This is a genomic window from Paenibacillus sp. sgz302191 (genome assembly GCF_057749925.1).
In genome coordinates, this window is sequence record NZ_JBYLHY010000040.1 from 1 (window position 1) to 57,671 (window position 57,671).

Here is a 57,671-nt window from a genome sequence, read left to right on the forward strand (position 1 = left end):
AGCTCAAACGCGGTACAGTCGCCGGGGAAGCCGTCTATTTTGCCATGGGGATCAGCGAGGAGGGCTACCGGGACATTCTCGGCTTCTACATCGGTGGTCAAGAGAGCTCTAATGGCTGGCGTGACGTACTTAAAGACCTGCAGCGACGCGGCGCAACCGATGTCTTGTTAGGTGTCTTCGACGGCCTACAGGGGCTGGAAGAGGCGTTTCGTGAGGCTTATCCGAAAGCAGACGTACAGCACTGCGTCGTCCACAAGATGCGTAACACCTTCCCTAAGATTCGCGTACAAGACAAGAACGAATTCATAAGCGATCTCAAAACCATCTACAACGCATTAGACCGTGACCTTGCCATGGCTGCCTTTGACACGATAAAGGCCAAGTGGAACAAAAAGTACCCCAAAGAAATTCAATCCTGGGAAGACAATCTGCCCACACTGCTTGCCTTCTACACCTATCCACAGATGATCTGGAAGCAAATCTACACCACCAATGCCATCGAGCGGATGAATAAGGAGTTTCGCAAGCGTTTAAAGCCGATGAACAGCTTAACGAACATGGAAACAGCCGAAAAGATCATGTACCTGGAAACACTGGACTACGTCGAAAGGTGGAGGAAAAGGGTCGTTACCGGATTCGGAAATCCCCAAGTGAAAGAAGAGCTACAAAAGATGTTTGAGCAGCGATATCCCTCTTAAGCTCTGGTTGCATGGTAAAAAGTTACGGCTCCCGCGCCTTCGCTTGGGCCACACCCGCCGCCAGCCACCTGTTCTGAATATTCGCAAAATAACAGTTCATCCATTATTTCGACGAGCTACCCTACTGACTTACACAAACTTCTTGACGCTACCGGCTCAGATTCAAATTCATCGAAAATTCCTGCACTTTCGCAGGTTTTTCGCCAAAATGAGCTACTTTTGCGAAAAAAACCTGCATTTTCGCAGGTTTTCTCCCTTCAAAGCCACCTTGTCTCCCCCACTTTAACTCCATAACCCGTCACTCGCCCTCTCGAAACACTCATCCCACCGTTTACTTTTGAAGCCACCAATAAACGGGAATGAACAAAAGCGAAGTCAAAATTCCGCACAGCGCCATCGACAGGCCGCTGAAACTCCCTTGGATCTCCGAATCTTTCAGCACTTTCGCCGTTCCGATGCCGTGAGACGCAGTGCCGATCGCGATTCCGACGGAAATATCGTCGCGGATGCGCAGCCAGTGCAGCAGACGCGTTCCAAACATGCTGCCAAACAGGCCTGTCAGCGTCGTCAGCACCGCGGTCAGCTCCGGAATCGCGCCCAAATGCCTGGCGATTTCGATTGCGATCGGCGAGCTGACGGATTTGGGCATCATGCTCAGCACGATGGCGCGGCTGCCGCCCAGCATGCCGACGATGGCCGCGCTGCAAGCAATGCCCGCGACCGCCCCGGCGAGTACGCTCACCGTAATTCGCGCGAGATTTTGCCTGATCAGCTTCGCATGTTTATACAGCGGAACTCCCAGTGCCACGGTAGCCGGTCCGAGCAGCAGCGTCAAAAAGTCCGCGCCCCGTTTGTAATCCTCATATGGGATGCGGCATGCGGCCAGCAGCGCAATAATACAAGCGGAACACACGAAAAGCGGATGCATAAACCGCCATTTCCGATGCAGCAGAACGCCAACCGTATAGGCGACGACGCTTACCGTCAGACCGAAAAGCGGGTTTTGGAGCAGGCTTGTTTCCATTACAAGTCCTCCTCTTTCTGCCTGAACCTGGAGGAGACCCAGCCTGTTGCATACAGAACGGCCAGCGTTCCCAGCACGATTCCTCCCGCAATCGGGAGCACATTCGTACCGATCAACGGCAAAAACACGACAACCCCGACAACGAACGGCGTAAAAAAGAGCATCATATGCCTGGTGAGCAGCGCCGCGGCTTCCTCCACCCACTCCAGCTTGATCAGCCCGGCAAAAAGAGCCGCAGTAAAAAGAACGAGCCCGATCACATTGCCGGGAAGCGGAATGTGCAGACTCATTTGCAAAGCATAACCGATAAAATTAAACGCAAGCAGTATTCCAAATCCGATCATGCGGTCTCCAATCCGCTTCGACTTTTTCCCTATCGAGAGTCCTTGCGAGCATTGTTTATTTCAATCACCATAACATAAATCAGTGTGGACATAAAGATAGAAATGAGCAATTCTGCCGGGGAAAGATCCATAATGCCACCTCTTACAGCTTTTTTCCATAGTTTATGTAAAGTATAAGGCAAAATTGCACAACTGCCCGTATATTCTGAACAAAGCCGTGGAATCGTAAAAGAGGATTGGCAAACTTAAGCATAAGGAGTGGAAGATGATGGCTAAACCTGATAACCGCGAGGACAACGAAATTCATTTGCAAAATGCTATCGATCATACGGTTGCCAACCTGCATGAAGCCGAGGACTATCTGGAAGCGCATGCGGATGAAATTTCCGCGGAAGAGAAGCAGGACATCGAGTCCAAAAACGAGCGCCGAAAAGAGAGCATCCAAGGCTTTATCGCGGAAAAACGCGACGAATCGGGCCAATAGCGCGGCACGGCAAAAAGAGCCTCTTCCATGTGTCTCATGGAAGGGGCTCTTTCAAATTCTACGCTTTTTTCGGAATATCAAAGCTCCAAAAGTCTTTTGCAATATGGCTGTTCGGATGAATTTGCCGCGCTTCCTGAAGAAGCAGCCCCGTCTCCTCGCCCTGGTAGCGCGAGCTGATATGCGTCATGATCAGCGCCTTGGCACCCGCTTCTTCCGCCGTACGGGCTGCGTCTACCGACGTCGCGTGATCAAACGCATAGGCGAGCTCCTGCTTGTCCATCGCAAAGGTTGCTTCATGGACGAGCACGTCGGCTCCCTGCGCCAAATGCATCGCTCCGCTGCAATAACGCGTATCGCCCAGAATAACGACGATCCGGCCCGGAATAGGCGCTCCCACGAAATCACCGCCATGCAGGACGCGCCCGTCCTCGAGCTGCACGGTTTGGCCTTTCTTGAGCTGGCCGTACAGGGGACCGGCGGGCACACCAAGCTCCGATAGTTTGTCAAGCATCAGCTTGCCGGGCTGATCCTTTTCAATGACGCGGAAACCGAAGCTTTCCACTCTATGCTCAAGCCGCGCGGTCTCGACAATGAACGAGTCGTCCTCGAAAAGCACGCCCTCTTCCCCGATTTCCACGATCTGCAAAGCATAGCCGAGATGGGCCTGGCTCACGGAAAGCGCGGTTTCGATAAAGCTTTTGATGCCTTGCGGCCCGTAAACCGTCAAGGGCGTGTCTCCGCCCAAATATGAACGGCTGGTCAGCATACCGGGAATGCCGTAAATATGGTCGCCGTGAAGGTGCGTAATAAACAGCTTTTCGGTACGCCCCAACTTGACCGGCGAATGCAAAATTTGATGCTGGCTCCCTTCGCCGCAGTCGAACAGCCAGTAAAATCCCCGCTCGTCAAGCAGGTTGAGCGCGATCGAAGTGACATTGCGCTGCTTGGACGGCATCCCTGCCCCAGTGCCTAAAAAATATAACTCCACGAATTAAGCTCCATTCTGCGAAAAAATTAATTTGGATTGGCAAACTTCTTTCCAGAAAATCCTAATGCAATGACGGCCGGAAGTCAAACGCCTGCCAGGAAGCCGCCGCTTTGGAGCCGCAAAAAAAGCGAGACAGCCGCCGAACCGGATTCCGGTTCGAACAAACCGCCTCGCTTAAAATGAGCGAACGTGAGATCAGCTCTTGTCTACGTTAAAGTAGCGCGCCTCCGGATGCGCGAACACGACAGCCGAGACGGAAGCCTCGGGCTCCATCATGAACGATTCGGTCAGCTCGACGCCGATATCTTCCGGACGCAGCAGAGCGAACAGCTTCGCCTGGTCTTCGAGATTCGGACACGCCGGATAGCCGAAGGAGAACCGCTGTCCGGTGTACTTCGCGCCAAAACGCTCCTGCATCGTCATTTGCGGCGCGTCGGGAATACCCCACACATCGCGCATGATATGATGAATCCGCTCGGCAAAACCTTCCGCGACCTCCAAAGCGGTCGCCTGCAGCGCGTGCGATTTCAGGTAGTCCCCTTTGTCCCGCCACTCTTTGGCCAGGTCGTTAATGCCGTGGCCTGCGGTGACGAGGAGGAAGCCGATGTAATCCATCTGTCCGCTCTCCACCGGCTTGAGGTAGTCGGCCAGACAGAGGAACGGCTCGGTATCCTGCCGCGGGAACGTAAACGTTTCAAGCACTTTGCTGTGATCCTGCGGGTCGTATACAATCACATCGTCGCCGCTCGACTGCGCCGGAAAGAACCGGTACATGCCGTGCGTCTTGATGATTCCTTCTTTTTGCGCCGCATATAAGATAGAATCGACCGTATCTTTCAACTGCATCGCTTTGGCGTCTTTATTGCCGAGCAGCTGCTCCACCTTGCCTTTAAGCCCGAGGTGATGACCGAGCAGCATCTGCATGTTCACATAAGGCATGACATGGCCGATCGGGTAATCCCGCAGCACATGGCGATCCAGATCAGGCGGCACATGCACCGGAACGTCCCTGGAGACGCCGGACGATTTGACGCGGGTAAGCTTCGGCAGCTGCTCTTCCTTTTTGCCGGACTCTTTGACGTCGGACTCCTTGCTTTCTCTCAGCTCCTGGACGAGACGCTTGCGCTGCTCCGGGTCGCTCAAACGGTTGGCGATATCGAGCCCATCCATTGCATCCTTCGCATACAGCACCAAACCCTCGTATTCCGGGGCGATTCTCGTTTTCGTGAACTTCCGGGTCAGCGCCGCGCCCCCGACAAGAATCGGCACATCGACGCCGGCGTTGCGCAAATCCTGCGCGGTAACGACCATCTGCTGCGCCGATTTGACGAGCAGACCCGACAAACCGATCGCATCCGGCTTCTCTTTGCGGTACGCCTCAATCAGCTGCTCTGGCGGCACTTTAATACCCAGATTGACGATCTGGTAGCCGTTGTTCGAGAGAATGATCTCGACCAGATTTTTCCCGATATCATGCACGTCGCCTTTTACCGTAGCCAGAATGATTTTCCCTTTGACGGCGGATTCCGACTTCTCCATGAAAGGCTCCAAAAACGAAACCGACGCTTTCATCACTTCAGCGCTTTGCAGCACCTCGGCAACGATCAGCTCATTGTTGTTGAACAGCCGGCCGACCTGCTCCATGCCTTTCATCAGAGGCCCGTTGATGACTTCAAGCGGTGTGTACGTTTTAAGCGCTTCTTCCAGATCGGGAACGAGCCCTTCCTTCGTGCCTTCGACGACATAAGAGCCAAGACGCTCTTCCAAAGAGAGGTTCGAAATTTTTTCTTTTTTCTCGACTTTCTTCTCGCGGAAATGCGCGACGAACTGTGCAAGCGTCTCATCGTTCGTATTGTAGATCAGTTCTTCGGCGAGCTGGCGCTCGGCTTCCGGAATGGAGGCGTAGCGTTCCAGCTTCTCCGTATTGACAATCGCGTAATCCAAACCGGCCTTGGTGCAGTGGTACAAATAAACCGAGTTCAGCACCTCGCGCCCCGCATCCGGCAAACCGAACGAAATGTTGCTGAGCCCGAGAATCGTTTTGCAGGCCGGGTATTTTTCCTTGATCATCCGGATACCTTCGATCGTCTCGACGGCTGAACCGATGTATTGCGGATCGCCGGAGCCGATCGGGAACATGTTCGGGTCAAAAATAATGTCTTCCGGATTCATTTCATACTTCCCGGTCAAAAGCTCATAAGACCGCGTAGCCACTTCCATCTTCGCTTCGCGCGAAACCGCCTGTCCGCGCTCGTCGATCAAAATGCAGACAACCGCGGCTCCGTATCTATGGATCAGTGGCAAAATATTTTGGAACTTCGTCTCGCCGTCCTCCAGGTTAATGGAGTTGATAATCGCTTTGCCTTGCGAGTATTTTAAGCCGAGCTCGATAATATGATCGTACGTAGAGTCCAGCATGAGCGGGACTTTTACTTTTTTTACCACTTGCTGCATAAATTGCTCGACGGCGTAAGCTTCGTCGATATCCGTATCCTGTAAGTTGATATCGATGACGTGCGCGCCGTTTTTCACCTGGTTGCGGGCGATTTCCGATCCTTCTTCAAACTTGCCTTCCTTAATAAGTCGTTTGAATTTGCGGGAACCGGAAATGTTCGTGCGTTCGCCGACCATAATCGGACGGTTTTCCGGCTCGATATAGACCGTTTCAATGCCGGATACCGCAGGCGGATGTGTGCCGTAGCTCGTTCTGGGCGCATACTTGCCCAAAGTTTCCGCCAGCGCGCGAATATGATCTGGCGTCGTTCCGCAGCAGCCGCCGGCGATATTGAGCCAGCCTTGTTCGGCAAAGCCGGCCATCTTTTTCGCGAGTGACTCGGGGGATTCGTGATAATGTCCGTTCTCGTCCGGCAGCCCCGCATTCGGATAACAGCTGATCGCCGTTTCCGCAATTTCGGACAGCGTTCGAATATGGTCGCGCATAAACTCCGGACCGGTCGCACAGTTCAGCCCGATCGAAACCGGCTTCAGATGTTCCAAAGATATATAGAAGGACTCGATGTTTTGTCCGGCCAACGTAGTTCCCATCGGTTCGATCGTTCCTGAAATCATGATCGGCAGCTTGACGCCCAGCGTTTCAAAAGCTCTGCGGATGCCGATGCTTCCGGCTTTCACGTTCAGCGTATCTTGCGATGTTTCGAGGAGCAGCGCATCGACGCCGGCTTCCACCAGCGCAAGCGCCTGCTGGTAGTAACTCTCCTCCAGTGCTTCGAACGTTACGCCGCCGGTGACGGACAATGTTTTGGTCGTCGGCCCCATCGCCCCGATTACGTATCTCGGCCACTCCGGAGTCGAGTATTTATTCGCAGCCTCAATCGCCAGCTTAGCCGCGGCCAAATTGATTTCCCGGTGACGGTCCTGCAAATCGTACTCGGCCAAAACGACGCTGGTCGAACCGAACGTATTCGTTTCTATCATATCGGCGCCCGCCGCAAAGTAAGCTTCATGAATTTTCCGCAAAACGTCGGGGCGCGTGATGGCAAGAATTTCATTACAGCCGTCCAGTTCTTCGCCTCCGAAGTCATCGGGTGTCAAATTCTCCTGTTGAAGCATGGTGCCCATTGCGCCGTCAAGGATCATTATTTTTTTCTTAAGCTGCTCTTGAATCGGTGGTTTGATCATGGCATGACTCCCTCTCAACTTGACCTAAAGCTGAAACAACCCAACTTTATCGATAAATTCGTTAACATTTAGTGTAACAGAATAGCGCTGCTATGAAAAGATTTCTATTTATCAATAATTCCTATGGGGTATGTAGGATTTTTTTATGCAAATTCATCGACATGAGTCAACATTTCATCTATAATACAAGTATATTTTATTGGAAAGAGGGATGTACGTTGGCACAAATTCGAATTCGCAACACTAATGAACGCATCGAAGGTGAAGAACAGGTAAAAGCCTTCTTGGATAGCCACAACGTCGTGTACGAACACTGGGATACTTCCAAGCTTCCTGAAGCGCTTCGCGAAAAATTCGCCCTGAGCGACGAAGAAAAAGCGCAAATTTTGAGCATTTATGACGAAGAAATTCGCGATCTTGCCGCAAGACGCGGTTACGAAATTTGGGATGTCATTTCCTTGTCCGACGCTACGCCAAACATCGAGGAACTGCTCAAAAAATTCGAACAGGTTCACACGCACACTGAAGATGAAATCCGTGCAATCGTAGCAGGACGAGGCATCTTCATTATTAAATCGGAAGACGAAGTCGGCTACTTTGACGTCGAGCTTGAAGCCGGAGACGTTATTTCCGTACCGGAAAATACGAACCACTTCTTTACGCTGATGGATAACCGTCAAATCGTAGCGGTACGCCTCTTCATCGAAAAAGACGGCTGGATCGCCTACAACGTTGACGACCCGGAGTTTGCAAAGGCCTGATCCTTTCATAAAGAACCCAAAAGCCCAACGATCCGAGGATTCGATTCCCCAGCCGTTGGGCTTTTGTTTGCAATTTTACCGGCTGTTCGCAATAATCGGCAAAATTTCTTGCAGTCGGGATACTTCAAAAGCAGGAACGATTTCGTCGCCGCGCTGCAGCCCGTGATGATTAATCCAAATATTGCGCATGCCTACGCTTCCCGAGCCGAGAATATCCGTAGTCAGCTTGTCCCCGATCATGATGCCTTCGGAAGCTTCAATACCCAGAAGCTCCATCGCATGCCGGAAAATCGAAACCGCCGGCTTCCCTTCCCCAAACGCTCCGGAAATAACGATATGATCAAAATAAGGTGCAATATCGGGCACTCCGGCCAACTTTTCCATCTGCAAATCGGGAGAACCGTTCGTCAGCAGCAGCAGCTTGTAATTGCCTTTCAGCGCATCCAGTACTTGAAACGTCTCTTCGTAAACGAGAGGACGGCGGCGGCGTTCGGCCGGGAACATTTCGCCTAATTTGTAGCCAAGTTCCTTGTCCTCAATACCGAGCGCCTGAAGTCCTCTTGTCCAAGACTCCGTCCGATAGCCCGGAGCCAACTGTTCCAGCTTGCGAAAATGCTCATGTTCTCCCTGGGTAAAATGAGCCCACAGCCCTTCAAACGGATTAATGCCGATCATTTTCGTGAATGGGAACGTTTCGTAAGATTCGTAAAGCGCTCTGGCCTCCTTGCGCACGGCCTCTTCCAATTCATTCGGCTTGATCGAAGCGTAATGTTTGGCCGCTTCCTCGCATGTTGCTTCAAAAGCTTCCTTCACGCTGCGATCGTCCCATAACAGCGTATCATCCAAATCAAACAGCACAGCCTTGAGCGGCATCGTTACATTTCCCCTTTGAATGCATCTATAAATGTTGTTGCTTTACTTCTCTTCTTCATCGGCAAACTTGATAGAATCCAACTGTACCTTAAGAGAGGAGCGGAACGCTTGGATATATTTTTTTCTCAACTCGTTGCGCTCATCAATTTCTTCATCCGTTAAGCCAACTGTTTTCGCTTTGCGGGCAAGTTCGTTGATTCTCTCTATGTTCTGGTCCATATTATCGCTCATGATAGTCCTCCCTGCCATTACTCAGTCTGACTACTACTTTGCCATTCCGCTACCCGAATGTCAAGGCAATTGCACGCAAAAAAAGACTAAGGCAAGTAACTTAGTCGGCAAATGAGCTTGATTCAGAAAATCCGAATCGAACATGAACGAATATGTCTCATTTCACTTAGGAATGAAATTGGAGGTATCGTTGACCGCCGAAACTAAATAATACGGCCAGGGGTCCGATATAAATGCCAGGCATTAAGGCAGCAGCAAGATTTGCCCTTCATAAAGGTACGTGGAAGTAAGTTTGTTCAATTTCTTAACTTTATTCATATACGAACGAATATCCTGACCTTCGCTTATTCGGGATGAAGCTATAGACCAGAGCGTATCGCCGCGTTCAACGATAAGATGGTTTGGGATTTGTACGGATTCATGAATGGGCTCAGGCGACCGGGTGGAAGCGGCGTTCGCGCCATCTCCTGCGTAAGCTTGTACGATTGCGCCAAAAGAAAACACGGCAAGAAGCGCGGCAGCAAGCAAAATGAATTTCAAAGATCGCTTCGTCAAACCGAAGAACCGATGGAAACGATCCGAACGTGTCGTAGTTCTCGCTGTCGCTGGTCTTGCATGAAGTTGCCGTGAGTTGCTTCCTTCTGAATATGCAATGTACATAACATTCATCCCCCAAACATTTGTTCTGAAATCAGAATATCACGAACAAACGTTTGTGTCAATAAATCTTCGAACTTATGTTTGTACGAACTCCGGTTCTGTGTTATAATTTGGTTAATGATTTTTTCATAGATGGAGTGATAACTATTGAGTAAAATATCCCAACGCCAACAAGCAATTTTGGAGTTTATTAAGAACGAAGTGAAAGATAAGGGCTACCCGCCTTCCGTTCGGGAAATCGGCGAAGCCGTCGGACTGGCCTCCAGTTCGACCGTGCACGGGCATCTGGAACGTCTGGAGAAGAAAGGCTTGATCCGCCGCGATCCGACCAAACCGAGAGCTATTGAAATTTTAGGTCTCGACGGAGCGGAGAGCAACTTCGCTTTATCCGTGGCGCGCGTCCCGTTAGTCGGCAAAGTAACGGCCGGCGTACCGATTACGGCAACGGAGAACATCGAAGACTACTTCCCCCTCCCGTCCCACCTCGTCGGCGACAACAACGTGTTCATGCTCAGCGTATCCGGCGACAGTATGATCGAAGCCGGCATACATAATGGCGACTATGTTATTGTCAAGCAGCAGCAAACCGCCGACAACGGCGATATCGTCGTCGCCATGACCGAAGATGACGAAGCAACGGTAAAACGTTTTTACAAAGAACGGGATCACATCCGTCTGCAGCCGGAGAATTCGGCCCTCCAGCCGATTCTTCTGAAAAACGTAACCATCCTTGGCCGCGTTATCGGCCTGTTCCGCGACATGTAAGTACAAAAAACCACCTTTAAGGTGGTTTTTCGCTTTTAAAATACCGATCGAACTCCGGAACTGCAATTCGATTTCTTATAGCTACTATCCCTTTTACTTGGACCGAAACTGATTCGAGAGGTACAAAGATCTTGAAGAACAAGACAAGAAAAATAATTGTAGGCGAAAATGAATACCTATATGTGATTGACCAGAAGTATAATCAACAGTTGAGTAATATTTCTCTTAAAATATCTTTAAAAGTCCTAAAAAATATAACATGCACATTCTTTTTTTGTACTTGGGATGATCCAATTACAGGAAATCCACTATTAGTCGGTACATCCTTAAAAAATAAAGATACCAACATAATTGAAAAATATAATTTACATAATCCAAGAACGATTAGAGCTTTTATTTTGCATGGTTTGGAAAATGGGCGGACTGGAAAAAACGCTATAGAATTCCAGGACGGGCTCGATATTATTGGTAAGATAGGATATGACATTTCACGGTTGAAACCAGTAACCAGGGAAAATTTAAAGAATTAAATCTCGTTTCGTTGGCGTTCCCCAATCCATTTCTTGCCCTTTAGGCGCCATCAATCAAGGCTTTCACAACCCGGGAGATGATCAATTTGTTATAATATCCCTTTATCTTTTGCTTCTCTTATCCACAAAGGGAATTCATTCAATAAATTTTCATACAGCTCTTCATCGTTCGTTTTTTCAATATCCGTAATTTGAAAAAAGTTCGCATTGTCGACGACTCTGCCTTCGATAGTATCCAGCTTTTTCAACACTCCGAAATCGGAATTGCCAACACCGACAAACTGCCAAAATAATGGAAGGTTCGAAGATTCAATGATCGCCTTGTCGATCGTATCTCCCGTCCCCCTCTTCACCCCGCCGTCATTAATAAAAATAATGAAAGAGGGAACATTGCTCTTTTCTTCCACGGTATATTTTTTTATCACATCTCTCATGACCGGCGACTCATCGTTGCGGCCGAACTTGGATATGTTCTGGTTTTCAAGCACATGCTTGTTGACGTAACCTTCGAAATCTTCCTCGCTGACAGAGGGCAGCCTGCTGAATTTGTGGTCGTATACCCAGATGTCCAACACACCGTCATCGTCCAGCCTGCTGGCGACAGCCAATATTTTTTCGACTACTTTCTGAACCGTACCGTTTTTGTAGAGCAGCCTCATCGAACCGGATATGTCCAGCACCAACGCTACTTTGGCCACCACGCTCGACAATTGTTTCTTTTCCAAAACGATTCCCAGTTTTTGCTTGCTTAAAGAAATCGTGCTCATCGTATCCACCTCTATAAGTTTGATAGTTTAAGAGTATCATGTTTTTTAAATTATTGGATTTTTTTTCAACAAAGGGACTTAAATATAGGTTCAACCAGATTGAAGAGGCTTGGAAAAAATCCAAACAGGACTATTTCCTCCAAAATTAGTAAATTTTAATTCACAAGTTGTGCAATATATATTACAATTATTATTGTAATTATTTTGTATTTATAGGAGGAACTTAGGAATGAGTAAAAAAGTTTTTAATGGTCTGTTAGCTGTTGCACTTACTACTGGTATCTTGGCTTCTAGCACTACGCTTCCTGCGGTTACGGCTTCGGCAGCAGAATCAACATCAAAGGAAGTACAATCAGCTCAACTGCAAGCAGTCGTGTATGATTCGATGTGGTTTAATCACAATTACCTGACAGAAAATGACGGATGGGTGAGTACGTTTCGTAATGGGTATTTTACGGTCAACTCCACCCGTACTTACTTGTTTGATGTTCAGCAACGCACATACGACAGCAGTTACGATGTCGAAGAGGTTGAGTACAGGTTAGTCAATGAGAATGATTCATCGGGTACTCGATACTTTTCATGGAGCGGAAGCCAAAGACGCTCGGTATACGTTACTCTAAAACCTGGCACTTATCATGTTGAGTACTACAGTCATGGAGAAGTGCCAGTCAGGATTTTTGGCACAGTTGATCCGGTTTAATACATTTCGTTTTGCTCCCCCACAGCCACTTGGTTAGTGGGGGATCGTTTTTTAACGCCGAAACACCTGCAAATCCTAAAAGAGGATCTCCCAGTCACATTTGACGGCAAACCGATAGACAATGAAACGCGCGAGCGTATATAAGATATGCTCACTAGTTACTTTAGGATGAAATGGAAAGCGGTGGAAGCAATGGAAACTACAACATTAAAATGATCGGGAATCGATGAGACACTTGATTTCTAGGGAACAATGATGGGGGACTTTTGGGGAAACAAAGACATTGCGATAGGAAAGAATCATCAAAATCAACACAAGACTTGTCAATGAGATGCAGTCATGCCGACTGTAAGACCAAAATAAATGAGGTCTTAGAGAAGCAGGCCAGGGAATTTTTTTTTGGGGGGGCGTTCCGGGGGCATTTCCGAAAAAAACTAATTAATTTCGGTATGCCCGCCGCAACGCCATCCCCCTCAAAACCCTTTAAAAATCATGGTTTCAACTTTTAATATAACGACAAGTACTGATCTCTTTCCCAAGGATGTACTTGCGTACGATACATATCCCATTCAATTTCTTTCAGTTCATAGAAATGAGCAAGGGCGTGCTCGCCGAGTACGTCGCAAATGACTTCGTCGCGGATCAGTTCGTCCAGCGCGGTCTTCAGGTTCACTGGCAAGCTTGGAATTCCTTGCTCTTCTCTTTCCTCTTCCGTCATCACGTAAATGTTGCGGTCGGTTGGCGGCGGAAGCTGCATTTTGTTCTTGATGCCGTCAAGACCGGCTGCAAGCATAACGGCAAGGGCAAGATACGGGTTGGCCGCAGGGTCCGGGTTGCGGACTTCAACGCGCGTGCTTAAACCGCGGGAAGCCGGAATACGAATCATCGGACTGCGGTTGCTTGCGGACCATGCTACGTAACATGGCGCTTCATAGCCTGGCACAAGGCGTTTATACGAGTTAACGGTAGGATTCGTGATAGCCGCAAAAGAGCGGGCATGACGAAGTACACCTGCCATATAGTGTCTGGCTACTTGACTTAAACCTAACTTATCATTCTCGTCATAGAACACGTTAACGTCGTCTTTAAAAAGCGACTGATGGCAGTGCATGCCTGAGCCGTTCATTCCGAAAAGCGGTTTCGGCATGAACGTGGCGTGCAGCCCGTGCTGTCTTGCAACCGTTTTTACAACGAGTTTAAAAGTTTGAATTTGGTCGGCTGCTTTAATCGCATCCGCATATTTGAAATCGATTTCGTGCTGTCCCGGCGCTACTTCATGATGGGAAGCTTCGATTTCAAAGCCCATTTCTTCCAAAGTAAGCACGATATCGCGGCGGCAGTTTTCGCCCAAATCCATCGGGGCGAGATCGAAGTAACCGCCTTGGTCGTTCAGCTCCATCGTCGGGTTGCCTTTGTCGTCGGTTTTGAACAGGAAGAACTCCGGTTCCGGTCCAACGTTCATAGCCGTGTAGCCCATTTCTTTGGCCTGCTTCAGAGCGTTTTTCAAAATGCCGCGCGGGTCACCCGGGAACGGCCTGCCGTCAGGAAGGTAAATATCGCAAATCAGGCGCGCTACTTTGCCTTCCGTAACCCATGGGAAAATGACCCAAGTGCTCAAGTCAGGGTACAAGTACATGTCAGATTCTTCGATACGGACATAGCCTTCGATGGAAGAACCGTCGAACATCATTTTGTTGTCAAGCGCTTTTTCCAGCTGGCTGCGCGGAATTTCCACGTTTTTCACGCTGCCCATCAAATCGGTGAATTGCAGACGGATGAAACGAACGTTCTCCTCTTCGGCGATGCGTAAAATGTCTTCTTTCGTGTAATTGGTGTTGTAACCCACGGCCATGCTCCTCTCGTTATTATGACGCTATTTAATGAAAAAATCGGGACAATTCGCCTTGAATCAGTGACACTTGACCCGGACGTTTTCCGCCTCCGATCAACTGCTGCTTCAGCATTTTGTGCAGTTGGGAATCGGTAAGCTCCTTGCGCTTCACTTCCGTGTGCTCGTTGATGATGGTTGCATCCTCGGAATCTTTGGAAACCGGCAAAAGCACCTGTTTAATTCCGGCGATGTTAACGCCTTTCTCGATCAAATCTTTGATCTCCAACAATCTCTCCACATCGTTAAAAGAGTAAAGCCTTTGATTGCCTGAAGTTCTGGCAGGTATAACAAGCTCATGCTGTTCGTAGTAACGGATTTGCCTCGCTGTCAAATCGGTAAGTTTCATGACGATGCCAATCGGGAAAAGCGCCATATTTCTGCGAATTTCATCAGTCATCCTAATCACTCCTGAGTAAGTAAGTCCTAATCTCATTGTACCTTCGTTGCAAAAACATGTCAAGGAGTGTTAGGTTTGTTTACAGTCCTATTTTTCAAATTAAACCCTTGTCCGCCATATGCTGGATGGCCGTCAACACGCCCAATTTGCAGTGCGAGTAAGTCAGACCGCCCTGCATATAGGCGATGTAGGGCTCGCGGATCGGAGCGTCCGCGGACAGCTCCAGGCTGCCGCCTTGAATAAACGTGCCGGCGGCCATAATGACCGGATGCTCGTAGCCGGGCATGTCCCAGGGCTCCGGGACGACATGCGCATCGACGGCGGCCGCTTTCTGGATGCCCTGCACGAAAGTGATCAGATGCTCCGCGGACGTGAAGCGGATCGCTTGAATCAGATCCGTGCGCGGCTCGTGCCAGAGCGGACGGCTTTCAAAGCCGAGATCTTCGAACAGCGCTGCTGCGAAGACCGAGCCCTTGACCGCTTGCCCCACCAGGTGCGGGGCAAGGAACAGCCCTTGAAACATGGCTCGCGTCGCGCCGAGCATGGCCCCCACCTCGCCCCCGATGCCTGGGGCGGTCAAGCGGTAGGCGGCGAGCTCGACAAGGTCGCGCCGCCCGGCGATGTAGCCCCCGGACGGGGCGATGCCGCCGCCGGGGTTTTTGATCAGCGAGCCGGCCATCAGATCGGCGCCGGCTTGCGTCGGTTCCTGCGGCTCGGTGAACTCGCCGTAGCAGTTGTCGACGAACACGATCGTCTCGGGGCTCGCCTCTTTCACAAATCGGACCATCTCCCCGATTTGTTCCACCGTGAACGACGGCCGCGGATCGTAGCCGCGCGAACGTTGAATGCCGACCACCTTGGTGTTCGGCCTGATCGCTTTCGCGATGCCCGGCCAGTCCGGCGAGCCGTCCGACAGGAGGGCAACCTCGCTGTACGCGATGCCCCAGTCCTGCAGCGAGCCGGTGCCGTCGCCCGGCTTGCCGATCACTTTATGCAGCGTATCGTAAGGCTTGCCTGTTATGTAAAGCAGGTGATCGCCGGGGCGCAGCACGCCGAACAGCGCAGTGCCGATCGTATGCGTGCCCGATACGAAATGCGGCCGCACGAGCGCCGCCTCGGCCCCCAGTGCGTCCGCATAGACGAGATCGAGCACTTCCCGCCCGCGGTCGTTATAGCCGTAGCCCGTCGAAGATGCGAAGTGATAGTCGCTTACCTGATGCTTTTGAAAAGCGCGGATCACTTTCCATTGATTCAGATCGATCGTTTTTTCAATGCTGCGGAACGCCGGCTCGATTGTGCGCTCGGCACGTTCCATCAGCGCCAAGATGTTTTCCCCGAATTGCATGCCTAGAAGCTCTCTCCCTGTTCTTCCTGCTGAACGCGCTGCTCGTCGAAAGCGGCCAGCAAGTAACCCATTTTCTCGTAATCGTCTTTGTTCACGCGAACTTGAAACACCATATCTTCGCCGTCGACTTCGTTGCGGATAACGTCGCCGATCCGGTAGACGAGCGAAATCATATCCCCTTTGTCGGCCGGAATGCGGAACAGCTTGTTCTCGCCCATCAGCTTCTCCTGCACGGCAAGGCGCAGCCGTTCCAAATCCGCTTCGTCATAAGCGGAAATTTTCAAAAAATCGCCTTCGGTCGTCAGCATATCCCGCTCCTGTGGCGAGCAAAGATCGATTTTGTTAAAAACCGTAAGCTGCTCTTTTTGGTGCGCTCCAAGCTCTTCTAGTACCTCCGAGACGACGCGCATTTGCTCGCTGCGCATTTCGGCCTGGCTGTCGACAACGTGCAAAATCAGATCCGCTTCGTTCGCCTCTTCCAGCGTGGCGCGGAACGATGCGACCAGATCGTGCGGCAGGTTTTGAATGAACCCTACCGTGTCGGTCAGCACGATTTCCTTGCCGCTCGGCAGCTCCATCGTCCGCGACGTAGGGTCCAGCGTGGCGAACAGTTGGTTCTCTACATAGACGTCCGCGTGCGTCAGCTGCTTGAGCAGCGTGGATTTGCCCGCGTTCGTGTAGCCCACGAGCGCAACCTGAAAAACGCCCGTCTTCTTGCGGCGTTCGCGGTGCAAATTGCGGTGGCGCACGACTTCCTCAAGCTGCGCCTTCAGCTCGCCGATCCGCTCGCGTATATGCCTGCGATCCGTCTCCAGCTTCGTTTCGCCGGGCCCCCGCGTCCCGATTCCGCCGCCCAGCCTGGACAAGTTTTTGCCTTGTCCCGACAGCCTCGGCAGCAAGTAGCTGAGCTGCGCCAGCTCTACCTGGATGATGCCCTCGCGCGTCTTGGCGCGCTGTGCGAATATATCCAGGATCAGCTGGGTACGGTCGATGATTTTCACATCGAGCGCCGCTTCCAGGTTGCGCACCTGCGCCCCCGACAGCTCCTGGTCGAAAATCGCCGTGTTCCCGCCGAGCTCGTCGATCAGAGCTTTCAGTTCCTCGACCTTTCCTTTGCCGATGAACCATTTGGTGTCCACAGACTCCTTGTTCTGGGTCATCGTATCGAGTACGAGCACGCCGGCCGTCTCGGCAAGCTTGATCAGCTCCTGCAGCGAGTACTCGGCAAGTGCCTCGTTCTTCTTTTGCTGCTGGGTAATCAAACTGACAAGCACGGCGCGGTCCTGCCGCTCGCTTTCCACTATATGTGAGGTTGGTTTCATACCATTCTCCTTTATCGAAACGTAATGCTTGAGCCATGCAGAGCCCAACATCATTGTGGATGAAAATGGCGGGAAAGTCAATTTGCATGCCGCGGGCAAAAGCAAAAGACCGCAAAGGGTCGTCTCTGCGGTCTGCGCTGCCGTCCTCGACTCGCGAAGCGGCGTTATGCTTCTTATTCAAAGAGGCTCTGTCCCAAATAAGACCCTTGCGCCGGAACGCCCGGCAGCACGGCAAAATACCCCCCGCCCGTCGTTTCCGTATAAGCGAGCATTTGATCGGGCATTTTCGGATTGGTCAGCCTTTTTTGTATGGATTCGAACTGAGTTTGCAGGTTGCGGTTAAAACAGACGAACAAGAGGCCGGCGTTCATCCGCCCGACTTGATCCAGATTTTCCATAAAATTGTATCCGCGGCGTAAAATGCGCTCGCGCTCCGAATTTTCGCCCGTGCGCGGATTGGATAGCCGGATATGGGAATCGAGAGGCGTCTTATCGCCTTTCGCATCGCCCGCAAAATTCGGCTGCTCGAATTCGGTCTGGGCGTCAAGCGGGGCTCCCGACACTTTTTTGCGTCCGATAATATTTTCCTGATTCGTAAACGGCTGCTGATCCCACGTCTCGATGCGCATGTTGATGCGGCGCACGACCATGTAGCTTCCTCCGGCCAGCCAAGGCGCGCCGTCGGCTGCGTCGATCCACACGTTATTGTTCATAAACTTGTCGTCGTTCAAAGCCGGGTTGTTCGTCCCGTCCTTAAAGCCGAACAGGTTCCGCTTCGTGCCCTCCGCCTTGACGCTGAGCTGGCCGGTTTGCTGCCAGCGCAGGTGAGCGACGCCACGGGCCGCCTTGGTCAAGTTCCGGATCGCATGGAAGCAGATCGTCGGATCGTCGGCGCAAGCCTGGATGACGATATCACCGTGCGTCAGCTGCTCCTGCAAGGAATCCTTGTGGAACTTCGGCATCTCTGTCAGCCCTGCCGGTTTGCGGGAACGCAGCCCGAAGCGGTCGGTCCCGTTCTGCTCGAACAAGGAGGGGCCGACTGCGAACGTAATCGTCAGCTTGCTGTCCGCCACGCCGAACTGCTCGCCCGTATCGGTAGGCGGAAATTTGCCATCCTGCGGCTCCGGGGCCAGCGGTTTGCCGTCCATCAGCAGAGCGGCCATTTCCGTCCATTTGCGGAACAGCTCTTTCAATTCTTTAACATCGGTCGTAGTCACGTCAAATGCGGCGACGTTGGCACAATTTTGCTGGGGCGTCAAAATGCCTGACTGATGGGCTCCGTAAAACGATATTCGTTCTTCCGCTGCGCCCCCGCCTTCCGGTTTCGCGCCCTGGGAAGCAGGAACGCCGTGCTGCGCCTGCGTTTTGCCGATGAAGTCGCCCAGCACAAGCCCTGCCGCGCCCGCAGCGGTCATGCCGAGAAATGCCCGGCGGTTTATTTTATCCTTCAAAGCTTCCCCATCCCTTCGCAAGTATGAACTGTATCTCCGGCATAACGAACATTACTGTCCAAGTGTACCAGGCATTTTTACCAGCGGCTCCGCCAGAGCTTCCAGCTTGTTTTTCAAATCGACTTGCTTGGATTTGTCCAGCTTGCCGAAATCGTTCCAGGTCGTTCCCGCAGGCGACAAAACGTTCATTTGATCGATAACGGCCGTGAGGCTTTTGCTGATTTTTTCGTCAAGGGCCGCGTCTTTTTTCTTCAACTCGTCCTTCACAAGCGTGTAAATCTCCTGGGCGCCTTCCACATTGGCCCGAATGACAGGGACCGTAGCTCCGCTCCAGCGCTCTTCCTCGCCGGTAATTTTGGACGATTGCGCTTCCTCCATCAATTCGCCCACGCCGGTTACGAAATCGGTCGCTTCAATGTTCGTGGCAGCGATGCTTTGCTGCATTTTTTTGCCGTCTTCAAGCAGCCGCGCCGCGAACGGTTCCGCGTCTTTCGCTGTCTTTTTCACAAACAGAATGTTCTCGATGCGGTGGAATCCGGTGAAATCGGGATCTTCCTCGCTTTTAAAATCGTCCACGCGGGCGTCCATCACGCCGTCCAGTTCCTTGAATTTTTCAATAACAGGCTCGATGCGCTCATACGGCAGACGCGATTGCACGTAAGCTTCCTGCGCTTTTTGCAAATCCCCGCTCTTCACGGCTTCATTCAACTTATCGAGCAGCGAGACCAACTGCTTCCCTTGGTCCTGCACGTACTGGTTGTACGCTTTCGTCGCTTCCTGCAGCTCCTTGGAGCCGGAAATGGCTGCGTTGTTCACAGCCCCTTTATTTTCCGCAAAAGAAGTGCTGAGTTCTTTGACCACATTCACCAGTTCGTCGTTCAGCTTGCCAAGCGCGGCAAAATCGAGGCTGCTCTGCTTGAGACCCGCTTCAACGGGAGTTAAGTATTTTTCCACTTTGACGTACAGCTCGGGATACTTCGGCTTCACTTCGTCCTCGAAGCTTGCCCACTGCTCTTCAAGCGTGTCCGACATTTTTTTCGCATCGTCGACTTTCTTTTGATCGAGCTGCTGTTTCAGCCCTTCTATCGTTTTAAGCAAAACGGCAGAGCCGTCTTTGGCCGGCACTTTCGCGACATTGGGTGTCGGGCTCGCTTCGAGGGATGCCGCCGGAGAAGCCGACGGAGCAGGAGCCGCGGTTTTGCCGCAGGCGGCCAGAGTCATTGCTGCTGCAGTTGCAAGTACGATAACTTTCATATGTTTTTTCATGCGATGGGTTCCCCTTTATAATGGAATAAAAGTATATAATTATCGGTCGAGCGGCTTTGCTATGCGGTTTGATTGCGCAGCTTGAAGCTCTTGCTCATATCTCTTCCGGCGGCTATTGCGGCGCCAAGAAGCAGCGCCAGCTGCGGCAGCGCGCTTTCCAGGGTCGGATACAGCGCCACCGCGTCCCAGGATGGAAGCCACGCTTCCGTCGTTGCCGGCAGTACGCCTGCGAGCTGCAGGCCGTGGATGCCCATGCCCGTGAATTTGAAGCATAGATAGAACACAAATACGCTGGAAACGAGGAAAAACGGACGCATCGGAATGCGCAGACCGATTTTCAAGATCAGGTACGCGACGATGATTAAAAGCACGACGCCGATTGCGATTCCGCCGAGCAGCGAGCCCAGCGAAATGGACGAAGCCATGCCGATCATGAACAGAACGGTCTCCGTTCCTTCGCGGAAAACGGCCAAAAACGCAAGCACGCTAAGCGACACGAGGCTTCCCGTAGCCAAAGCTTTGACGCTCTGGTCGCGGATATACTTCTGCCAATTGGATACGCTGGATTTGCTGTGCAGCCAATAGCTCATATAGAGCAGCATAACTGCGGCGAACACGCCTGTGCAGCCGGCGATCAGGAAGTTATTGTTGCCGAACGCGCTGGAGGAGAACAACTGCTGCACGATAATGCCGAGCACCATGCTGACAAACAGACCGGACCCGACGCCGAGCCAGATCCATTTCTTTTTGTCGCCATGTCCCGACTTGTTCAAAAAGCCGAGCAGTGCAATAACAACAAGCAAAGCTTCCAAACCTTCTCTTAATAAAATCGTCGTAGCGTCGAGCATCGTATAGCTTGTTTTGGATGCCAGCGGCGCCAGTGCCGTATGCATGCGGTCAATCGTTGCCGAAGCGTCGGCCGTTTTGGCCGGGTTAGCCGACAATTGGGCGTATGCCGTAACCATGTCCCGCTCCATCGACTGGTACACTTCGCTCGACTGCGTCAGCACGATGCCCTCGATGTCCAGCCACGAGCTGCGCAGCTTTTCGATGCTGGCCTTGGCTCCGTTCAGATCATTTTTCTTGAGCTGATCCGAAGCACTCTCCAAAAGCGCCACCAGCGAGCTTATCGTCACTTTCTCCCCGCTGACAGCCACTTCGCCGAACGCGTCGAGCCGCCCTTCTATGAAGGCCTTGTTCAGGCTGTGCAGCTGCTCCAGGCTCGCTTTCAGCTTATCTTTGTCAATCGGGTCCTTGACCGTTTCAAAAGACACCTCGCCCATGGCCGCTTCGATTTTCTGATAAGCCGCTCTCGAGCGCTCTTTAATCCCGTCCTCGTAGCTCAGCCAGTTCGTCTGGAACTTGTCAAATTCGCGTGCCGCCTCGTCCACCTTACCGCCGGCTGCCGCCTGAATCGCGCTTTGTATGCCTTCATCAGCTTTCTTCAGATCATCTTCCGCCTTGGCAAACAAAGTCGCCGGAAACGACAATACAAAGAGAAGGATCAAAGAAACTGCGATGATTCTTTTTCGCATAGTCACCATTCCTATTGAGAATTATTATCATTGATAATCATAATCATTATCACACTTCATATATTCTACTCCTTTCGTTCACGTTGTCAATGCATAATATGTGTAAAATGAGATGAACCTCTATCGAGGTCTTTCGAGGATAAGCGACCGCGCTTAGAGGTAGGTTTATTCGCCAATAAGAATGCTGCTCTACGCGCTTTAACGCTGTAAAGAACTCATTTTTTGTGGTAAAAAAGGCCGGGCAGCGGGTAAAATCGATCCCAGTGCCCGACCTATTAGGTTCAATGTCGCCAACTTTCGCAAGATGATTTTCCGGAACACCTTCTTCCGCAACCATTGGCAGGCTAGCCGAGCGCCACGAACATCATTCGAGCGTTTGAAGCGGCAAGGAAGGGGGGCGCGAAAATTGCGAAAGGAAAGGCTGTTGAGAAATCACAAGAATCAAACAAGGCACCAAAAGGATGATCTAAATGACCTCTGAGGTTATTGCCCTCGCATAAAAATCTGAAGGGAAATCCATTGGACTTACTCAAAAGTCTGAATTATGCAGGAATTCCGGGTAAAAATGGGTTTGAGCAATTGCTGCACAATCTCATTAGCAAGAATGTTTCGCTGCAGGCGTCTCAACGAGCAAAAAGCTGCACTTTTGGGGCTGTTGAGAAAAACGTACATTGGAGAAACTCGTCCCTTTTTAAGCGCATCTTCCCCAACCCACGCCTCTCCTGCAGAGTTGCGCCGCTGAAGTTGGGGTATAGGGCTGCTTGACAGGCAAAAACCTGCGAAAGTGCAGGCTTTTTCTATAGAAATGGTTCATTTTGGCGAAAAGCTGCGATTGTGCAGGAATTTTTGATGAAAATGAACTATCGCCCATGTCCGCGGAGAAAAGCCTGCACAATTGCAGGAATTTTCCTTGGCCAGCGTATCAACCGGGAAAAAACTGTACTTTTGCAGGTTTTTCCCTCGCCACCAAGTAAATGTGCGTCTGGCAATGGCCTGTGAGCCCCTGTGCGTCCTGATGCGATAAGCTTTAGCCAGTGGGTTTCTGGGCTGCCTGACCCGGCTGGCTTTAGGCTGTAGATTTTTGGCTGTCTGACCCGGCCGGCTTTAGCCTGTAGATTTCTGGACAGCCGATGCGACCGGCCTTAGCCTGCGGGCTTCTGGGCTGCCTGACTTTTGCAGGTTATCTGTGCAAGAGGGAAATGTTCTTCGATCAAGCGCCCCCGCCCTGCGTAGGCAGCAAGCTCTCCACAAGCGATATAGCTTCAGCTTTTCAAAAACGGTTTGTTCGGCAAATAGTGCATCGAGCGGATGTAGCGGATCGTTTTCGTTTTCGCTCTCATGACGATGGAGTGGGTTTCGGCCCGTTCGTCGGGGAAATACCGCACACCGCCCAAAAACTCGCCCGGCGTCACGCCGGTAGCGGCGAAAATGACATCGTCCGAGCCCACCATATCTTCCATGGTCAAAATTTTGTAAGGATCGCTGATGCCCATCTGGATACAGCGGTTGTATTCGTTGGCGTCGGCAGGCATCAACCGGCCTACCAGCTCGCCGCCCAGGCATTTGAGCGCGGCCGCGGCAAGAACGCCTTCGGGCGCCCCGCCCGAGCCGACGTAAAGGTCGATCCCCGCCTCGGGGAACGCCGGGGCCATTGCTCCGGCCACATCGCCGTCGGACAAAAATTTGATCCGCACGCCGACTTTCCGCAAGCTTTTGACGATCGATTCGTGCCGGGCCCGGTCCAAAATCATGACCGTCAGGTCGGACACTTTTTTGTTCAGAGCGGCGGCGGCCTTTTGCAAAGTCACTTCCATAGGATCGCTAATGCTCAGCTTGCCGACCAATGCCGGCCCCACGGCCAGCTTTTCCATGTACATGTCAGGCGCATGAAGCAAATTTCCTTTTCCCGCTACAGCCACGACCGACATTGCATTGTTCAGCCCTTTGGCGACGATCTCCGTGCCTTCCAGCGGATCTACCGCAACGTCGACTTCGGGACCGTTCATGCTGCCCACTTCTTCACCGATGTACAGCATCGGAGCTTCGTCCATCTCACCTTCGCCGATGACGACCGTTCCTCTGATGGACACGGAATCGAACATGGCTCGCATCGCCGAGGTCGCTGCACCGTCCGCACTGTTTTTGTCTCCCCTGCCCAGCCAGGGCGCAGATGCCAGAGCCGCCAATTCCGTAACGCGTACAATTTCGAGCGATAGTTCCCTTTCCATTGTTAACCCCCTTTGCGGTCTATGGAATCAGTTTTGCAAATATTTGACCAAAATACTCTCGACATGCTCCAAATGCTGTCTCATCGTATGTGCGGCCTTATTCTTGTCTCCGGCTTTCACGGCCTCATAAATGGCCAAATGCTCTTGAAACAATCGCTGTCCCACAGAAGAATTCGCGTACATCTCGACACGGCGCGTCTCTCTGATCGCCATTTCCATCGGGCTCATAATGGAATCGAACAACCGGACCATCGTTGAATTGTGCGTGGCCTTGACGAGAGCGAGATGGAACAGCAAGTCCGTCCGCTCTCCCTCCAGCTCGTCGCCGATCGCCCCTTCCATCTCCTTCACCAAACCGTACAGCTCTGCAAGATCCTCATCCGTCCGCTTCTCCGCCGCGATCGCCGCATTCGAAACTTCAAGCGCCTGGCGCGCTTCAATGAGTTCAAGCAGCGTCGTCCGGTTCATGCGCAGCGATTCCAGCTTGGGCATCGGGATTTCTCCGGCCGTACTGCTGATGACGGTGCAGCCTCCGCCCTGGCGGATTTCAATCAATCCCATCGCCTTCAAAGCGCTCAGCGCCTCCCTGGTCGTCGACCGCCCTACGCCGAAACGTTCCGACAGCTCCTTGGTGGAAGGCAGTTTATCCCCCACTTTGAGCCGGCCCTGAACGATCAAATTGTGCAGCTGCTCGGTGATCGCTTCGTAATGGTTGCGTTTTGTCAGTTTGGTTACTTCCATAGTATGGCCTTTCTACCCTACGATCAGCGCGTAAACGATGCCCGGACCGTGGACGCCGATGGTCAGGTCGTTCTCGATGTCCGCCGACCGGCTCGGTCCCGAAATAAAATGAATGCCCGCAGGCAGCTGCTCTCTTCCGGCGCGGTCGAAGTTCACAAGCACTTCTCCGAGCCTTGTGCGCAGCCGATCCGCCGGAATGACCGCGAACAGCACCGTCGGCAGCAGGCTGACCGACCGCCCCTTGTCCTGCGAGGACAGGACGGTGATCGAGCCGGTGTAGGCCGCGGCATAGTCCGCGATGACGACGCCGAAATCGGCCTCGGCCGCGCGTGCTTTCCAATGCTGCTCGGGATCGCTGTTCCAGACCGAAACCGCGGCGTCCTGCAAAGCCTCTTCCAGACCGAGGCTGTCCAGCTCCGGCTGGTTTTGGCGAATGACGTACCTGGCGCTCATTTCGTCCGCTTTTTGTACGATGAATCGCTTGACTTCCTCCCAATCGCTCAGACGCGCCACATGTCCGCCCGCACTGCGGAAATTGTCCGTAAAGCGGTCGATCCGCTCTTCCGGTGACCATTCGAAATCGTGCCAGAAGTCCGGGGCTCCCCGGAAAGGACGGGCGGGCTTCTCCGTCACCCGCGGCCGCTTCAGCTTGCTCGCGATCCCGTTCATAAAAACCTGCTGCCGGGAGCGCGATTCCGCCTCCATCTGCTTAAGCCATTCCTGATGCGTATCAGCCATGATGATGCCCTCCTCCTTGTTCGCGCTTCTTCACAATATCTTCCATACGTTTCTTGATCGAAGGATCCATTTCCTTCAACTCGCGGTGAATTTCTTCGGCAAAAGCTCCCCATTGGTCGCGGAACGACTCCTTGGGCAGACTCGGGGTGACGCGGTAGCTGTTCCAGCCTTTCAAAGGTCCCAGCTTCAGCCGGATAACCCCGTCGCGGGCCACGAGCTTTTGGCCGATTTTGCCGAGCTTGAGCACTCCCGCAAACGTTTTGGAGCTGCCGGTCAAAGTCGAAAAACCTTTCATCCCGAACGATTCCAGCTTGTTGCCGTAGCCCCTTTCCACTTTGCGGCGGCGCAAAGCGACAAGCATGTCGTGCAGCGGAATTTTCACCGGACATGCCTCGTAGCACGCGCCGCACAGGCTGGACGCATTCGCGATGTCGTCCCATTCGGCGACATTTTTGTTCAGCGCCGGCGTCAGCACCGCGCCGATCGGGCCGCTGTACGTCCCACCGTAAGAATGGCCGCCGATATGCCGGTAAACCGGGCAGGCGTTCAGGCAAGCTCCGCAGCGGATGCAGTTAAGCAGCTCCTGGAATTCCGGATCTCCGAGCTGGAGCGAACGGCCGTTGTCGACGATGATGATATGCATCTCGTCGGGACCGTCGGCATCCGCCTCCCGGCGCGGGCCGGTAATGCCGGACATGTACACCGTCAGCTTCTGGCCTGTCGCCGAACGCGGCAGCAGCGTAGCCATGACTTCCAGGTCCGACCAGGAAGGGATAATGCGCTCCATGCCCATGAGCGTAATTTGCGTTTGGGGAACGGTCGTCACCATCCGCGCGTTCCCTTCGTTCTCAAACAGCACCATCGAACCGGTTTCGGCGATGGCGAAGTTGCAGCCGGTCATGCCGATGTCGGCTTCGAGAAATTTTTCGCGCAGCTTTTTGCGGACGAAGCCGGCGAGCACCGACGTGTCCGGGGGCAGCGTTTCGCCGGCTTCCTTGGACAGCAAATCGGCGATCTGGTAACGGTTTTTGTGAATCGCCGGGATAATGATGTGCGACGGCGTTTCGCCGGCCAATTGGATAATGTACTCGCCAAGGTCCGTCTCGACGGCTTCCACGCCGATCGATTCCAGCGCATGATTCAGGTGCAGCTCCTCGCTGACCATCGATTTGGACTTGACAACGGACTTCGCCGCCTTCCGCTCCGCAATGGCCAGCGCGATTTTCACCGCTTCTGCGCCGGTATCGGCAAAATGGACATGAACGCCGTTCGCGCGCGCGTTATCGACAAACAGATTCAAATAATAGTCCAGATGGGCGATCGTATGCAGCCGGATTTGCCGTCCGCGCTCGCGCCATTCGTCCCAGTTTCCGTGCTCTTCGGAAGCTTTCTTCTTCCCTCCGCGCAAACGCTCGGTCGTAAAGCGCACCGCCTTGCGCAAAAACTCGTCGTTTAAAGCCAGCTCAGCCCGCTCCTTGACCGTGGATGCCGCCATATGCTTCGCGCTCATGCCTGGTTCACCCCTTCATACAGCAGTTCGGCCAAATGCATCACTTTGACCTTCTCGCCCCGGTAGCGCAAATTGCCGGCAATGTTCATCAGGCAGGCCATGTCGAGGCCGACCAGCACTTCGGCTTCCGTTTCCTTGACATGATCGACTTTCTCCGTAACCATCGCTCCGGAAATGTCCGCCATTTTCACCGCAAAAGTACCCCCGAACCCGCAGCAGTCCTCGGCAAAAGGCAGCGGCACGAACTCCAGGTTCTTGACGTTTTGCAAAAGTTCCATCGGCTCATCCTTGACGCCGAGCAGCCTGCTTCCGTGACAGGACGGATGATACGTCACCTTGTGCGGAAACACCGCGCCGACATCCGATACGCCGAGCACCTGCACGAGGAATTGCGTAAACTCGTACGTTTTTGCTTGCAGTTTCTCGGCTTTTTGCCGAAGAACGGGATCGTCTTTGAACAAATCCGGGTAATGATGAATCATGTACGTGCACGAACCGGAGGGAGAGATGACAAAATCGCTGTCTTCAAACGCTTCCAAAAGCGTTTTCGCAGACGCCCGCGCATCGTCCCAGTAGCCGCTGTTGTAGGCAGGCTGGCCGCAGCACGTCTGTACAGCAGGAAATTCAAGCTCTACGCCGTATTTGGCCAAAAGCCGGACCATCGATTGCCCGACCCGCGGAAACAGGGCATCGCTCAAACAAGTAATAAACAAAGAGACTTTCATGGGACACCTCTTTTACGAAGTAAAGTATGTTATCAGGTTATCAGACATGTTGGACAAACAGCAGAACCTGAATATTCGAATCAGGCTCCGCTGCTGTAATTATACGATATGATACTGCATGCCTCGATCTTTTAGTTGGCCTATCGTTTCGTCCGAAATGCGTCCGTCCGTAATCAGCGAGTCGACATCCTGGAATTCGGCCACGTGCGTAAAAGCCCGCACGCCGAATTTGCTTGCATCGGCCAGCAAAATGACCCGCTCGGCGATCTCGATCATCTTTTGCTTCACACGCGCCTGCATCTCGTTCGATTCGCTGATGCCGCGCTCCAAATGGACACCTTTGCAGGACAAAAACAGTTTGTCGACGTGATACGCGTCCAGAGAACGCTCGGCCAGCGGGCCGACATACGATAGCGACCGCTTGGCAAGCTGTCCGCCGGACGAAATCACTTCGATCTTTTCTTTTCCGGCCAGTTCCGTCGCCACTTTGATGGAATTGGTAAGAACGGTAAGCGGAATGTCGGGAAGGAAAGACGCCATGTACCATGCAGTCGAGCTGGCATCGAGAATGATCCGGTCATGCGGCTGAATGGACAGAACAGCTTTCTGCGCAATTCTTTTCTTCTCTTCGGCAAAGGTGACTTCCCGCTCGAAAAACGGCGTCTCCGACTGCTGCTCCTTCCCTTCCTTCACGCTGACCGCCCCGCCGTGCGACCGCCGCAGGCGGCCGGCAAGCTCCAGACGGTCCAAATCGCGGCGAATCGTCTCTTCCGTCACCTGGCACAATTCGCTTAATTCGGACACACGGATGCTCCCTCTTTCATTGACCAGCTGTACAATTTTTTCATAGCGCTCCGCGACCAACATCCGATAACCTCTCTCTAATCGTTATTCCTTAAGTCCTGTTGCATGAAGGAACCGGCCGTAGGCCTCCTCCCATGCTCCCCGGTCTTCGGGCTCGTAGACGGCGACCGGGAATGACTCCGCGATAACTTTGCGGGCTTCCCAAATGTCCGCAAACACGCCCTGGGCCAACCATTGCACGACCAGATTGCCGATAGCGCTGCCCTCAGCGGGGCCGGCCCATACCGGTTTGCCGATGGCATTCGCGGACCACCGGCACAGAAGCTTGTTCTGAATGCCTCCGCCGACCATATGCAGCCCGCCGAATTGCTGACCGGAAACCTGCTCCGTCATTTTCAACACATAACGGTATTTTAACGCCAGACTTTCCAAAATACAACGAACAACCTCTCCGGGCTGCTCAGGCGGCTTCTGCCCGGTTTGCAGGCAGTACTGCCGGATGCGCGGACTCATGTCTCCGGCATGCAGGAACGATGCGTCGTCCGGGTCGATCCAGGAACCGAATGCGGGCGCTTCCTCCGCCAGCTTCACGAGCTGAGGGAACGTGTATTCTACGCCGGAACGGTCCCATTCCCGCTTCAGCTCCTGCAAAATCCAGAGCCCCATTATGTTCTTGAGCAGGCGGAACGTATGTCCGACCCCGCCTTCGTTCGTAAAGTTCAGCTTCATAGACAGCTCGTTGATAACCGGACGATCGACCTCCGTGCCCATGAGCGACCACGTTCCGCAGCTCAAGTAAGCGAACGAGCGCTCCAGGGCGGGCACGGCCGCTACCGCCGAGCCGGTATCGTGCTCCGCAACCGCGATGACCGGCACTTCGGGCACGCCAAGCTCCGAGCTGACCGAGGACAGCAAACGGCCTGCATGCGCCCCGGGATGTACGACTTGGCCGAACAGTTCGCCCGGAATTCCGATCGCAGCGAGCAGCTCGCGGTCCCATTGCCCCAAGACGGGGTTGTACAGCTGCGTCGTCGTCGCGTTGGAAAATTCGTTCGTCATTTCGCCCGTCAAATAATACCGCAGCAGGTCCGGAATCATCAGGAACCGCCTGGCTTCTTTTAAAAACGGGGAATCGGCGACTTTCAGGGCTGCCAGTTGATAAATCGTATTAAATGGAAGAAATTGAATGCCCGTACGCTCGAAAATAAATTCCCGTGGAATCGTTTCGAGCACCTTCTCCATCGTTCCTTCCGTATGCAAATCCCTGTAATGGTACGGGTTGCCCAGCAATTCGCCGTTGCTGCCGACGAAGCCGAAATCGACCGCCCATGAGTCGATGGCGAGACTGTCCGGCGATACGCCGCGGTGCTTCGCTTTCAGCAGCCCCTGCTTGATTTCATGATACAACCGCAAAATATCCCACTGCAGACGTTTGCCGACCTGTACCGGATCGTTGGAAAAACGGTGAAGCTCCTCGACCTCGATGGTCCGGTCGGTCAAGCGGCCGAGCAGCGCCCGGCCGCTGCTCGCCCCCAGATCATACGCGAGGATGCTCACCAGCTCGCACCGCCCTTGCCTCTCACCAAAATTTGTTTGCCGTAGCCGCTTTCCAAATAAGCTTTCATCGGATCGACCGGCAAGTCCTGCTCTTCGCGAATAGCGTGAAGCAGCGGCGTTACGTCGAACTCGAACGCTTTGCGCACGGCATTTTCGGCGCCGAGCACATCGCCGCTTATTTGCGCAGCTTCCACCTCTGCATGATCGATCAGCAGCGCTTTGGCGTACTGCGTTTGCACGTTGAGCACGGAGCGCAGCATCGCCGGAATTTTCGCCTCAATGTTGTGCGACTGGTCGATCATGTAAGCGATGTTGGCGACGTTGCTGCGAATTCCCGCATCGGCATCGCCCGCCGCATTCAGAATTTGATAAAAAATCAGGAACAGCTCGTATGGATTCGTGGTACCGACGATCAGATCGTCGTCCGCATATTTCCGGCTGTTGAAATGGAAGCCCCCTAGACGCTTTTCGTCGATGAGGTATGCGACGATATGCTCAATGTTCGCGCCCTGGAAATGATGGCCGGTATCTACGAGCACTTCCGCTTGCGGCCCCAATTTCAGCGCATAGTTGTAGGCCATTCCCCAATCCGCCAGATCCGTATGATAAAAAGCCGGCTCAAAACATTTGTACTCGATCAGCATGCGCATTTCCGGCGTCAAGGCGCTATACATGGCGCTCAGCGCCTCGAGCATCCACGCTTTGCGCTTGCGGATATCCCCTTGTCCCGGGTAATTCGTACCGTCGGCGAACCACAAGCTTAAATCGCGCGAGCCCGTCTCTTTGGCAATGTCGACGCACTCCAGCAGGTGGTCCGTCGCTTTGCGGCGAATCGCGGCGTCCGCGTTCGTCACGCTGCCCAGCATGTAGTCCTCGTCCTGGAACAAATTCGGATTGACGGCGCCGATCTTCAGCCCGAGGCTTTCGGCATGATTGCGCAGCTTGCCGTAATCGTCGACTTTGTCCCACGGAATATGGATAGCGACCGAAGGACACAAGCCTGTCAAGCCGTGCACCTGCGCGGCGTCGTCGAATTTTTCGAACGGATTGCGCGGTACGCCTGTTTTTTGAAACACTTTAAAACGAGTTCCGGAATCCCCGTAGCCCCAGGACGGCGTTTCGATTTTGAGCGCTTTCAACGTAGCTTTTACTTGGTCCAGATTGATTCCTCTTGCTTGCTGCTGCTCTTCGAATAACGCATAAGCGCGATCTGACATGTATATGCACCCTCTCAAAATGTTGTTCGTTTACTTGACCGGAAACGCCATGGTCGACATCAGCGTATTCTCGGCCTGCGTCGAGTCCAGACGGCTGTATTGGACAATGATCGGAATATCGCTTTGAACTTCTATAGCGTAAGGAACGCCGACCGGAATCGGCGCCCCCTCTTTATTCAGCGTGCTCGTGCGAATATGTTTCGTGCGTCTGGCAGGAACGACGACCAGAATGTCCTCCATCGGCTCCCGGTCTTCAAAATAAACCGTAAACCGGAGAAGCGCCTCGTCCGACGAGCAGTTCAGCACGCAAACCGACTCATGGCTCGTAAGCTCTCCCGAGCTTTTCTCCGGAATGTAGCCGTCCGGAATAAACCAGTACTTTTCGCCTCTAGCTTTGTACATACGCTCACTCCCGTTTATCGAGTAAATGCAGCCGGCACACCGCCGTCAATCGTCAACATGCAGCCTGTCGTTTTGTCTGACTTGGAGGATGCAAAGAACGCAATGCCTTCCGCGATGTCTTTGGGGAAAATGTTCACGAGCAGCGTCGTGCGCTTGCGGTAGTACTCTTCCAGCTGGTCGGGCTCGATGCCGTAAGCGGCTGCGCGCTCGTTTCTCCAGCTGCCGTTCCAAATGGCGGAGCCTTGCAGAATTGCATCCGGCAAAATCGTGTTGACACGGATGCCGAACTCGCCGCCCTCGGCCGCGATGCAGCGCGCCAGGTGCGCTTCAAGCGCTTTGGCCGCGCTGTAGGCGGTGGCGTTTTTGCCTGCGTACACCGAGTTTTTGGAGCCGATGAATACCATGTTGCCGCCGATGCCCTGCACTTTCATCTGCTTGAACGCTTCGCGGGCGACCAGGAAATAGCCTGTGCCCAGGACGTTAATGTTAAGGTTCCATTCCTTCAGCGATGTTTGGTCGAAAGGACTGGAAGTCGCAAGTCCGGCATTGTTGACGATGATGTCGACGCCGCCGTAGGCAAGCGCAGTCTCGGCGTAAGCGGCGGCGACCATCTCTTCGCTCGTCACGTCCATTTTTACGGCGATGGCGCGGTTTTCGCCGAATTTGTCGTTGATCTCGCCGGCAACTTTTTGCGCGCCTTCCAGGTTCAGGTCAGCTAGCACGACGTGAGCGCCTTCGGATACGAGACGGCGGGCCGTTTCGCTGCCGATGCCGCCAGCGCCGCCAGTAATGAACGCAACTTTGCGGGAAAATTCGGCCTCTGCAGGCGCAAGCGTCAGTTTATACAGCTCAAGCGGCCAGTATTCGACATAGTAAGACTCGTTCTCGCTGAGCGATACGAATTGGCCGAGCGCCGTTGCGCCTCGCATTACGGCGATAGCGCGGTGATACAGAGCGCCGCTCACTTTGGACATCGCCCAGCTTTTACCGGTATTGATCATGCCGATTCCCGGGATCAAAATAACGCGTGGAGCCGCTTCGAACATGACGTCTCCTTCGTTTTTGTTGCGGTCGAAGTAGGCTTTGTACTGCTCTTTGTAAGCGGCGATGCCTTCTTTGAGCTTCGTTTTCAGTCCTTCGATATCATCGGCGTTCGGCTCCCAGTTGATGAAGAGCGGAACGACTTTCGTATGAACCAGATGGTCCGGGCAAGCGGCGCCGACCTGGGAAAGCGACGGTGAATCTTGGCCGCCGACAAACTGCAGCACATCGGCCTCATCGTCGAATGTCAAAATCATTTTCTTGGCGTCGCTGACCGCTCCGCGAATCGCAGGCATCACTTCGGCCGCGATGCTGCGGCGCACTTCCTCAGGCAGCGCTTCGTATTTCGCTCCGCCGAACAGCTTCGCTTCATTAATACGGGATTCGATATAGGATTCCGCTTCGGTGATGATTTTGATCGTCTGTGCATAGGTGGCTTCGGACGTTTCGCCCCACGTGATGAGACCGTGCTTCTCCATCAGCACAAGCTCCGCTTTCGGGTTGGCGAGCACGCCTTCGGCGATCATTTTGGACAGCGTAAAGCCAGGGCGCACGTACGGTACCCACACGAAGCGGTCGCCGAAAATTTCGCGGGCGATTTCTTTGCCGTTGTCGGCACAGCACAGGCTGATGATGGAATCCGGATGTGTATGGTCAACATGTTTGAATGGCAAAAATGCGTGAAGCAGCGTTTCGATCGAAGCGCGGGGATGTTTGGAATCGATCATGCAATGAGTCAAGTAGCCGACCATTTCTTCGTCGGACATTTCGGACTTCTCGAACAGCGGACGAATGTCGTCCATGCGCAAGCCGGTAAAGTTGCCCGCTTTCATCGTAGCCAAATCGGAGCCGCTGCCTTTCACGTACATGACTTCGACATCACGGCCGCGGAAATCTTTGACAACCGTTTTGCTGGACGTATTGCCTCCGCCCCAGTTGCATACCCGGCGGTCCGATCCGATGATGTTGGAGCGGTAGACGAGCTCGTCAAGACCTCCTTGAAGCGCAGAAGCTTTCGTGTTATCCCACAAACTTTGTACCATGTAAACTACCTCCGACTTTACGTTCATTTTTGTATTTGTTTGTTTTTACTTGTTTTCATCTTACCATCTCTTTGTTTGGTTGTATATAAAAAAATAAAGAATTGCAAAGCTGCCGAAAAACCCGCCCGCATGCAGCCAGACACCCTATCGCCGCGCGTGGTTAGCCAACCGTCATTCGACGCCAAACCGCGCGCCGGGAGCTGCGCGCAGTGCGAAAAAGCGTGCAGAAAACCTGGGAAAGCCAGAATGTTGAAAAAGTGACTGGCTGAAGGGATCGGCGGGGGCGCAGCCGCTCTTACCCAACCTAATTCAGTCCAGTACGGGTTGCGGCGCTGAAGTGGGTCACGCTTCTCTTGCATGGGTTCCGGCGCTGAAGTAGGCCTCGCTTTCCCTTCTGGGTCGTTGCGCTGAAATGGGGGTGGACACGGCGGCTTGGCTGGGAGAAAGCCTGCAAAAGTGCAGGCTTTTTCTGTGAAAGTAGCTCATTTTGGCGAAAAGCCTGCGATTGTGCAGGAATTTTCGCTGAAAATGCACCAGAGCCCATGTTCGCGGCGAAAAGCCTGCACATTTGCAGGAATTTGACGCAGCGAGCGTATCCATCGAGCAAAAACTGCACTTTTGCAGGCTTTTTCGCGCAGCCAGGTAGATTGTGCGACCGGATCTAACGTGTGGGTTTCTGGTCAGCCTGCGCTTTATCCAACTGTTATATTGTAAAAACTTGAACCTGAAGCAATAGGACAGATTATTTTCATTGTGTGAGGGTGACGTTCACGGCGTCATGAGTGTTTTTGCAGGTTTGAACGGGTTTAAGCAAGTTGGGGCATAGTTGAGCGTGTTAAGCAGTTTGGGCGGTTTGGGCGGTTTGGGCAGTTTGGGCAGTTTGGGCAGTTTGGGCAGTTTGGGCAGTTTGAGTAGGTTGAATAGGTTGAATAGGTTGAATAGGTTGAATAGGTTGAGCACGTTGAGCACGGTTGAGTGAGCAGATTGAGCGGGTTCGAGCAGTTGAGCACGTTTGGCACGTTTGAGCAAATTGAGCAGATTGATCAGCTTGCGGCTTTTGCCAAGCGGTTTCACGAATAACTGCTCCCGGGCCACCCTCCTGCTGCCCTGACAAAATGTCGCGACTTGCTCCGGCAGCTCGAAACGCAAAGCTTGTTTATTTTTGTTTTCGTTTGTTTTTATCCGAACCAATAAAAAAAGAAGAACGCCCCAAGACGCATATTGCGCTTGAACCGTTCTTTTCCAGCCTACCAGCGGCCGCTCGTACCGCCGCAGCTCCCAGCGCGCAGTATTGCGCTGAATGACGGCGGTCGGTCGATCGCAGGATTATCTCCTTCGACTAGTAAGTCAATTTGATTTGCAGCAGTCTGTCGTTCGCCGTCGTTCGCGTATATGCAGCCGAGGTGTAGCTTAAGCCGGCGATTCCGGTCACGGAAGCACGCGCTTTTTTCAAGTCCGCCGCTACGCTGCCGCCGTGAAGATAACGAATCGTGATCTCCTGCTCGCGGTTATTGGCTGCGGCTTGCAATTTCGCCGTCAACTCCTTCAAATTCGCCGCGGTGTTCGCTTCGGATAAATAAGACAGGCCGAGCGAGTCGTACATATTGTTGTAAAAAGACGCTTTGCCCGGATCGGATTTCGTCAGTCCCGCCAAAGTCTGGTCATAGGACGTCTTGGCCGCAGGATACGATTTGTTCCATGAATGATCCACTCTAAGCTGCGCATCGGTGAGATTGTAGTAATCGTAACTCACTTTGCCCCGGACATCGGGAACGGGGTCGTCCCAGGTCGTGTCCAGTTGATACCATGTGCCGTCCAACTGCACGAGATTCCAGGCGTGAGCGATTCCGCGCGCCCTGCCCTCTTCGATTTTTACGGGAATGCCCGCTTGTCGGAGCATTTCGTAGGCGATGAGCGCGTATCCCTGGCACACCGTCGTTCCCTGAAAAAGGCCGTCGTAGGCCGAATGCGATTTTAACGTCGTATCATAAGCAAGATTGCTTACGATCCAGTCGTGAATCGCCTTTTCCTTCTCATGGGCGTTCATGTCCGTGGTCAGTATGGTTGGCAACACCTCGGCGATTTTGGTCTTTACTTGCGCGGTTTGCTCCAGAGTTTCCCAGTATGTAAATTGAAACGTGACGGCCGTCAAACCCGAAGACGTCGTCTTGGCTGTGAATCCGTATGTTTTTACCGTATAATGCACGTAATCGTCGGCATTCAGCGCAGCGTTCAGGGCGCGCGTCACCTCCGCCTTCAACGCAGACGCCTTACCGGCATACGCCACGTCCAATGAAGGCATACGGTTCGTTAATGCGCTGAGAATTTGCGATTGCAGCTCGCTTTCCGCCGCTGCGTCGGTGCTGGTCGCCGCGGCGGCGACGCCCGCCGTGCCCCCGGCCGCAGTGCCGGCAAAGACCGCGAATGCCGCGCCGGTTGCCAAAAGTCTTTTCGCCAGTAATTTCATCGAATCCGCCCTTTCGGGAATCAAGTTTTGATCGTTTCCAAAATCGGTAGATTAATAGATTTACAGGAATACTATACCATATCCATCGACTGATTTCGACAAAATTAATGCGGGCGCTGCGGCAAATATGAACGGTCAAACAATAAACCTCCGGCACCGCACATGGCGGCAGCGGAGGTTCATAGATTTCATTTTATTTTCAAATCTTCCGGCCTGATCGACATCAGCTCCTGTTTGGAAGGCGTGCTTACGTACTGGCCCAGGAGACGGACCGCCTGATGGCGCATGGCCTTCTCCAGCACGTTCCTCACATACCTGGCATTGCTGAACGCTTTCCAGGTCATCGTTTTTTCCTCGATAAGCTGCTGCTTTAGCTTGAGAATCGTTTGCGGAAGCAGCACATACTCCCTGTCTTTTGCCATCGATTCAATGATCTGTATCAGCTGATCGACGCTGTAATCCTCAAAATCGACCTGAATGGGGAACCTCGAAGGCAGACCCGGATTGGTCGCGAGAAACTGCTCCATCTCGTCGGAATAACCGGCCAGAATAAGAATAAAATCGTTCTTCTTATCCTCCATCCCTTTTACGAGACAATCGATTGCTTCCTTGCCGAAATCTTTGTCCCCGCCCCTTGCCAGACTGTAAGCTTCGTCGATAAACAGCACGCCGCCCATTGCTTTCTTCATCAATTCGCGGGTTTTCAGCGCCGTATGCCCGATGTACTCGCCGACCAGATCGGCCCGTTCCACCTCGGTAAAATGCCCCTTGCTCAGCACCCCCATGGCATGAAACATTCTGCCCATCAGCCGCGCTACCGTCGTTTTCCCCGTTCCGGGACTGCCTTTGAATATCATGTGATATACGTGCGCATTGCTGAGGAGTCCCGCTTCGGCGCGGAATTGCGAGATTTGCAGCAGCGCATAAATTTCGTGAACGAGCTCTTTCACGTTTTGAAGCCCGACCATTTGATTCAATTCTTTAAAAATGTCGGATAAGGGACCTTCCTGAGGGCTCCTTTTGGGCATCGTATGAGGTTCTGCATCCGCTATCGGCTGAGGTTCGCTGTTTCGCAGCACGATATTGATTTGGCGCGACGGGATTGTATGGTTTCGCTGATCTTTTGTAATGACTCGACCACTCATGTGTATCACCTCGTTTTCTAGGTGTTTTCAATATACGCGGGAGCCCAGAAGAAAGTTACATGCCTGCCGCTTGATATAAATCCCCGAGTGTAAAAGATTATTAGCAAATAATATAGTTTTCATTTGCAAACAAAGAAGAGAGGGGTCATTTCTCCTCCTTCATCATATTAGACGTACGGTTATTTTATGAAGACATCTTTACAAAACGTGGCTCCGATATTTTTAGCCCAAAATTTAACTGGGCAAGCATCCATTTGTTTGGATAGTACATAGGCTGATGTATCAAATGTTTTAGGAGGAGATTTTTTAATGACTTACCAACAACATCATCATGGGCATCACCATCACTATCCGCATCATTACCATGCATATTATCATCATCCACACCATTACCCTGCGTATTACCCATATTACTATCATCCCATGCATCACCATGCACATCATCATGCTTTCGTTCCTTTTGCCCATCATCACCCTCACTTCATTCACGCCCACGCGCATCACGCTCATCATGTTCATCATCCGCATATGCATATGCATGCTTATCATCCACACATGCATATGCATGCTTATCATCCGCACATGCATATGCACGCGCATCCGCATCATGCTCACCACGCCCATCACGTCCATCATGGCGCTTATTACGGGGGAGCGCAAGGCGTTTACCCAGGAGCTCCTGAAGTTGGAGGAGTTGCGGCACAACCTGAGACAGCCAATTATCCAACCACTTATCCAACTACTTATCCGACCGCTCAACAGCCTGCAGTCGGCGCTCAAGAAGTATACGGCAAAGGCAAATAAGCTTACGTTTCTCCTGCATGACCCTAAAATCAAAGATCGCCCGCATCTTGCCAGTTCGGCCAGGTGCAAGGCGATCTTTTTCATGAAGCTACTAGTAAGCGGAAAAGCCTGCGAAAGCGCAGGCTTTTTCCGTGAATCGGGTTCATTTCGAGAAAAAACCTGCGGTTGTGCAGGAATTTTTGATGAAAATGAATCTAAGCTCGTGTTCGCGCCGAAAAGCCTGCACAATTGCAGGAATCTTTCGCAGCCAGCTCCTCAATCGGGCAAAAACTGTACTTTTTGTAGGTTTTTTTCACGCAACCAAGCAGATTGTGCAGCCTTGGCTCTGGCGCGCGGGTTTCAGTTCAGCCTGACTTTTGCAGGCTCTCTCGCCCGCAGGGCCAAGTAGATGTGCTGACCCCTGGCGTTCGAGCTGTTCGACAGTCTCACTTTCGCAAATTTCCATGCGCCTTCCCGGCGACCGTGCGGCTCCGGTGGTACGTCAGCAGTCTGCGCAAAAGCCGCCGGGAGCGAGCTTCACTCTTTTGATGTGTACATTTGACTCGGGGTAAAATGCTCCACCACCGGAAAAGGATCATAAAAATGGTGCAGCAGCTTCCGCCATTCCTGGTATTGTTCAGATCCGCGGAAGCCGGACGTGTGGTCTTCCAGCGTCTCCCAGCGGACCAGCAGCAAGTATTTGTTCGGGTCCTCGACGCAAGCGTGCAGCTCGTGCGAAATGTAGCCTTTCATCGATGAAATGATGGACGAGGCCTTTTCAAACGCGGCTTCGAATTGTTTGGTTTTGCCTGGAATAACGGGCAGCATGGCGGCTTCGAGAATCATATACGCACTCTCCCCTCCTGTCAGAAGCCGTCGGCTTCCTCATCTTGAAAATGTGACGTATCTCCGTGCAGGACGATATGCGGCCGGCCTTCCTTCCATTCCACAAGACTCAAGCAGGTCGGATAAAAATAAGGAGGATTCCAAAGCTCAGCCAGCGGCCTTTGTTCAAAATAGGCCATGATGATTTTAAGCGTTACGGTATGCGAAAACAGGCCGACCGTTTTTCCGGCATGCTCCTCAAGCAGCCGCTCCAGCGCCGGCAATACTCTCTCCTGCAACGCTTCGTAAGACTCCCCCGAATCAGGCTTGTACTCATGCGGACTGCTCCAGAATGCACCGAAGCTCTCCGGCTGCTCCAGCTTGATTTCTTCCGCCAGCCTGCCTTCCCATGCGCCAAGGTGCATCTCTCTCCATACATCCGCCGCCTGAATGGGCTGTTCCCGCAGGCCGCGCACGATCCGCGCCGTCTCCATCGTCCGCCCGCTGCTGCTGGACAGCATCACATCGAACCGGACATCCTGCAGCGATTCCGCCAACCACTGCGCTTGCTGCCTGCCCTGCTGCGATAACGGCGAATCCGCATGTCCCTGCAACCTGCCTTGCAGATTCCACTCCGTTTCCCCGTGCCTGATCAAGTATAATCTCGTCGTCATCCGGTCCATGCCTCCTCTACATTTACGTCAACAGCAGCAAGGATACGAAATTGTCCGGTTCCAGCGGCCCAAAATACCGGCGAAGCTCGATGCCGGCCAGCCTCTCGCGAATGGAAGTCTCCTCATAGCGCGCGCCCTTCAGCCGCTCTTCGAGCTCGCCGACATCCTGCACGCCGAAGAAATCCCCGTAAATTTTCAGCCCCCGGATCGTTCCTTCTTCAATGTCCAGCCGCACATCCACGGTGCCGACCTGTTCAAACCGCCTGGAGTTTTGGATTGTGCTTTTCGGCGATTTCCCGTAATTCCAGTCCCAATTCTGATAGCGCTCCTGCGAAAGCAGGTTGATCCGTTCCCAATCGTCCGCCGTCAGTTTGTAGCGCGGGACATCCGCTTCATTCACCTCGAAAATCGATTCCAGCAGCCGCTTGCGAAAATCTTCGACCGGCATCGGCTGCTTCAAAAACTCGGCAATATTGGCGACCCGGCTGCGAATCGACTTAATGCCCTTGGACTGGATTTTATCCGGGTTTACTTTCAGCGCCGACACGACATTGTCGATCTCCGAATCGAACAGCAGCGTGCCGTGGCTGAACATGCGCCCTTTCGTCGAGAACTGGGCGTTGCCGGAAATTTTCCGCTCGCCGACCTGAATGTCGTTGCGTCCGGTCAAAGCCGCTTCTACGCCCAGCCCGCGCAGCGCCTGCACGACCGGCTCCGTAAACTTTTGAAAATTATGAAAAGACTGGCCGTCGTCCTTCGTAATAAAGCTGAAATTCAAATTGCCCAAATCGTGGTAAACCGCCCCGCCGCCGGACAGACGCCGCACGACATGAAGCTGATGCTCTTTCGCATATTCGGGATTGATTTCTTCTATCGTATTCTGATTTTTGCCGATGATGATCGAAGGTTCGTTGATATAAAAAAGCAGATAAGTTTCATCGCCCGGCAAATGCCGCAGCGCATATTCTTCAATGGCCAGGTTGATTCGGGGATCGTGAATGCCTTCATTATCGATAAACAGCATGACTTTACTCTCCTTGCTCGTGTATTGGTTCGACGGGGGCCGACATCGTCCGGTTCAAGGTGGACATCCCCAGCGAATGATAAAACTGCACGGCGCGCTGATTAAACTCCCACACGTTCAGTTCCATGCTGGACGCCCCTTTTTCCCGGGCCCATTCCAGCGCCGCTTCGTACAGCTTGGTGCCGATTCCTCGCCTCTGATGGCCGGGAGCTACCGCCAGTTCGTTGATATGTCCGTAAATGCGCGGAACGAGGGCGTTATACGGGGGGCTTTTTTTCATTTCGGCCATGACGACCCCGACGACGGTTCCCTGCTTTTCGGCGACAAAAATAGCTTTATTTTCCTGATCGGAGAAGCTTCGGTACCAGCCCATGGCGACGACGCGGTCCAACCTGGCAAACAGCCCGGGCAGCGCTTCCGCATGCTCTTCTTGTCCGAAACGGATGATGGCGTTAACGGCCTCGTAATCTTCCGCCGCCGCTGTGCGGATTGTAACGGTCAACTGAAATCCCCCTCCCTATGTATTCTAGCTTACCGTAAAGAGCATATCTTTTCCAGCGGACCGCGAATATTGTCGAAGCTTCACAAAGCGATTGTATTAATATTCATAAAAATGTATAATCATAAAAATCGCAATCATTTTATCGAATAAAGGAGCATGGGAAATGAGAAAAAGCTGTGAACCGTTCCTCGCGCTCGAACGGATTGCCGCCCACACCTGGCCGGGCGAAGAAGCGGAAACAATGGGCGAGTGGCTCGTACGGGCGTCGCGCGGCGTTACGAAACGGGCGAACAGCGTGCTTGCTGCGGGAGAGTTTCCCCAAGACGGCCGATGGCTGGCGCGAATCGAGCAATTTTACAGGGAGCGGAATCTTCCCGCCTTGTTTCATGTCAGCGATGCCTCGCCGGACGGCCTCGACGAGCTTCTTGGCACGAACGGGTACGAAAAGGAAGTGCCCTGCCTCTTGATGACGGCGGACAGTCGGGAAGCCGCCGCCAAAGCGCAGCACGCGCTGAACAGCACAAAGCCAATAGCGGCGGAAATCGTCTGGTCCGGGCAGGCCGACGAACAGTGGACCCGCGATTTCATCCGGCTTGAACAGTTCCCAGCGGAGCGAAAAGCGTTCTACGACGGTCTGTTCGAAAGAATGCCCGGCCGCAAAGGATTTCTCGCCCTTAAGCGCGAAGGCGAGACGGTCGCGCTCGGGACCGCCATCGCCCGGAACGGTTGGGCGGGGTTCATGAATGTCGTCGTCCGCGAGGATTGCAGAGGTCAAGGCTTTGGCTTGCTCCTCATGCATGCGATGACGGCATGGAGCGTTGAGCAGGGCGCGGACAACCAGTTTTTGCAAGTCATCGCGGACAACGAACAGGCAAACCGCTTGTATGAAAAGCTCGGGTATAAGCCTTTATTCGGTTATCATTACAGAGTCAAGTATGAATTGGAGCCGGCTGCATCATCCTAACAGGGAATACCGACAGGATGAAAGGGAGTAAGGCACATGGCAACAGCAACAGAGACGAAACCTGCATTTCCGGCGCAGCACCAGAACAAGCAGCCGGGCATCGAATCGGAGATGAACCCGCGCCCGGTTTTCGAGGATGCGCAGTACAAAGCCGCCGGCAAGCTGAAGGATAAGGTCGCGATCATTACCGGCGGAGACAGCGGCATCGGCCGGGCCGTCGCCGTCGCTTACGCCAAAGAAGGCGCGGACGTCGTTCTCGTCTATTTGAACGAGCACGGCGACGCGGAAGAAACGCACCGCCGGATCGAAGAGCTCGGCCGGAAATGTTTGCACATCGCCGGGGACGTGGGCGATGAGAACTTTTGCAAGCAGATCGTGAAGCAAGCCGTCGGCCAATTCGGGAAGCTGGACGTCCTGGTGAACAACGCCGGCGAGCAGCACCCGCAAAAAGTGTTCGCGGACATCACTTCCGGCCAGTTGGAGCGGACGTTCCGGACGAACATTTTCTCTTACTTTTATATGACCCAGGCGGCGCTGCCCCACCTCCAAGCGGGCAGCGCCATCGTCAACACGGCCTCCATTACGGCCTACCAAGGGCATGAACAGCTTGTCGACTACTCTGCGACCAAAGGAGCGGTCGTCAGCTTCACCCGCTCCCTTGCGCTGCAGCTCAGCGGCCGCGGCATCCGCGTCAACGGCGTAGCGCCGGGACCCGTCTGGACGCCGCTTATCCCGTCCACGTTCACCGCCGCGGAAGTCGCCAACTTCGGCGCGGACACGCCGATGAAGCGCGCCGGACAGCCGAAGGAACTGGCGCCGAGCTATGTGTTCCTCGCTTGCGACGATTCGTCCTACATGTCGGGACAAATGCTTCACGTCAACGGCGGCACGATCGTGAACGGCTGAGCTTGATTCGCACCGAAAAAGGGCCGGACCCCGAGCGGAACAATCCGCATGAGGTCCAGCCCTTTTTGTCGCCGGGTTTACAAGCCCGCTTTCAGCAGCAGCTTGGTCCATTCCCATTTCATGTAGGCGAACGTTTCCCGCCCTTCATGGTACGGAAGGAACAGCACTTCCGAATCCGTCGTCGAGACGAGCGAATTGCGCAGTCCGACCGTTGTGGCAATGTCGAGGGCGCGCGATCCGTGATAGTTATGCGTGATGACCACGGAAGTAACGAGCCCCTGCCCGTCCATAATTTGCTTGCTGTAGAGCAAATTCTCGTACGTACTGGTCGCGCGCGGCTCCAGCAAAATAGCGCGGTCCGGGATGCCTTTTTGAACGAGGTAATTGCGCATGCCTTCCGCTTCGGTCAATTTGGAGCCGTTATTGTCGAGTCCGCCCGTCACGATGAGTTTCGCGAATTTCCCTTCCTTGTAAAGCGCATAAGCGTGGTCGAGGCGCTCCGTTAGGCCCGGGCTCGGCAAATCTTTGCGCAGCGCGGCGCCCAGCACGATCCCTACGTCCACTTTATCCGGCAAAGTCTGCTGCGGCCCGAACTGCACCTTCCATTGAATATAAACGACCCAGACGCAAAAGAGCAGAAAAAGCAGCAGCACCAGGCGCAAACCTGTTCGAGCCTTGCGCGCGAATCCGGCCGTTTTACCGGAGCGGCGGCGTGAAAATTTATGTACGGACTGCTGCTTGTTCCGGCTTTGCTGCATGTTCATCGTATAACTCCCTTTACTCTTTCTCCAGAAAAGCCTGCACATGGTCAAACAAATCTGCGGCGTCTTCACTGTGGCAAATCAAATGCTTCGACCTCGGATACCAATAGAGCTCCCTGTCTCCGCTTACTTTGCCGTAAATATATTTGGCGCTTAACGGATGAATGACCTGATCCCGCTGCGCTTGCGCAATCAAAGTCGGAACCGTAACCCGCGCGAACTCCGGCTTCAAATGCCGCACAAGCCGGGTAAATTGCCAGGTGGCGCGCAGCGGCGTCGATCGCGCTTTGTGCAAATAGTCCTGATCCTGGTGACGCCAATCCTCGCGCATCACCTGCAGCAGCCGTGCCGGACTGACGTATATGACCGCCGTATTCAGCAGCACGAGCCTGCGGACCGGATAGCGGACCGCCAAATAAGCGGCAAGCAGCCCGCCCATCGAAAAGCCGACCAAATCGAAAGTGCCGTACTGCTCCGCCATACGCTTCGCGTGCCGTTCGGCCGAACCGACCCAATCCTCCCAATGGGAGGATCGGAGCCCGTTCAGGTCTTCCCCGTTCCAGGGAAGCCTCGGCACAACGCACGGCTGTCCGCGGTATTCCAGATGCCTTGCCAAAGGCTCTACCTCGAACGGGCCGCCCGTGAAGCCGTGAAACAAAAGACATGGGCGCGTCATTGCCGAATCCGCCTCCTTGTTTCGCTCGCTTACTTCTCGGTAATCGCGATGGAGTCGATCGTAACTTTCTCCTTCGGCTTGCTTGCTTCACCCGTGGGGCTGGTTCCTACCGGCGTCGCGGCGATTTGCTGCACGACGTCCATACCGCTCGTCACTTTGCCGAAAATCGTATAGTCCGGCTTGCTGTTAAGCGACTTGGAGTCGTCGCCGGTGCAGATGAAAAACTGGCTGCCGTTCGTATTCTTCCCGGCATTAGCCATGGCGACGATGCCCGGCTCGTATTGATGGGCCTTCGACAGCTCATCCTCGAACTTGTATCCCGGACCGCCTGCGCCCGTGCCTTTTGGGTCCCCAGTCTGAATCATGAACGATTGGATGATCCGGTGGAACGTCAAATTGTTGTAAAAGCCTTCTTTGGACAGAAACACAAAGTTGTTCACTGTTTTCGGAGCGTCCTTGGCGAACAGCTCAATCGTAAATTTGCCCTTGGAAGTCGTAACCTCCGCTTGATACGTTTTGTTCGTATCGATCGTCATGTCCGGCGCCTTGCTCCATTGCTTGGCTGTTCCTTCCGCGGGAGCCGCGGGCTTGTTCCCACAAGCGGACAGCGCAACCGCCGCCGCAATTAATGCTAATGCAAACATCTTTTTCCGTGGAAAGTTCATTCGGGACATCCTCCATTGCAGCATAAAAGCTGGATCGATTGTTAGTTTTTCACGTTGTTTGTATTGTTCGCGTTGTTCGCATTGTTAACGTTGTTCGCGTCGTTCGCGCCATTCAAGGCGTCCGTACTGTTCAGACCGTTCGTGTTATTGATCCCGTTCGCCTTGGTCCCGTTCGGATTCAAGGGATCTCCGGGCTTATCCGCCTGGCCTCCCGCAGGTTTATCGGAAGGCGAAGCCGTCGGGCCGGAGCCCGGCGAAGTTCCGGGACTGGCCGAAGGGAGCGTAGTCGCTTTGCCGCCGGCCGTAGGCGATGCCCCCGGAGACTGCATCCCTGGCGACGGTGACGGTGACGGCGAGCCATGGTTCGCTCCGCTGCCGGGAGACGGCGACGGCGACGGCGACATGGACGGCGTCGGCGATGTAATCAGCCCGTCGTCCTTGGGAACGGTGACGCTGATTTCATTGGACTTGCTGCCGGGGGCATTCGTATCCAGATTCACTGGAATTACGTAATATTGATACGTTTCTCCGCCGGTTACGGTCATATCGCTGACTCCCGTCGATGGAGACTCAAGCAGCAGCTTGGGCTCCTGTTCCGTGGAGCTTTTCCGGAACACTTGATAAGCTGTCTTGTCGCCAAACGGTGTCCACGTTAATTGGACGGATCTTTTTTCCGGCACATACGCGCCTGCCAAATCGGTTACTCCGCTAGGCGGCTCTTTCAAATCAGGCACGCTGGCAGGCTTCGTAAAGCTGGAGGCAGGCTTGCCTGCAAGCGCCTTGGACATGACTTCCTTGAAAATGGCGGAGGGACTTCCGCTGCCGACCGTCACATAATGCTTCGCGTCGACCTTGTCGAATCCTTCCCATACGGCCGCGGTCCACTCCGGCGTGTAGCCGACGAACCAGACGTCGCGGTCATACTTCTCAATTCCTTTAATATCAAGTCCCGTCGATCCCGTTTTCCCGGCGACCGGACGGTCGAACTTCGCCTTCGCGCCCGTCCCGCCCTGCTCGACGACGCCTTGGAGCAGCAGCGTTAAATAATAAGCGGTCTGCGGCTTGATGACCTGCTTTTGATCCGTTTTGTACGTAGCGACATCTTTACCGTCCTTATCCGTAATCCGGACAATCGCGTGCGTTTTGTTCTGCACGCCCTGATTGGCAAATGCGCCGTATGCCGTCGCCATTTGCAGCGGGGAAACCCCGTCCGTCAAACCGCCCAGGGCGATAGCCAGGTTGCGGTCTTTCGTTTTGTTCAAAGGAATGCCCAGCTTGTTCGCGAAATCCATGACGTAACTCATCCCTTTGGCGCTGCTGATCTGGCTGAGCAGCCATACTGGGGCCAAATTGTACGACTTTTTCACCGCTTCGAACATCGTTACTTGACCGTGGCTCGTTCGGTCGTAGTTGCGGGGCGAATAATCGCCGAACGACGTCTGGGTATCATCCAGCTTGGAATACGGATTCCAGTCTCCCGTCTCCAGCGCCGGGCCGTAAGCCGCAATCGGCTTGAATGACGAGCCGGGCTGTCTTAGGGAAAATACGCGGTTGAACCCTCGCGCCTGATAGTCCCTGCCTCCGATCATCGCCACCAGACCGCCGGTTTTATGATCGATAATGACCATCGAGCTTTGAATCTTTTGCCCGTCGGTAGCGTCTTTCTGGAACAGGCTTGCATTGGTGTACGTCGTCTCCATAATTTTTTGCGCATTCGGGTTCATCGTCGTGTAGATCCGGTAGCCTTTGGACATCAGCTCTTCCTCGTCGATGCCGTACATATTTTCCGCTTCGTTAATGACGTAATCGACAAAGGTCGCGTTATCCGACGTCGTTGTGCGGCCGGCCGGAGGCACATAATCGATGGCGGCCGCGTCTGCGCGCTCCTGCTCGGTAATGTAGCCCTGGTCGGCCATCAGCTTGAGTACGACGCCGCGCCGCTCTTTGGACATGTCCGGGTTCGCCAAAGGCGAATAGCGGGACGGCGCTTTCGGCAGGGCGGCGAGCGTGGCGATTTCCCACAGCTTCAGATCGTTCAGGTTCGATTTGCCGAAATATACCTTGGCGGCCGCTTTGATGCCGTACGCGTTGCTGCCTAAATAAATGCGGTTTAAATATTTTTCCAAAATTACTTCTTTGCTATACCTCTGATCCAGAGCAAAGGCGATAGCCATTTCGGTGCCTTTGCGGAAAGCCGTCTTCTCGGAGCTGAGAAAGACGTTTTTGGCCAGCTGCTGGGTGATCGTGCTGCCCCCTTCGACGGCGCTCATATGCATCACGTCTTTGACCAGCGCGCGCCCGATCGCCCAGAAATCGACGCCGGAATGCTCCAGAAAGCGCCTGTCTTCGGTCGCGATGAACGCATTTTGCAGCTGTTTGGGAATGTCCGAGATTTTGACGCTTTCGCGGTTTTCGGCGCCCTGATACAGCTTGGCGATCTCGGTAGGCTCCGCTTTTCCTTCCTCCTGTGCAAAAACGAGCGATGATTCCGAAGTGGCGTCTATCTTGTCAATGTTTTGATCCAAAATTTTGTAGCCGCTCATCAGGACGACGATGTAAACGCCCATCGCGCAAATGACGGCAAGTATCCCTGCAATGATCGTGCCGAATATCAGCTTTCTTGCATTGAACGGCTTCTTCTTCTTGGTTTTTTTGGTTTCCTGAGGCTTCGTTTTGGTTGTATTTGCCAAATCCACCGACTCCCTCGTCTATAATCTCTAGGCTGATCAACAAAAGAACAACCTCGTGATCAAGGTTGCTCCTGCTTGTTACTATTCGATTAGACGTTCCCGCAAATTGAAAAGTTGCAAAATGCCGCCAATCGTTACTCGGATGCTTCCGCAGCGGCCATCAGCGAGACGGCTCTTTGCGGGGTAAAAGTTGAAATCGCATGCTTGTAAACCATTTGCTGGCGTCCTTCGCTGTCTATGATAATCGTGAAATTATCGAAAGCGCGAATAAGTCCTCTGATTTGAAACCCATTAGTCAAGTATACGGTTACGGGAATGCTTTCTTTGCGCAGTTGGTTCAAAAAATTGTCCTGGATATTAATGGATTTGTTCATCAGTAGGTCCCCCTTAATGGAATGAAACATCCGCCCGGTTGGCGCTATTTCAATGGTAATTGTTGTTGAATATATTCAATTTCTTGAACAAACTTTCCTGCTATTATATCATTAATCTTTTGGAAATGCGCAGAAAATTTTGCCGTATCCGTGACATCGATCCAATCTATGTCCTTCATGTGCCGAAACCAGGACAATTGCCGCTTGGCAAACCTGCGCGTATCCCGTTTCAGCAGCTCGACCGCTTCTTCATATGTGCGGAATCCGTCGAGGTAAGTGACGATTTCCTTGTAGCCCAGCCCTTGCATCGAGATGGCGTCTCTCGGACAGCCGGAATCGAGCAGGCTGCGGACTTCTTCAACGAGCCCTTCGCTCATCATCTGATCGATCCGCTCTTCGATGCGCCGGTAGAGCAGCGCCCGGTCCATCGTGAGGCCAATGATGCAGAGTTCGTAGGGCGACTCTTTTTTTTGCCCGGCCAGATGCTCCGACAGCGGCTTGCCGGACACATGGGCGACTTCCAGCGCCCGGATCACGCGCCTTCGGTCATTGGCATGCAGGCGGTCCGCGGTTTCCGGATCGATCTCCCTCAGCCTGCCGTGCAGCGCCTCGTCCCCGTACCGGTTCGCAAACGCTTCCTGCTCATTGCGGAAAGCTTCATCCATGCCGACGTCCGTGAATTGGTAATTGTAGCAAACCGACTCTATGTACAATCCGGTTCCTCCGACGATAAAAGGCAGCTTCCCCCGGGCATGAATTTCCGGGACGAGGCTTTTGACCCGCTCCTGAAATTCTGCCGCCGAAAAAGGATAGGACGGCTCGTGAATATCGATCAGATGATGGGGAACGAGCGCGCGCTCCTCCGGACTTGCCTTCGCCGTGCCGATATCCATCCCCCGGTACACCTGCATGGAATCGCCCGAAATGATCTCGCAATCGAATTTTTGGGCGATTTCCAGGCTCAGCTTCGTCTTGCCGACCGCCGTAGGGCCGATCAGCACGAGCAGCTTCGGCTTCGCCAACGCGTCTAACACAGTCGAATCACTCCATAAGTCGTTTTCGTATTGGAACGCAGCACCCGCTCGAAACCGAGGCGGGCAAACTCCTTGCTGTCCCTGTGCTCCTTGAGCACGATGCTTTTTCTGGCTACGCGCCGGGCCTGCTCGATCGCAAGCAGGTTGACCGCTTCGGGATTGGCCCGCTGCCGCAGGGGCGAGATTGAGCTCGATTCCCCGATCGGATTGCGGAACATCGGGTCAAAGTAGACGATGTCCGCGCTCCCCGTCTCCAGCCGCTGCAAATAAGCGAGATGATCGGTCTGGCTGACAGCGATTCGGCGCATCGCTTCGTTAAGTTCGGGAATGTCGGATTCGTACGCCGACAGCCCTTCGCGGATGAGCATGGCCGGAACCGGCTCGCTCTCCAATGCCGTCACTTGCCCGGCGGCGCCGACGGCAAACGAAAACACAATCGCATCGGAAGCCAGCCCCGCCGTACAGTCGATCACCGAATCGCCTGCCGCCGCGCCGGATGCGTCGAGCAGCAAATCGGATTCGCCGCGAAGCAGCCGCTTGATTCGCACCTGCGCCATGCTCGGATGAAAAAATAACGCAGGCATATCTCCTACATAGTACCTGATCTCTTCCTTCGTCACAAGCAGGAGCGAATCGTCGCCTTGCTTTTGTCTGAGTTGCTGCAGGGAATCACGGCCCCGCGCGACCAGACGCCCGCCGTATTCCTCCGCCAGCCGGCGTGCTTTGGCAAGCGCTTCGCCGGACGGTTCGTAAGATGTCGTTACAAGCACGAGGCTACATCACCCGCTTAAACATTTTTTCGAGCTCATAAGTGGAGAAGCTGACGACAATCGGCCTGCCGTGCGGACACGTATAAGGATTGCGGCAGCCGGCCAAACGGTCGATCAAAGTTTCCATTTCAAGCACGCTCAGGCCCTGGTTCGCTTTGATCGACGCTTTGCAGGAACACATAATCGCCGCTTTCTCGCGCAGCTTGGCGATGTCGACCGCCTTGCGCTCGGCGAGCACCCACTCGCACATTTCCTCGACGATCGATTTCTCTTCGCCGCCCGGAAACCAGTGGGGATGCGCCCTCACCAAAAACGTATTGCCGCCGAACGCTTCCATGTACACCCCGGCCTGCTCGAACAGGGAGAGCCTGTCTTCGATAACGGCCGCTTCGGACGGCGTAAATTCCAGCGTAATCGGCACGAGCAGCTCCTGGCTGGCCTCCGCCGGATTGCCGAAGCGCTCGTAGAAATATTCATAATTGATGCGTTCGTGAGCCGCATGCTGATCGATCAGGTAAAGCCCTTCATCGTTTTGCGCGATCAAGTAAGTTCCGTGCATTTGCCCGATCGGATCGAGCCTTGGAAATGAAGGCAGCTTAGGCGCCGCCGATTCGCCGGATTCCGGAATCAGATCCATAAAAGCTTCCACCGCTTTGCGCTGCTGCCGAACGGAGGCGCTGTTCGCGGGCGCGTAGTCCGAACCGTACGTTGAAGCCATCCCTGTACGCGGGCGGGCTGCAAGGGGCTCTACCGCAGAACGGTACGGATTCACGGCCTCCTTGACCAGCGGGCCCGGCGTGAGCGGCAGCGGTTCCGTTTTGACGGGTTCGGTGCGCTCTGTGCGAGGCTGCGGAGTTGTCACGAGGTTAGGCTCCGCAGCTGGCTCCGCAACCCGCGTGAGCTCCAGCTGTTCCTGCACGTACGCCCCCTTCGGCGCAGCCGGCTTCGCGCCCTGCGGAATCAGGACCTGCTTGCCGAGCGTCCGCTTCACTTCCGCTTCGATCATCGCCGTCAGCTCCGCTTCCTTGCTGAACCGCACCTCCAGCTTGGACGGATGCACGTTGACGTCGACGAGAGCCGGGTCCATGCCGATTTGCAGGACGGCGACCGGGAAGCGGTTGATCGGCAGCAGCGTATGATAGCCTTGGAGCAGCGCCTGATTCAATGCAAAGTTGCGGACATAGCGGCCGTTGACGATGGTGGAAATGCCGCCCCGATTGGCGCGCGTCATCTCCGGTTTGGCGATGAAGCCTTGCAGCGTGTAATCCAGGCTTTCCGCCTGAATCGGCAGCATCTGCTTCCCGACGGCCGTGCCGTAGATGCCGGCGATGACCTGGAGCATATCCCCATTGCCTAGTGTTTGCAGCAGCAGATTGCCGTTATGCTTCAGGGAGAACGCGATATTCGGATGGGCCAGAGCGAGCCTGTACAAATAATCGGACACGTGTCCCAGCTCGGTCTGGATCGTTTTCATATATTTCAGGCGCGCCGGAGTGTTGAAAAACAGCTCCTTGACCGACACTTCCGTGCCCCGGGAAGCCGCAATCTCCTCTACCAGACGAATGGTGCCGCCTTCGATGGCGATTTTTCGCCCCAGCCCGTCGTTCGTGGAGCTCGTCACGCATTCCAGCCTCGACACCGAGGCGATGCTGGGCAGCGCCTCGCCGCGAAAGCCGAGCGTGCGAATCGCGAACAGATCTTTGCTCGTGGCGATTTTGCTCGTCGCATGGCGCTGAAAAGCCAATTCGCAATCTCCGGCTTCCATCCCCGAGCCGTTGTCCGCAACCCGGATGAGCTGCAGGCCGCCCTCTTCGATCGTCACGTCAATACGGGTGCTGCCGGCATCGACCGAATTTTCCACAAGCTCCTTGACGACGGAAGAAGGCCTTTCCACCACTTCTCCCGCCGCGATCTGGTTGGCAATATGCTCGCTTAAAAGCTGGATTTTCCCCATAGCGCTCAGTTCCCCTTTGCGGCGCCGATCGTCACGTTCTCCCCATCTTCTTTGACATGAAGTCCGGGGAAATAATCATGAAACAGATCGACATTCACGTAACTCGTGCCATTGTCGATAATAAGCTTGCCTGCTTCGGACGAAAGCGAATGCGTGCCGTCCGCCCCTGTCACATCGACCGTGTGCTTGTCGTTATTCCAGGCGACTTTGGCGTTAACAAGCGCCGCCAGGGCGCGGGTCGGGGCGTACAAATGCCCGTTCTCGCTGAGCAGCGGGAAGCCGCTCGTCATTTCGACGCCGTTGTAAGTCACCTTATGTTTGTAAACCGTAACCTCGACATCGGGAATGCCCGCCATATGAAGCGCCGTAATCAATTGTGCCGCACTGCCATCCGTCTCGATATCCGGCTTGATGCCCACTTTGTTCACTTTGTGCATGTTAGGCGTTAAATACTCCTCGATCGTCACTTTCAGGCCGCTCCCGTCCGTCAGCTGCATCAACTGCTGGACGCTGCCCTTCCCGAACGTCTGAACGCCGATGACTTTGGCGACCTTATAGTCCTGAAGCGCCCCGCTCAAAACTTCCGAAGCGCTGGCGCTGTTCTCGTTCGCGAGCACATATACGGGCACCCCGACTTCCGAACCGCCGGTGATCGGCACCGGCTCATCGACACCGTTGCGGTCCCTCGTATGGATCAGCGTGCCCTCCTTGACAAAATGTTTGGCGATATTTTGTGCGGTTTTCACCAGCCCGCCCGGATTGTTGCGCACATCGAGAATGAGCGCCTTCAGCCCTTTGGACTTCAAATCGGCCAATTGCTTGTCAAAATCGCTGTCGGCATCGCTGGAAAAATCGGTGATTTGAATGTAGCCGACGCCATTAGCGAAGCTTTTGCTGTACACTTCAGGCACATTCACTTCTTTGCGAGTCAAGTCGACCGTCAATTCCTTGCCGCCCCGCTGCACCGTTATTTTCGTTTTCGTTCCCGATTCCCCGATAATTTTGCTTCTGGCCGATTCGATCGAATCTTTTTGCACGGCCGCTCCGTCTACCGCCACGATGTAATCGTCTGCCTGGAGACCGGCAGCTTCCGCCGCCGATCCGGCAAATATTTCGGAAAGATAGATGCCGTCTTTGTCCATTCCGATGCGGGCGCCCATGCCGACGTAATTGTTTTCCAGCGAGTTGGAAAATGCATCAAGCTCCTTTTTCGTAAAAAATACGGTGTAAGGATCTTTAAGCCCTTCGATCATTTCGGCGATGCTTTTATTTTTCAAATCATTTTCAGTGACTCCGCTGACATGCATCGTTCCGAGAACTTGTCTGACCTGCTCGGTGGTCTGCGCATCGTCCTGCGCCATAGCGCCGGCAGGCAGCAAAGTCAGAAGCGCGGAAGCGAGCGCCAGCGTAACTTTCATCGGTTTCAAGCTCGGTTGTCTCATGACTGACTCTCCCATGCGTATATTTTTTGGCCGGTAGTTTGTCCGACGGAGTTGTTTTGCAGATATACCTTCTACGTCGTTCATCGGACAAACTCCTAGCTATGCAGCTTTTGTTTCCATTCGTAAACCAGATTGAGCGCCTGCAGCGGCGTCATGTTGATCAAATCGATCCCCTTCAGCTGGTCCAGAACCAGCTGCGATTTGGCGTCAAGCTTCTTCTTGACGCCGGGAACGGCGACGTTGTCCTCCCCGAAGAGGGACAACTGCTGAACCGCCGGCTCCGCCTTCGCTACTGCGGCGGCGGTTTCAAGCTCCGCAGCCTGCGGCGCGGCGGGCTGCTCACTCGCGGGCGGGGTTTGCGCAGCGGCGGCAGCCCGCGTTTCAAAGCCGTTCAGCAGCGCATAGGAGCGCTGAATGATCGTTTCGGGCAGCCCGGCAATTTCGGCACAGTAGATGCCGTAGCTGGTGCTTGCCGCCCCGGGAATCAGCTTGCGGAGGAAGGTCACCTGCCTGCCGCTCTCTTTGACCGCCATGCAGTGGTTGCGCAGATGGCCCAAGCTTTCTTCCAAATGCGCAAGCTCGTGGAAATGCGTCGACACGAGCGTCTTGCAGCCGATCCGGTCGTGCAAAAACTCGATGACCGCCTGGGCGATCGCCATGCCTTCGCCCGTCGAAGTGCCGCGGCCCAATTCGTCGATGATGACAAGGCTTTGGCTCGTCGCTTTTTCCGTCATCACCTGGATGTCCATCATCTCGACCATGAACGTGCTCTGGCCGCCGATCAGATCGTCGGCAGCGCCGATCCGCGTAAAAATCCGGTCGACGACCGGCATGCGCGCCGACCGTGCGGGCACAAAGCAGCCGATCTGCGCCATCAGGCAGATGACGGCCACCTGCCGCATATACGTGCTCTTCCCGGCCATATTCGGCCCGGTGATGAGCAAAATACGGCCCTGCTCCTGTTCCAGCCTCGTTTCGTTGGCGATGAACGAGCCGTCCTGGATGACCGCCTCCACGACCGGATGGCGGCCTTCCTCGATGCGGAGATCGAAGCCTTCGCCGATCTCCGGCTTGCGGTAGTGATGCGCCGCGCTGACAGCGGCCAGCGACTGGTAGACGTCGGCGGCGGCAATCACTTCCGCCAGCTTCTGCAGCCGCGAGATGTGCCCGGAAATGCGGTTGCGCAGCTCCGTGAACAGCTCGTGTTCGAGATCGACCATTTTATCCTGCGCTTCGAGAATGAGCGCTTCTTTTTCTTTCAGTTCGGGCGTTACGTAGCGCTCCGCGTTGGCCAGCGTCTGCTTCCGCTCGTAGCGGCCTTCCGGGAGCGAAGCCATGTTCGCTTTCGTCACCTCGATGAAATAGCCGAACACTTTGTTGTAGCCGATCTTCAGCGACTTGATGCCCGTCGCCTCCCGCTCCCGGCGCTCCAGCTCGGCAATCCACTGCTTGCCGTTCGTGCTCGCTTCGCGCAGCTGATCCAGGTAAGGCTGGTAGCCTTCCCTGATCATGCCGCCGTCGCGGATCGATACGGGAGGCTCGTCGACGATCGCCTCCGCGATCCACGACATCACGTCTTCGCACGCATCCATGTTGTCGACGAGCCGGCGCAACGTGCGGGAGCCGGATGCCGCGCATACTTCCCGCAGCAGCGGCACCTGCTGCAGCGAATGCTTCAGCGCCGTCATATCCCGCGCATTGGCGTTGCCGTAGGAAATGCGCGCGACGAGCCGCTCCAGGTCGTACACTTCCTTGAGCGCCTGCCGGACATCCTCGCGGACGATCAGCTGGTTGTACAGCACATCGACCGCTTCCAGCCGCTCCTCGATGCGGGATACGCTCATGAGCGGCTTCTCGATCCAGCGGCGCAGCATGCGCGCGCCCATGGCCGTTACGGTTCTATCGAGCAGCCAGAGCAGCGAGCCTTTTTTCGTGCGCTCCCGCACCGTCTCGACAAGCTCCAGGTTTCTTCTCGTAAAAGGGTCCATCGTCATGTACATGTCCGGCTCATAGCGGCGGATATGTTTGATATGCGTGAGCGCGCGCTTCTGCGTCTCTTTCAAATAGCTGAGCAGCAGCGCAACGCCCTGTTTGTTCAGCTCGGGGAGCCCGGGCAGCGCCTCGTCCGCGGCAAAATGCTCAGCCAGCAGGCTGTGATCCGCATGCGTCCACTCCGTTATGACGGCGGAGCGGCTCCAATTGGCCGTGCTTTCGCGAACTTGTTCGAGCATCGATGTATCCGCGATCAGCTCGGAAGGGCCGTATACGTTCAGCTCGTCCACGACCGCTTCCCAGGAAGCCGGCAGCAAAGTCGTATACAATTCTCCCGTAGAAATATCGCACGCGGTAAACGCGTATGCTCCATTTTCACCGACGAGAGAAACCATATAATTGTTGCTCGTCTCGCCCAGCAGCTTGCTGTCCATGACGGTGCCCGGAGTCACAATGCGCACGATTTCCCGCCGCACGACGCCTTTGGCTTCCGCCGGGTCTTCAACCTGCTCGCAAATCGCTACCTTGAATCCTTTTTCAATCAATCGGGCTATGTAATTTTCCGCAGAATGGTAAGGTACGCCGCACATCGGAATGCGTTCTTCTCCCCCGCCGTCCCTGCCTGTCAGCGTAATTTCCAGCTCCCGCGACGCGTTCACCGCATCCTCAAAAAACATTTCGTAAAAATCACCTAACCGAAAAAATAAAAAAGCGTCCGGGACTTGCGCCTTAACGGCCAAGTATTGTTGTATCATCGGTGTGTACTGGGCCATACGTTCCTCCAACCAGATAATAAAATGATCCGTTCTATGAATCTATGAAAATCAACCGCCGCAGCAAGGCGCAAAGCCTCTACTAATTCGTTAAAAGCAGCCCCGTTCCTGCACCCGGGAGTCCGGCCGACAAATTCAGCAGAAGGTATTGTATACAAAATGACTTGCACCAAAGAAACTCCGCCCGCCAGACTCCCGGCGCGATTCGAACCCGCCTGTTCTGCGCACAGGACGATCCGCCGGGCCGCAGCAGCGTCCGGCAAACCGTCCCTTAACCAATCCGGCGACAATTGAATCTATTATAACATGATTTACTGCTTAATTGCTTCTTTGCGATGATAGGGGGCAATGCGCCACGCTTTGCGGATATCCTCGCGCTCATTCCACGGCTCCATCCGTTCGATCCGCAGTTTCAGCCGGTCCAGCACTTTCGCGTGAACGTCGTACGCCTCCAGTTTCTCCAAATCCTTCCACAGCTCCGCCACCGTTTGCTGAAGGCTTGCTTTGTCCCCGCGATAATAAGCTCGCTGTATGTCGAGTTTTTGCAGAGGCTGCTGCTGAAGCAGCCAATAGTTGTCGGCGATCAGCGAAGCGAGCGCGAATGTGCCGCGTGCGACCAGCGGCGACTCCATCCAGCTCGGCAGCGTGCGGTATTCGAAGCCGCCGTGCGGCTGGCGCCGAAAATCGCCGAGGAAGCCGTACCGGGGGCGGCGATCGCGGGTCGTCGGCCCCTCGATTTGCATCAGCGGCAGCGCGAGATAGTTGTCGAGCGCGCGCAGCAGGTGCGTATTCAGCCAGCAGCGGCTGAAGTGGATATGGCCGCCGAGCGGGAAGCCGCTCACCGGCATGCCTCCCGAGAGCCAAGCGAGGCTCTCGTCGGGAATCGCCCGCGCGGCGAGCTGCATCGAAGATAGCAGGTTTCTCGCCAGTTCGCGCGGGTCGGCGCTCGGCTGCGGGCGCAGCTCCGCCAGCGGCAGGATGACGCGATGCCCGCTGAGCACGATGGCATCGCAACCGACTGCGCCGTCCCGCGTGAGATAGCGGTCGGCGGAGACGACTTTGCCCCGCGGGCTGAGCAGCAGGAACTCGGGGTCGCTGCCGAGCATGGCCCGCTCGGTGCGCCGCAGCTCTTGGCCGAGCGCGGCCGCATAGCGGTCGATCGCCTGGGCGAACAGCGGCACGAGCCGCTCGTTCAGCTTCGGCGCCGGGTCCACATCCAGCACGAGCGTATGCCCGCTAGGCAGGATGCCGACCGTCACCAGCCCGTAATCCAGACCGAGCGCGTAAATCGCCTTGACGGACTCGCGGCTCGCCCTGCGCACGTGACGGCTCGCCAGTTCGGGCTGCACTTCCTCGTAAGCGGGCTTAAGGTGCTTGTAGGTGGAATCGTAAACTGACTGTTCCGAGCGGAGCAAGCGCTCTTTTTTCTCGTAAACGGCCAAAATTTGCAAATGAAAGACGGCAACCTTGTATAGATAGGGAAAAACGATCCGTTCGCTTTGGCCGTCAAGCAAAGCCCTCGTCTTGATCCCATGCAGGCCGAGCAGTTCGTCGCGCCTGGCCTGCTGCC

53 protein-coding genes (1 of these 53 running past the window's edge) are annotated in these 57,671 nt (G+C 54.1%); 9 read left to right on the forward strand and 44 right to left on the reverse strand.

The features are described 5' to 3' along the window. The coding region (locus AC3G2T_RS34250) for an IS256 family transposase (RefSeq protein WP_488438254.1) at window positions 1-698 on the forward strand (698 nt) is incomplete at its 5' end. A 331-nt stretch (window positions 699-1,029) separates the two neighbouring features. On the opposite strand, the gene AC3G2T_RS34255 is transcribed toward AC3G2T_RS34250, so the two are convergent. Further along, complete coding sequence (locus tag AC3G2T_RS34255) at window positions 1,030-1,722, reverse strand: LrgB family protein (RefSeq protein WP_474681733.1); 693 nt, start codon at window positions 1,720-1,722, stop codon at window positions 1,030-1,032. Continuing rightward, window positions 1,722-2,066 carry a CidA/LrgA family protein gene (locus tag AC3G2T_RS34260; RefSeq protein WP_488438255.1) on the reverse strand — a complete coding sequence of 115 codons (345 nt, stop codon included), beginning with the start codon at window positions 2,064-2,066 and terminating at the stop codon, window positions 1,722-1,724. The genes AC3G2T_RS34255 and AC3G2T_RS34260 overlap by 1 nt, the downstream gene beginning before the upstream one ends. Window positions 2,067-2,331: 265 nt before the next feature. Here AC3G2T_RS34260 and tlp point away from each other — a divergent pair, with 265 nt between their 5' ends. Further along, window positions 2,332-2,550 carry a small acid-soluble spore protein Tlp gene (gene tlp / locus AC3G2T_RS34265; RefSeq protein ID WP_474681735.1) on the forward strand — a complete coding sequence of 73 codons (219 nt, stop codon included), beginning with the start codon at window positions 2,332-2,334 and terminating at the stop codon, window positions 2,548-2,550. Window positions 2,551-2,608: 58 nt separating this feature from the next. Here the strand turns inward: tlp and rnz are convergent, their stop codons facing one another. Next, window positions 2,609-3,538 (reverse strand): ribonuclease Z, encoded by a 930-nt coding sequence (rnz, locus tag AC3G2T_RS34270; protein WP_488438256.1) that lies wholly within the window; start codon window positions 3,536-3,538, stop codon window positions 2,609-2,611. Between the two features lie 195 nt (window positions 3,539-3,733). Beyond that, window positions 3,734-7,177 (reverse strand): methionine synthase, encoded by a 3,444-nt coding sequence (gene metH, locus AC3G2T_RS34275; RefSeq protein ID WP_488438257.1) that lies wholly within the window; start codon window positions 7,175-7,177, stop codon window positions 3,734-3,736. Between the two features lie 218 nt (window positions 7,178-7,395). Between metH and AC3G2T_RS34280 the strand changes: the two genes are divergently transcribed. Continuing rightward, window positions 7,396-7,938, forward strand: coding sequence for a 1,2-dihydroxy-3-keto-5-methylthiopentene dioxygenase (locus tag AC3G2T_RS34280; RefSeq protein ID WP_474681738.1), 543 nt, complete (start codon window positions 7,396-7,398; stop codon window positions 7,936-7,938). A gap of 75 nt (window positions 7,939-8,013) precedes the next feature. Here the strand turns inward: AC3G2T_RS34280 and AC3G2T_RS34285 are convergent, their stop codons facing one another. The 3 genes from AC3G2T_RS34285 to AC3G2T_RS34295 form a co-directional block, all read right to left on the reverse strand. After that, window positions 8,014-8,811, reverse strand: coding sequence for an HAD family hydrolase (locus AC3G2T_RS34285; RefSeq protein ID WP_474681739.1), 798 nt, complete (start codon window positions 8,809-8,811; stop codon window positions 8,014-8,016). A gap of 42 nt (window positions 8,812-8,853) precedes the next feature. Next, complete coding sequence (locus AC3G2T_RS34290) at window positions 8,854-9,042, reverse strand: DUF896 domain-containing protein (RefSeq protein WP_474681740.1); 189 nt, start codon at window positions 9,040-9,042, stop codon at window positions 8,854-8,856. Between the two features lie 243 nt (window positions 9,043-9,285). Beyond that, entirely contained in the window at window positions 9,286-9,582 is a 297-nt protein-coding gene (locus AC3G2T_RS34295; RefSeq protein WP_474681741.1) for a LysM peptidoglycan-binding domain-containing protein, read from the reverse strand. Window positions 9,583-9,849: 267 nt separating this feature from the next. On the opposite strand from AC3G2T_RS34295, the gene lexA reads away from it, so the two are divergent. Both lexA and AC3G2T_RS34305 read left to right on the forward strand, forming a co-directional pair. Further along, window positions 9,850-10,467 (forward strand): transcriptional repressor LexA, encoded by a 618-nt coding sequence (gene lexA / locus AC3G2T_RS34300; protein ID WP_474681742.1) that lies wholly within the window; start codon window positions 9,850-9,852, stop codon window positions 10,465-10,467. A gap of 131 nt (window positions 10,468-10,598) precedes the next feature. Continuing rightward, a complete protein-coding gene (locus tag AC3G2T_RS34305; protein WP_488438258.1) occupies window positions 10,599-10,997 on the forward strand; it encodes a hypothetical protein in 399 nt (132 codons plus the stop codon). An 89-nt stretch (window positions 10,998-11,086) separates the two neighbouring features. Here the strand turns inward: AC3G2T_RS34305 and AC3G2T_RS34310 are convergent, their stop codons facing one another. Next, window positions 11,087-11,764: a vWA domain-containing protein gene (locus AC3G2T_RS34310; protein ID WP_474681744.1), complete on the reverse strand. Its 678-nt coding sequence runs from the start codon at window positions 11,762-11,764 to the stop codon at window positions 11,087-11,089. A 229-nt stretch (window positions 11,765-11,993) separates the two neighbouring features. On the opposite strand from AC3G2T_RS34310, the gene AC3G2T_RS34315 reads away from it, so the two are divergent. Further along, complete coding sequence (locus AC3G2T_RS34315; protein ID WP_474681745.1) at window positions 11,994-12,467, forward strand: hypothetical protein; 474 nt, start codon at window positions 11,994-11,996, stop codon at window positions 12,465-12,467. Window positions 12,468-12,972: 505 nt separating this feature from the next. Here the strand turns inward: AC3G2T_RS34315 and glnA are convergent. The 21 genes from glnA to AC3G2T_RS34420 form a co-directional block, all read right to left on the reverse strand. Further along, window positions 12,973-14,313, reverse strand: a complete 1,341-nt coding sequence (glnA, locus tag AC3G2T_RS34320) for a type I glutamate--ammonia ligase (RefSeq protein ID WP_488438259.1) — start codon at window positions 14,311-14,313, stop codon at window positions 12,973-12,975. A gap of 31 nt (window positions 14,314-14,344) precedes the next feature. Then, window positions 14,345-14,755, reverse strand: a complete 411-nt coding sequence (locus tag AC3G2T_RS34325; RefSeq protein WP_474681747.1) for a MerR family transcriptional regulator — start codon at window positions 14,753-14,755, stop codon at window positions 14,345-14,347. 94 nt (window positions 14,756-14,849) lie between these two features. Continuing rightward, window positions 14,850-16,100, reverse strand: coding sequence for a methionine gamma-lyase family protein (locus AC3G2T_RS34330; protein WP_488438260.1), 1,251 nt, complete (start codon window positions 16,098-16,100; stop codon window positions 14,850-14,852). A gap of 2 nt (window positions 16,101-16,102) precedes the next feature. Continuing rightward, window positions 16,103-17,422: a GTPase HflX gene (hflX, locus tag AC3G2T_RS34335; protein WP_488438261.1), complete on the reverse strand. Its 1,320-nt coding sequence runs from the start codon at window positions 17,420-17,422 to the stop codon at window positions 16,103-16,105. A 173-nt stretch (window positions 17,423-17,595) separates the two neighbouring features. Continuing rightward, window positions 17,596-18,873 (reverse strand): iron uptake transporter deferrochelatase/peroxidase subunit, encoded by a 1,278-nt coding sequence (gene efeB / locus AC3G2T_RS34340; RefSeq protein ID WP_488438262.1) that lies wholly within the window; start codon window positions 18,871-18,873, stop codon window positions 17,596-17,598. Between the two features lie 51 nt (window positions 18,874-18,924). Then, window positions 18,925-20,139: an imelysin family protein gene (locus tag AC3G2T_RS34345; RefSeq protein WP_488438263.1), complete on the reverse strand. Its 1,215-nt coding sequence runs from the start codon at window positions 20,137-20,139 to the stop codon at window positions 18,925-18,927. A gap of 59 nt (window positions 20,140-20,198) precedes the next feature. Continuing rightward, entirely contained in the window at window positions 20,199-21,674 is a 1,476-nt protein-coding gene (locus AC3G2T_RS34350) for an FTR1 family protein (RefSeq protein ID WP_488438264.1), read from the reverse strand. 1,262 nt (window positions 21,675-22,936) lie between these two features. Beyond that, the gene (gene glpX / locus AC3G2T_RS34355; RefSeq protein ID WP_488438265.1) at window positions 22,937-23,902 is read right to left on the reverse strand and encodes a class II fructose-bisphosphatase; all 966 of its coding nucleotides are present in this window, start codon (window positions 23,900-23,902) and stop codon (window positions 22,937-22,939) included. A 27-nt stretch (window positions 23,903-23,929) separates the two neighbouring features. Next, the gene (locus AC3G2T_RS34360) at window positions 23,930-24,643 is read right to left on the reverse strand and encodes a FadR/GntR family transcriptional regulator (protein ID WP_488438266.1); all 714 of its coding nucleotides are present in this window, start codon (window positions 24,641-24,643) and stop codon (window positions 23,930-23,932) included. A gap of 12 nt (window positions 24,644-24,655) precedes the next feature. Continuing rightward, complete coding sequence (locus AC3G2T_RS34365) at window positions 24,656-25,381, reverse strand: LutC/YkgG family protein (RefSeq protein ID WP_488438267.1); 726 nt, start codon at window positions 25,379-25,381, stop codon at window positions 24,656-24,658. After that, window positions 25,374-26,891 carry a LutB/LldF family L-lactate oxidation iron-sulfur protein gene (locus tag AC3G2T_RS34370; RefSeq protein ID WP_488438268.1) on the reverse strand — a complete coding sequence of 506 codons (1,518 nt, stop codon included), beginning with the start codon at window positions 26,889-26,891 and terminating at the stop codon, window positions 25,374-25,376. The genes AC3G2T_RS34365 and AC3G2T_RS34370 overlap by 8 nt, the downstream gene beginning before the upstream one ends. Continuing rightward, window positions 26,888-27,616, reverse strand: coding sequence for a (Fe-S)-binding protein (locus AC3G2T_RS34375; protein ID WP_474681757.1), 729 nt, complete (start codon window positions 27,614-27,616; stop codon window positions 26,888-26,890). The genes AC3G2T_RS34370 and AC3G2T_RS34375 overlap by 4 nt, the downstream gene beginning before the upstream one ends. Before the next feature lie 99 nt (window positions 27,617-27,715). After that, complete coding sequence (locus AC3G2T_RS34380) at window positions 27,716-28,483, reverse strand: DeoR/GlpR family DNA-binding transcription regulator (protein ID WP_474681758.1); 768 nt, start codon at window positions 28,481-28,483, stop codon at window positions 27,716-27,718. A gap of 21 nt (window positions 28,484-28,504) precedes the next feature. After that, a complete protein-coding gene (locus tag AC3G2T_RS34385) occupies window positions 28,505-29,977 on the reverse strand; it encodes a rhamnulokinase (RefSeq protein WP_474681759.1) in 1,473 nt (490 codons plus the stop codon). Beyond that, window positions 29,974-31,194 carry an L-rhamnose isomerase gene (gene rhaI, locus AC3G2T_RS34390; protein ID WP_488438269.1) on the reverse strand — a complete coding sequence of 407 codons (1,221 nt, stop codon included), beginning with the start codon at window positions 31,192-31,194 and terminating at the stop codon, window positions 29,974-29,976. Before rhaI ends, AC3G2T_RS34385 begins: the two co-directional genes overlap by 4 nt. A 30-nt stretch (window positions 31,195-31,224) precedes the next feature. Beyond that, window positions 31,225-31,596 (reverse strand): sensory rhodopsin transducer, encoded by a 372-nt coding sequence (locus AC3G2T_RS34395; protein ID WP_474681761.1) that lies wholly within the window; start codon window positions 31,594-31,596, stop codon window positions 31,225-31,227. A gap of 14 nt (window positions 31,597-31,610) precedes the next feature. Then, complete coding sequence (locus AC3G2T_RS34400; protein WP_488438270.1) at window positions 31,611-33,680, reverse strand: bifunctional aldolase/short-chain dehydrogenase; 2,070 nt, start codon at window positions 33,678-33,680, stop codon at window positions 31,611-31,613. Window positions 33,681-33,703: 23 nt separating this feature from the next. Further along, window positions 33,704-34,039: a hypothetical protein gene (locus AC3G2T_RS34405; RefSeq protein WP_474681763.1), complete on the reverse strand. Its 336-nt coding sequence runs from the start codon at window positions 34,037-34,039 to the stop codon at window positions 33,704-33,706. Between the two features lie 409 nt (window positions 34,040-34,448). Continuing rightward, window positions 34,449-34,754 (reverse strand): hypothetical protein, encoded by a 306-nt coding sequence (locus tag AC3G2T_RS34410; protein WP_488438271.1) that lies wholly within the window; start codon window positions 34,752-34,754, stop codon window positions 34,449-34,451. A gap of 265 nt (window positions 34,755-35,019) precedes the next feature. Further along, entirely contained in the window at window positions 35,020-36,147 is a 1,128-nt protein-coding gene (locus AC3G2T_RS34415; RefSeq protein ID WP_488438272.1) for a transglutaminase domain-containing protein, read from the reverse strand. 188 nt (window positions 36,148-36,335) lie between these two features. Continuing rightward, window positions 36,336-37,292 carry an AAA family ATPase gene (locus tag AC3G2T_RS34420; protein WP_474681766.1) on the reverse strand — a complete coding sequence of 319 codons (957 nt, stop codon included), beginning with the start codon at window positions 37,290-37,292 and terminating at the stop codon, window positions 36,336-36,338. A gap of 331 nt (window positions 37,293-37,623) precedes the next feature. Between AC3G2T_RS34420 and AC3G2T_RS34425 the strand changes: the two genes are divergently transcribed. Further along, window positions 37,624-38,484, forward strand: a complete 861-nt coding sequence (locus tag AC3G2T_RS34425) for a hypothetical protein (protein WP_488438273.1) — start codon at window positions 37,624-37,626, stop codon at window positions 38,482-38,484. 128 nt (window positions 38,485-38,612) lie between these two features. On the opposite strand, the gene AC3G2T_RS34430 is transcribed toward AC3G2T_RS34425, so the two are convergent. The 4 genes from AC3G2T_RS34430 to AC3G2T_RS34445 are packed head-to-tail and all read right to left on the reverse strand — an operon-like array spanning window position 38,613 to window position 41,100. Continuing rightward, window positions 38,613-38,921: an antibiotic biosynthesis monooxygenase family protein gene (locus AC3G2T_RS34430; protein WP_474681768.1), complete on the reverse strand. Its 309-nt coding sequence runs from the start codon at window positions 38,919-38,921 to the stop codon at window positions 38,613-38,615. A gap of 20 nt (window positions 38,922-38,941) precedes the next feature. Further along, window positions 38,942-39,574, reverse strand: coding sequence for a histidine phosphatase family protein (locus AC3G2T_RS34435; RefSeq protein WP_488438274.1), 633 nt, complete (start codon window positions 39,572-39,574; stop codon window positions 38,942-38,944). A gap of 22 nt (window positions 39,575-39,596) precedes the next feature. Continuing rightward, window positions 39,597-40,598 (reverse strand): lipoate--protein ligase, encoded by a 1,002-nt coding sequence (lplA, locus tag AC3G2T_RS34440; RefSeq protein WP_488438275.1) that lies wholly within the window; start codon window positions 40,596-40,598, stop codon window positions 39,597-39,599. Window positions 40,599-40,602: 4 nt separating this feature from the next. Continuing rightward, window positions 40,603-41,100: a GNAT family N-acetyltransferase gene (locus AC3G2T_RS34445; protein WP_488438276.1), complete on the reverse strand. Its 498-nt coding sequence runs from the start codon at window positions 41,098-41,100 to the stop codon at window positions 40,603-40,605. A 163-nt stretch (window positions 41,101-41,263) separates the two neighbouring features. Here AC3G2T_RS34445 and AC3G2T_RS34450 point away from each other — a divergent pair, with 163 nt between their 5' ends. Then, window positions 41,264-42,064, forward strand: a complete 801-nt coding sequence (locus AC3G2T_RS34450) for a GNAT family N-acetyltransferase (protein ID WP_488438277.1) — start codon at window positions 41,264-41,266, stop codon at window positions 42,062-42,064. A 36-nt stretch (window positions 42,065-42,100) separates the two neighbouring features. Then, the gene (locus AC3G2T_RS34455; RefSeq protein ID WP_488438278.1) at window positions 42,101-42,970 is read left to right on the forward strand and encodes an SDR family oxidoreductase; all 870 of its coding nucleotides are present in this window, start codon (window positions 42,101-42,103) and stop codon (window positions 42,968-42,970) included. A 77-nt stretch (window positions 42,971-43,047) separates the two neighbouring features. Here AC3G2T_RS34455 and AC3G2T_RS34460 read toward each other — a convergent pair whose 3' ends face one another. The 11 genes from AC3G2T_RS34460 to AC3G2T_RS34510 form a co-directional block, all read right to left on the reverse strand. Further along, on the reverse strand, window positions 43,048-43,734 hold the full coding sequence (locus tag AC3G2T_RS34460) for a YdcF family protein (RefSeq protein ID WP_488438279.1): 687 nt from the start codon (window positions 43,732-43,734) through the stop codon (window positions 43,048-43,050). Window positions 43,735-43,747: 13 nt separating this feature from the next. Then, the gene (locus AC3G2T_RS34465; protein ID WP_474681775.1) at window positions 43,748-44,407 is read right to left on the reverse strand and encodes an alpha/beta hydrolase; all 660 of its coding nucleotides are present in this window, start codon (window positions 44,405-44,407) and stop codon (window positions 43,748-43,750) included. A gap of 29 nt (window positions 44,408-44,436) precedes the next feature. Next, window positions 44,437-45,081, reverse strand: a complete 645-nt coding sequence (locus AC3G2T_RS34470) for a peptidylprolyl isomerase (protein ID WP_488438280.1) — start codon at window positions 45,079-45,081, stop codon at window positions 44,437-44,439. 32 nt (window positions 45,082-45,113) lie between these two features. Continuing rightward, window positions 45,114-47,762, reverse strand: coding sequence for a transglycosylase domain-containing protein (locus AC3G2T_RS34475; protein ID WP_488438281.1), 2,649 nt, complete (start codon window positions 47,760-47,762; stop codon window positions 45,114-45,116). Between the two features lie 134 nt (window positions 47,763-47,896). Next, on the reverse strand, window positions 47,897-48,136 hold the full coding sequence (hfq, locus tag AC3G2T_RS34480; protein WP_147946297.1) for an RNA chaperone Hfq: 240 nt from the start codon (window positions 48,134-48,136) through the stop codon (window positions 47,897-47,899). 44 nt (window positions 48,137-48,180) lie between these two features. After that, window positions 48,181-49,170 (reverse strand): tRNA (adenosine(37)-N6)-dimethylallyltransferase MiaA, encoded by a 990-nt coding sequence (gene miaA, locus AC3G2T_RS34485; RefSeq protein WP_488438282.1) that lies wholly within the window; start codon window positions 49,168-49,170, stop codon window positions 48,181-48,183. Next, entirely contained in the window at window positions 49,164-49,940 is a 777-nt protein-coding gene (locus AC3G2T_RS34490) for a class I SAM-dependent methyltransferase (RefSeq protein WP_488438283.1), read from the reverse strand. The genes miaA and AC3G2T_RS34490 overlap by 7 nt, the downstream gene beginning before the upstream one ends. A gap of 4 nt (window positions 49,941-49,944) precedes the next feature. After that, entirely contained in the window at window positions 49,945-51,894 is a 1,950-nt protein-coding gene (mutL, locus tag AC3G2T_RS34495) for a DNA mismatch repair endonuclease MutL (protein WP_488438284.1), read from the reverse strand. Between the two features lie 5 nt (window positions 51,895-51,899). Next, on the reverse strand, window positions 51,900-53,336 hold the full coding sequence (locus tag AC3G2T_RS34500; RefSeq protein ID WP_488438285.1) for a S41 family peptidase: 1,437 nt from the start codon (window positions 53,334-53,336) through the stop codon (window positions 51,900-51,902). Window positions 53,337-53,431: 95 nt separating this feature from the next. Continuing rightward, window positions 53,432-56,101: a DNA mismatch repair protein MutS gene (gene mutS, locus AC3G2T_RS34505; protein WP_488438286.1), complete on the reverse strand. Its 2,670-nt coding sequence runs from the start codon at window positions 56,099-56,101 to the stop codon at window positions 53,432-53,434. 311 nt (window positions 56,102-56,412) lie between these two features. Further along, a protein-coding gene (locus AC3G2T_RS34510; RefSeq protein ID WP_488438287.1) for a putative amidoligase domain-containing protein crosses the window boundary here: on the reverse strand, window positions 56,413-57,671 show its 3' portion. The gene runs 187 nt beyond the window's last position; 1,259 of the gene's 1,446 nt are visible here — the last part of the coding sequence; the start codon falls outside the window, past its right edge — the gene reads right to left on this strand; it ends in the stop codon at window positions 56,413-56,415.

Bases quoted from the DNA above. Each gene is read 5' to 3' on its own strand.
- AC3G2T_RS34255 (WP_474681733.1), bottom strand. From the start codon at position 1,722: ATGGAAACAAGCCTGCTCCAAAACCCGCTTTTCGGTCTGACGGTAAGC.
- AC3G2T_RS34260 (WP_488438255.1), bottom strand. From the start codon at position 2,066: ATGATCGGATTTGGAATACTGCTTGCGTTTAATTTTATCGGTTATGCT.
- tlp (WP_474681735.1), top strand. From the start codon at position 2,332: ATGATGGCTAAACCTGATAACCGCGAGGACAACGAAATTCATTTGCAA.
- metH (WP_488438257.1), bottom strand. From the start codon at position 7,177: ATGATCAAACCACCGATTCAAGAGCAGCTTAAGAAAAAAATAATGATC.
- AC3G2T_RS34285 (WP_474681739.1), bottom strand. From the start codon at position 8,811: ATGCCGCTCAAGGCTGTGCTGTTTGATTTGGATGATACGCTGTTATGG.
- AC3G2T_RS34290 (WP_474681740.1), bottom strand. From the start codon at position 9,042: ATGAGCGATAATATGGACCAGAACATAGAGAGAATCAACGAACTTGCC.
- AC3G2T_RS34310 (WP_474681744.1), bottom strand. From the start codon at position 11,764: ATGAGCACGATTTCTTTAAGCAAGCAAAAACTGGGAATCGTTTTGGAA.
- AC3G2T_RS34315 (WP_474681745.1), top strand. From the start codon at position 11,994: ATGAGTAAAAAAGTTTTTAATGGTCTGTTAGCTGTTGCACTTACTACT.
- AC3G2T_RS34325 (WP_474681747.1), bottom strand. From the start codon at position 14,755: ATGACTGATGAAATTCGCAGAAATATGGCGCTTTTCCCGATTGGCATC.
- AC3G2T_RS34330 (WP_488438260.1), bottom strand. From the start codon at position 16,100: ATGCAATTCGGGGAAAACATCTTGGCGCTGATGGAACGTGCCGAGCGC.
- hflX (WP_488438261.1), bottom strand. From the start codon at position 17,422: ATGAAACCAACCTCACATATAGTGGAAAGCGAGCGGCAGGACCGCGCC.
- AC3G2T_RS34345 (WP_488438263.1), bottom strand. From the start codon at position 20,139: ATGAAAAAACATATGAAAGTTATCGTACTTGCAACTGCAGCAGCAATG.
- AC3G2T_RS34350 (WP_488438264.1), bottom strand. From the start codon at position 21,674: ATGCGAAAAAGAATCATCGCAGTTTCTTTGATCCTTCTCTTTGTATTG.
- glpX (WP_488438265.1), bottom strand. From the start codon at position 23,902: ATGGAAAGGGAACTATCGCTCGAAATTGTACGCGTTACGGAATTGGCG.
- AC3G2T_RS34360 (WP_488438266.1), bottom strand. From the start codon at position 24,643: ATGGAAGTAACCAAACTGACAAAACGCAACCATTACGAAGCGATCACC.
- AC3G2T_RS34365 (WP_488438267.1), bottom strand. From the start codon at position 25,381: ATGGCTGATACGCATCAGGAATGGCTTAAGCAGATGGAGGCGGAATCG.
- AC3G2T_RS34370 (WP_488438268.1), bottom strand. From the start codon at position 26,891: ATGAGCGCGAAGCATATGGCGGCATCCACGGTCAAGGAGCGGGCTGAG.
- AC3G2T_RS34375 (WP_474681757.1), bottom strand. From the start codon at position 27,616: ATGAAAGTCTCTTTGTTTATTACTTGTTTGAGCGATGCCCTGTTTCCG.
- AC3G2T_RS34380 (WP_474681758.1), bottom strand. From the start codon at position 28,483: ATGTTGGTCGCGGAGCGCTATGAAAAAATTGTACAGCTGGTCAATGAA.
- rhaI (WP_488438269.1), bottom strand. From the start codon at position 31,194: ATGTCAGATCGCGCTTATGCGTTATTCGAAGAGCAGCAGCAAGCAAGA.
- AC3G2T_RS34395 (WP_474681761.1), bottom strand. From the start codon at position 31,596: ATGTACAAAGCTAGAGGCGAAAAGTACTGGTTTATTCCGGACGGCTAC.
- AC3G2T_RS34400 (WP_488438270.1), bottom strand. From the start codon at position 33,680: ATGGTACAAAGTTTGTGGGATAACACGAAAGCTTCTGCGCTTCAAGGA.
- AC3G2T_RS34405 (WP_474681763.1), bottom strand. From the start codon at position 34,039: ATGCAAGAGAAGCGTGACCCACTTCAGCGCCGCAACCCGTACTGGACT.
- AC3G2T_RS34415 (WP_488438272.1), bottom strand. From the start codon at position 36,147: ATGAAATTACTGGCGAAAAGACTTTTGGCAACCGGCGCGGCATTCGCG.
- AC3G2T_RS34420 (WP_474681766.1), bottom strand. From the start codon at position 37,292: ATGAGTGGTCGAGTCATTACAAAAGATCAGCGAAACCATACAATCCCG.
- AC3G2T_RS34425 (WP_488438273.1), top strand. From the start codon at position 37,624: ATGGGCATCACCATCACTATCCGCATCATTACCATGCATATTATCATC.
- AC3G2T_RS34430 (WP_474681768.1), bottom strand. From the start codon at position 38,921: ATGATTCTCGAAGCCGCCATGCTGCCCGTTATTCCAGGCAAAACCAAA.
- AC3G2T_RS34435 (WP_488438274.1), bottom strand. From the start codon at position 39,574: ATGACGACGAGATTATACTTGATCAGGCACGGGGAAACGGAGTGGAAT.
- lplA (WP_488438275.1), bottom strand. From the start codon at position 40,598: ATGCTGTTTATCGATAATGAAGGCATTCACGATCCCCGAATCAACCTG.
- AC3G2T_RS34450 (WP_488438277.1), top strand. From the start codon at position 41,264: ATGAGAAAAAGCTGTGAACCGTTCCTCGCGCTCGAACGGATTGCCGCC.
- AC3G2T_RS34455 (WP_488438278.1), top strand. From the start codon at position 42,101: ATGGCAACAGCAACAGAGACGAAACCTGCATTTCCGGCGCAGCACCAG.
- AC3G2T_RS34460 (WP_488438279.1), bottom strand. From the start codon at position 43,734: ATGAACATGCAGCAAAGCCGGAACAAGCAGCAGTCCGTACATAAATTT.
- AC3G2T_RS34465 (WP_474681775.1), bottom strand. From the start codon at position 44,407: ATGACGCGCCCATGTCTTTTGTTTCACGGCTTCACGGGCGGCCCGTTC.
- AC3G2T_RS34470 (WP_488438280.1), bottom strand. From the start codon at position 45,081: ATGTCCCGAATGAACTTTCCACGGAAAAAGATGTTTGCATTAGCATTA.
- hfq (WP_147946297.1), bottom strand. From the start codon at position 48,136: ATGAACAAATCCATTAATATCCAGGACAATTTTTTGAACCAACTGCGC.
- mutL (WP_488438284.1), bottom strand. From the start codon at position 51,894: ATGGGGAAAATCCAGCTTTTAAGCGAGCATATTGCCAACCAGATCGCG.
- AC3G2T_RS34500 (WP_488438285.1), bottom strand. From the start codon at position 53,336: ATGAGACAACCGAGCTTGAAACCGATGAAAGTTACGCTGGCGCTCGCT.
- mutS (WP_488438286.1), bottom strand. From the start codon at position 56,101: ATGGCCCAGTACACACCGATGATACAACAATACTTGGCCGTTAAGGCG.